General features: G+C 74.3%; 57 protein-coding genes and 1 riboswitch (2 of these 58 cut by a window edge). Of the genes, 23 read left to right on the plus strand and 34 right to left on the minus strand.

Annotation, left to right across the window (positions count from 1 at the left end; genetic code table 11):
- The 3 genes in view from ACWIYF_RS00265 to ACWIYF_RS00275 are tightly spaced (at most 48 nt apart) and all read right to left on the minus strand, a layout consistent with a single transcriptional unit that may run on beyond the window.
- On the minus strand, positions 1-305 hold the 5' portion of the coding sequence (locus ACWIYF_RS00265; RefSeq protein ID WP_448626108.1) for an ArsR/SmtB family transcription factor. It extends 10 nt beyond the left edge of the window; the window shows 305 of its 315 coding nt (coding positions 1-305); its start codon is at positions 303-305; the stop codon falls past the left edge of the window.
- Between the two features lie 48 nt (positions 306-353).
- Entirely contained in the window at positions 354-863 is a 510-nt protein-coding gene (locus tag ACWIYF_RS00270; protein ID WP_448626109.1) for a hemerythrin domain-containing protein, read from the minus strand.
- Positions 864-911: 48 nt separating this feature from the next.
- Positions 912-1,196, minus strand: a complete 285-nt coding sequence (locus ACWIYF_RS00275) for a hypothetical protein (RefSeq protein ID WP_448626110.1) — start codon at positions 1,194-1,196, stop codon at positions 912-914.
- A 138-nt stretch (positions 1,197-1,334) separates the two neighbouring features.
- Between ACWIYF_RS00275 and ACWIYF_RS00280 the strand changes: the two genes are divergently transcribed.
- Both ACWIYF_RS00280 and ACWIYF_RS00285 read left to right on the plus strand, forming a co-directional pair.
- Positions 1,335-3,413 (plus strand): hydantoinase/oxoprolinase family protein, encoded by a 2,079-nt coding sequence (locus ACWIYF_RS00280; RefSeq protein ID WP_448626111.1) that lies wholly within the window; start codon positions 1,335-1,337, stop codon positions 3,411-3,413.
- Entirely contained in the window at positions 3,410-5,311 is a 1,902-nt protein-coding gene (locus ACWIYF_RS00285) for a hydantoinase B/oxoprolinase family protein (protein WP_448626112.1), read from the plus strand. The genes ACWIYF_RS00280 and ACWIYF_RS00285 overlap by 4 nt, the downstream gene beginning before the upstream one ends.
- Positions 5,312-5,329: 18 nt before the next feature.
- On the opposite strand, the gene ACWIYF_RS00290 is transcribed toward ACWIYF_RS00285, so the two are convergent.
- The 5 genes from ACWIYF_RS00290 to ACWIYF_RS00310 all read right to left on the minus strand — a co-directional run bounded on the left by ACWIYF_RS00290 (position 5,330) and on the right by ACWIYF_RS00310 (position 8,692).
- On the minus strand, positions 5,330-6,349 hold the full coding sequence (locus tag ACWIYF_RS00290) for a hypothetical protein (protein WP_448626113.1): 1,020 nt from the start codon (positions 6,347-6,349) through the stop codon (positions 5,330-5,332).
- Between the two features lie 6 nt (positions 6,350-6,355).
- Positions 6,356-7,282 carry a hypothetical protein gene (locus tag ACWIYF_RS00295; protein ID WP_448626114.1) on the minus strand — a complete coding sequence of 309 codons (927 nt, stop codon included), beginning with the start codon at positions 7,280-7,282 and terminating at the stop codon, positions 6,356-6,358.
- Positions 7,283-7,389: 107 nt separating this feature from the next.
- Positions 7,390-7,578 (minus strand): hypothetical protein, encoded by a 189-nt coding sequence (locus tag ACWIYF_RS00300; RefSeq protein WP_448626115.1) that lies wholly within the window; start codon positions 7,576-7,578, stop codon positions 7,390-7,392.
- A gap of 35 nt (positions 7,579-7,613) precedes the next feature.
- A complete protein-coding gene (locus ACWIYF_RS00305) occupies positions 7,614-8,096 on the minus strand; it encodes a DnaJ family domain-containing protein (protein WP_448626116.1) in 483 nt (160 codons plus the stop codon).
- A 20-nt stretch (positions 8,097-8,116) separates the two neighbouring features.
- Positions 8,117-8,692 (minus strand): NADPH-dependent FMN reductase, encoded by a 576-nt coding sequence (locus ACWIYF_RS00310; RefSeq protein WP_448626117.1) that lies wholly within the window; start codon positions 8,690-8,692, stop codon positions 8,117-8,119.
- 249 nt (positions 8,693-8,941) lie between these two features.
- On the opposite strand from ACWIYF_RS00310, the gene ACWIYF_RS00315 reads away from it, so the two are divergent.
- The gene (locus tag ACWIYF_RS00315) at positions 8,942-9,955 is read left to right on the plus strand and encodes an ATP-dependent DNA ligase (RefSeq protein WP_448626118.1); all 1,014 of its coding nucleotides are present in this window, start codon (positions 8,942-8,944) and stop codon (positions 9,953-9,955) included.
- Here ACWIYF_RS00315 and ACWIYF_RS00320 read toward each other — a convergent pair.
- From ACWIYF_RS00320 to ACWIYF_RS00350, 7 genes are all read right to left on the minus strand, one after another.
- Positions 9,952-10,860 carry an ABC transporter permease gene (locus ACWIYF_RS00320; protein ID WP_448626119.1) on the minus strand — a complete coding sequence of 303 codons (909 nt, stop codon included), beginning with the start codon at positions 10,858-10,860 and terminating at the stop codon, positions 9,952-9,954. The two genes, ACWIYF_RS00315 and ACWIYF_RS00320, sit on opposite strands and share 4 nt — an antisense overlap.
- A complete protein-coding gene (locus ACWIYF_RS00325; RefSeq protein ID WP_448626120.1) occupies positions 10,850-11,650 on the minus strand; it encodes an ABC transporter ATP-binding protein in 801 nt (266 codons plus the stop codon). Before ACWIYF_RS00325 ends, ACWIYF_RS00320 begins: the two co-directional genes overlap by 11 nt.
- Before the next feature lie 4 nt (positions 11,651-11,654).
- A complete protein-coding gene (locus ACWIYF_RS00330) occupies positions 11,655-12,728 on the minus strand; it encodes an ABC transporter substrate-binding protein (RefSeq protein ID WP_448626121.1) in 1,074 nt (357 codons plus the stop codon).
- Positions 12,729-12,992: 264 nt separating this feature from the next.
- The gene (locus tag ACWIYF_RS00335) at positions 12,993-13,505 is read right to left on the minus strand and encodes a MarR family winged helix-turn-helix transcriptional regulator (protein WP_448626122.1); all 513 of its coding nucleotides are present in this window, start codon (positions 13,503-13,505) and stop codon (positions 12,993-12,995) included.
- Positions 13,502-14,344: an SDR family oxidoreductase gene (locus tag ACWIYF_RS00340; protein WP_448626123.1), complete on the minus strand. Its 843-nt coding sequence runs from the start codon at positions 14,342-14,344 to the stop codon at positions 13,502-13,504. The genes ACWIYF_RS00335 and ACWIYF_RS00340 overlap by 4 nt, the downstream gene beginning before the upstream one ends.
- Before the next feature lie 51 nt (positions 14,345-14,395).
- Positions 14,396-15,418 (minus strand): anti-sigma factor RsbA family regulatory protein, encoded by a 1,023-nt coding sequence (locus ACWIYF_RS00345; protein WP_448626124.1) that lies wholly within the window; start codon positions 15,416-15,418, stop codon positions 14,396-14,398.
- 111 nt (positions 15,419-15,529) lie between these two features.
- Positions 15,530-16,177, minus strand: a complete 648-nt coding sequence (locus ACWIYF_RS00350) for a DUF5701 family protein (RefSeq protein ID WP_448626125.1) — start codon at positions 16,175-16,177, stop codon at positions 15,530-15,532.
- 179 nt (positions 16,178-16,356) lie between these two features.
- Here ACWIYF_RS00350 and uraD point away from each other — a divergent pair, with 179 nt between their 5' ends.
- On the plus strand, positions 16,357-16,854 hold the full coding sequence (gene uraD, locus ACWIYF_RS00355) for a 2-oxo-4-hydroxy-4-carboxy-5-ureidoimidazoline decarboxylase (RefSeq protein WP_448626126.1): 498 nt from the start codon (positions 16,357-16,359) through the stop codon (positions 16,852-16,854).
- Positions 16,851-17,168, plus strand: a complete 318-nt coding sequence (gene uraH, locus ACWIYF_RS00360) for a hydroxyisourate hydrolase (RefSeq protein WP_448626127.1) — start codon at positions 16,851-16,853, stop codon at positions 17,166-17,168. The genes uraD and uraH overlap by 4 nt, the downstream gene beginning before the upstream one ends.
- Before the next feature lie 11 nt (positions 17,169-17,179).
- Here the strand turns inward: uraH and ACWIYF_RS00365 are convergent, their stop codons facing one another.
- Positions 17,180-17,644 carry a hypothetical protein gene (locus ACWIYF_RS00365; RefSeq protein ID WP_448626128.1) on the minus strand — a complete coding sequence of 155 codons (465 nt, stop codon included), beginning with the start codon at positions 17,642-17,644 and terminating at the stop codon, positions 17,180-17,182.
- A gap of 129 nt (positions 17,645-17,773) precedes the next feature.
- Here ACWIYF_RS00365 and ACWIYF_RS00370 point away from each other — a divergent pair, with 129 nt between their 5' ends.
- Positions 17,774-17,941 carry a hypothetical protein gene (locus tag ACWIYF_RS00370; RefSeq protein WP_448626129.1) on the plus strand — a complete coding sequence of 56 codons (168 nt, stop codon included), beginning with the start codon at positions 17,774-17,776 and terminating at the stop codon, positions 17,939-17,941.
- Positions 17,942-17,997: 56 nt separating this feature from the next.
- On the opposite strand, the gene ACWIYF_RS00375 is transcribed toward ACWIYF_RS00370, so the two are convergent.
- The 4 genes from ACWIYF_RS00375 to msrA all read right to left on the minus strand — a co-directional run bounded on the left by ACWIYF_RS00375 (position 17,998) and on the right by msrA (position 22,742).
- The gene (locus tag ACWIYF_RS00375; RefSeq protein WP_448626130.1) at positions 17,998-19,581 is read right to left on the minus strand and encodes a methyl-accepting chemotaxis protein; all 1,584 of its coding nucleotides are present in this window, start codon (positions 19,579-19,581) and stop codon (positions 17,998-18,000) included.
- A 149-nt stretch (positions 19,582-19,730) separates the two neighbouring features.
- Positions 19,731-20,828 (minus strand): class I SAM-dependent methyltransferase, encoded by a 1,098-nt coding sequence (locus ACWIYF_RS00380; protein WP_448626131.1) that lies wholly within the window; start codon positions 20,826-20,828, stop codon positions 19,731-19,733.
- A gap of 78 nt (positions 20,829-20,906) precedes the next feature.
- Positions 20,907-22,031, minus strand: coding sequence for a class I SAM-dependent methyltransferase (locus ACWIYF_RS00385; RefSeq protein ID WP_448626132.1), 1,125 nt, complete (start codon positions 22,029-22,031; stop codon positions 20,907-20,909).
- Between the two features lie 57 nt (positions 22,032-22,088).
- The gene (msrA, locus tag ACWIYF_RS00390; protein WP_448626133.1) at positions 22,089-22,742 is read right to left on the minus strand and encodes a peptide-methionine (S)-S-oxide reductase MsrA; all 654 of its coding nucleotides are present in this window, start codon (positions 22,740-22,742) and stop codon (positions 22,089-22,091) included.
- A 72-nt stretch (positions 22,743-22,814) separates the two neighbouring features.
- Between msrA and ACWIYF_RS00395 the strand changes: the two genes are divergently transcribed.
- The gene (locus ACWIYF_RS00395) at positions 22,815-23,831 is read left to right on the plus strand and encodes an NADP-dependent oxidoreductase (RefSeq protein ID WP_448626134.1); all 1,017 of its coding nucleotides are present in this window, start codon (positions 22,815-22,817) and stop codon (positions 23,829-23,831) included.
- Between the two features lie 184 nt (positions 23,832-24,015).
- The gene (locus ACWIYF_RS00400) at positions 24,016-25,293 is read left to right on the plus strand and encodes a class I SAM-dependent methyltransferase (RefSeq protein WP_448626135.1); all 1,278 of its coding nucleotides are present in this window, start codon (positions 24,016-24,018) and stop codon (positions 25,291-25,293) included.
- Between the two features lie 47 nt (positions 25,294-25,340).
- On the opposite strand, the gene ACWIYF_RS00405 is transcribed toward ACWIYF_RS00400, so the two are convergent.
- The gene (locus ACWIYF_RS00405; protein ID WP_448626136.1) at positions 25,341-26,360 is read right to left on the minus strand and encodes a 1-aminocyclopropane-1-carboxylate deaminase; all 1,020 of its coding nucleotides are present in this window, start codon (positions 26,358-26,360) and stop codon (positions 25,341-25,343) included.
- Positions 26,347-27,009: a GntR family transcriptional regulator gene (locus ACWIYF_RS00410; RefSeq protein ID WP_448626137.1), complete on the minus strand. Its 663-nt coding sequence runs from the start codon at positions 27,007-27,009 to the stop codon at positions 26,347-26,349. Before ACWIYF_RS00410 ends, ACWIYF_RS00405 begins: the two co-directional genes overlap by 14 nt.
- A gap of 131 nt (positions 27,010-27,140) precedes the next feature.
- Here ACWIYF_RS00410 and ACWIYF_RS00415 point away from each other — a divergent pair, with 131 nt between their 5' ends.
- Positions 27,141-27,575: a rhodanese-like domain-containing protein gene (locus ACWIYF_RS00415; RefSeq protein ID WP_448626138.1), complete on the plus strand. Its 435-nt coding sequence runs from the start codon at positions 27,141-27,143 to the stop codon at positions 27,573-27,575.
- Here the strand turns inward: ACWIYF_RS00415 and ACWIYF_RS00420 are convergent.
- Positions 27,559-28,116, minus strand: a complete 558-nt coding sequence (locus tag ACWIYF_RS00420) for a GNAT family N-acetyltransferase (protein ID WP_448626139.1) — start codon at positions 28,114-28,116, stop codon at positions 27,559-27,561. The two genes, ACWIYF_RS00415 and ACWIYF_RS00420, sit on opposite strands and share 17 nt — an antisense overlap.
- Between ACWIYF_RS00420 and ACWIYF_RS00425 the strand changes: the two genes are divergently transcribed.
- Both ACWIYF_RS00425 and ACWIYF_RS00430 read left to right on the plus strand, forming a co-directional pair.
- On the plus strand, positions 28,115-30,640 hold the full coding sequence (locus ACWIYF_RS00425; protein ID WP_448626140.1) for a molybdopterin oxidoreductase family protein: 2,526 nt from the start codon (positions 28,115-28,117) through the stop codon (positions 30,638-30,640). The two genes, ACWIYF_RS00420 and ACWIYF_RS00425, sit on opposite strands and share 2 nt — an antisense overlap.
- Entirely contained in the window at positions 30,637-31,119 is a 483-nt protein-coding gene (locus ACWIYF_RS00430; RefSeq protein ID WP_448626141.1) for a hypothetical protein, read from the plus strand. The genes ACWIYF_RS00425 and ACWIYF_RS00430 overlap by 4 nt, the downstream gene beginning before the upstream one ends.
- Here the strand turns inward: ACWIYF_RS00430 and ACWIYF_RS00435 are convergent.
- Positions 31,112-31,630, minus strand: coding sequence for a VOC family protein (locus tag ACWIYF_RS00435; RefSeq protein ID WP_448626142.1), 519 nt, complete (start codon positions 31,628-31,630; stop codon positions 31,112-31,114). The genes ACWIYF_RS00430 and ACWIYF_RS00435 overlap by 8 nt on opposite strands.
- 97 nt (positions 31,631-31,727) lie before the next feature.
- On the opposite strand from ACWIYF_RS00435, the gene ACWIYF_RS00440 reads away from it, so the two are divergent.
- Complete coding sequence (locus ACWIYF_RS00440) at positions 31,728-32,432, plus strand: Mut7-C RNAse domain-containing protein (RefSeq protein ID WP_448626143.1); 705 nt, start codon at positions 31,728-31,730, stop codon at positions 32,430-32,432.
- On the opposite strand, the gene argG is transcribed toward ACWIYF_RS00440, so the two are convergent.
- Positions 32,429-33,877, minus strand: a complete 1,449-nt coding sequence (gene argG, locus ACWIYF_RS00445; protein WP_448626144.1) for an argininosuccinate synthase — start codon at positions 33,875-33,877, stop codon at positions 32,429-32,431. The two genes, ACWIYF_RS00440 and argG, sit on opposite strands and share 4 nt — an antisense overlap.
- Positions 33,878-34,022: 145 nt before the next feature.
- On the opposite strand from argG, the gene ACWIYF_RS00450 reads away from it, so the two are divergent.
- Positions 34,023-35,312 (plus strand): Nramp family divalent metal transporter, encoded by a 1,290-nt coding sequence (locus ACWIYF_RS00450; protein WP_448626145.1) that lies wholly within the window; start codon positions 34,023-34,025, stop codon positions 35,310-35,312.
- Positions 35,313-35,317: 5 nt separating this feature from the next.
- Here the strand turns inward: ACWIYF_RS00450 and ACWIYF_RS00455 are convergent, their stop codons facing one another.
- On the minus strand, positions 35,318-36,214 hold the full coding sequence (locus tag ACWIYF_RS00455) for an alpha/beta fold hydrolase (protein ID WP_448626146.1): 897 nt from the start codon (positions 36,212-36,214) through the stop codon (positions 35,318-35,320).
- Positions 36,215-36,284: 70 nt separating this feature from the next.
- Between ACWIYF_RS00455 and ACWIYF_RS00460 the strand changes: the two genes are divergently transcribed.
- The 6 genes from ACWIYF_RS00460 (at position 36,285) to ACWIYF_RS00485 (ending at position 41,075) form a co-directional block, all read left to right on the plus strand.
- Positions 36,285-36,905, plus strand: a complete 621-nt coding sequence (locus ACWIYF_RS00460; protein ID WP_448626147.1) for a TetR/AcrR family transcriptional regulator — start codon at positions 36,285-36,287, stop codon at positions 36,903-36,905.
- Positions 36,906-36,923: 18 nt separating this feature from the next.
- Positions 36,924-37,026, plus strand: a riboswitch (TPP riboswitch).
- Positions 37,024-37,647, plus strand: coding sequence for an ECF transporter S component (locus tag ACWIYF_RS00465; protein WP_448626148.1), 624 nt, complete (start codon positions 37,024-37,026; stop codon positions 37,645-37,647). It overlaps the preceding riboswitch by 3 nt.
- Positions 37,648-37,719: 72 nt before the next feature.
- Positions 37,720-39,198 carry an ABC transporter ATP-binding protein gene (locus ACWIYF_RS00470; protein ID WP_448626149.1) on the plus strand — a complete coding sequence of 493 codons (1,479 nt, stop codon included), beginning with the start codon at positions 37,720-37,722 and terminating at the stop codon, positions 39,196-39,198.
- Positions 39,195-39,956, plus strand: a complete 762-nt coding sequence (locus tag ACWIYF_RS00475) for an energy-coupling factor transporter transmembrane component T family protein (RefSeq protein WP_448626150.1) — start codon at positions 39,195-39,197, stop codon at positions 39,954-39,956. Before ACWIYF_RS00470 ends, ACWIYF_RS00475 begins: the two co-directional genes overlap by 4 nt.
- Positions 39,957-39,973: 17 nt before the next feature.
- Positions 39,974-40,507, plus strand: coding sequence for a DUF1697 domain-containing protein (locus tag ACWIYF_RS00480; protein WP_448626151.1), 534 nt, complete (start codon positions 39,974-39,976; stop codon positions 40,505-40,507).
- 118 nt (positions 40,508-40,625) lie between these two features.
- Positions 40,626-41,075, plus strand: a complete 450-nt coding sequence (locus ACWIYF_RS00485; protein ID WP_448626152.1) for an ATP-binding protein — start codon at positions 40,626-40,628, stop codon at positions 41,073-41,075.
- A 10-nt stretch (positions 41,076-41,085) separates the two neighbouring features.
- On the opposite strand, the gene ACWIYF_RS00490 is transcribed toward ACWIYF_RS00485, so the two are convergent.
- The 3 genes from ACWIYF_RS00490 to ACWIYF_RS00500 form a co-directional block, all read right to left on the minus strand.
- On the minus strand, positions 41,086-43,629 hold the full coding sequence (locus ACWIYF_RS00490) for a SpoIIE family protein phosphatase (protein ID WP_448626153.1): 2,544 nt from the start codon (positions 43,627-43,629) through the stop codon (positions 41,086-41,088).
- Between the two features lie 161 nt (positions 43,630-43,790).
- Positions 43,791-45,599, minus strand: coding sequence for a gamma-glutamyltransferase family protein (locus tag ACWIYF_RS00495; protein ID WP_448626154.1), 1,809 nt, complete (start codon positions 45,597-45,599; stop codon positions 43,791-43,793).
- Positions 45,600-46,492: 893 nt separating this feature from the next.
- On the minus strand, positions 46,493-47,359 hold the full coding sequence (locus ACWIYF_RS00500) for an ATP-grasp domain-containing protein (protein ID WP_448626155.1): 867 nt from the start codon (positions 47,357-47,359) through the stop codon (positions 46,493-46,495).
- Between the two features lie 45 nt (positions 47,360-47,404).
- On the opposite strand from ACWIYF_RS00500, the gene ACWIYF_RS00505 reads away from it, so the two are divergent.
- Positions 47,405-48,043 carry a head GIN domain-containing protein gene (locus tag ACWIYF_RS00505; RefSeq protein ID WP_448626156.1) on the plus strand — a complete coding sequence of 213 codons (639 nt, stop codon included), beginning with the start codon at positions 47,405-47,407 and terminating at the stop codon, positions 48,041-48,043.
- Positions 48,044-48,078: 35 nt separating this feature from the next.
- A complete protein-coding gene (locus ACWIYF_RS00510) occupies positions 48,079-49,023 on the plus strand; it encodes a nucleoside hydrolase (protein WP_448626157.1) in 945 nt (314 codons plus the stop codon).
- A gap of 10 nt (positions 49,024-49,033) precedes the next feature.
- On the opposite strand, the gene ACWIYF_RS00515 is transcribed toward ACWIYF_RS00510, so the two are convergent.
- From ACWIYF_RS00515 to ACWIYF_RS00530, 4 genes are all read right to left on the minus strand, one after another.
- Entirely contained in the window at positions 49,034-50,059 is a 1,026-nt protein-coding gene (locus tag ACWIYF_RS00515) for a fatty acid desaturase family protein (protein ID WP_448626158.1), read from the minus strand.
- A 160-nt stretch (positions 50,060-50,219) separates the two neighbouring features.
- Positions 50,220-50,942 carry an ANTAR domain-containing protein gene (locus ACWIYF_RS00520; protein WP_448626159.1) on the minus strand — a complete coding sequence of 241 codons (723 nt, stop codon included), beginning with the start codon at positions 50,940-50,942 and terminating at the stop codon, positions 50,220-50,222.
- Between the two features lie 47 nt (positions 50,943-50,989).
- Positions 50,990-51,697 carry a GAF domain-containing protein gene (locus ACWIYF_RS00525; protein ID WP_448626160.1) on the minus strand — a complete coding sequence of 236 codons (708 nt, stop codon included), beginning with the start codon at positions 51,695-51,697 and terminating at the stop codon, positions 50,990-50,992.
- Between the two features lie 10 nt (positions 51,698-51,707).
- Positions 51,708-52,403 carry a GAF and ANTAR domain-containing protein gene (locus ACWIYF_RS00530; protein ID WP_448626161.1) on the minus strand — a complete coding sequence of 232 codons (696 nt, stop codon included), beginning with the start codon at positions 52,401-52,403 and terminating at the stop codon, positions 51,708-51,710.
- A 131-nt stretch (positions 52,404-52,534) separates the two neighbouring features.
- Here ACWIYF_RS00530 and ACWIYF_RS00535 point away from each other — a divergent pair, with 131 nt between their 5' ends.
- The gene (locus ACWIYF_RS00535) at positions 52,535-53,062 is read left to right on the plus strand and encodes an ATP-binding protein (protein ID WP_448626162.1); all 528 of its coding nucleotides are present in this window, start codon (positions 52,535-52,537) and stop codon (positions 53,060-53,062) included.
- 2 nt (positions 53,063-53,064) lie between these two features.
- Here the strand turns inward: ACWIYF_RS00535 and ACWIYF_RS00540 are convergent, their stop codons facing one another.
- Positions 53,065-53,706 carry a flagellar brake protein gene (locus ACWIYF_RS00540; RefSeq protein ID WP_448626163.1) on the minus strand — a complete coding sequence of 214 codons (642 nt, stop codon included), beginning with the start codon at positions 53,704-53,706 and terminating at the stop codon, positions 53,065-53,067.
- Between the two features lie 231 nt (positions 53,707-53,937).
- Here ACWIYF_RS00540 and ACWIYF_RS00545 point away from each other — a divergent pair, with 231 nt between their 5' ends.
- A protein-coding gene (locus ACWIYF_RS00545) for a putative bifunctional diguanylate cyclase/phosphodiesterase (RefSeq protein WP_448626164.1) crosses the window boundary here: on the plus strand, positions 53,938-54,698 show its 5' portion. The gene runs 1,108 nt beyond the window's last position; only the first 761 of its 1,869 coding nucleotides appear in the window; its start codon is at positions 53,938-53,940; the stop codon falls past the right edge of the window.

Consider the following 54,698-nt stretch of genomic DNA (forward strand, 5'->3'; position numbering starts at 1 on the left):
TCCGTCTCGTCGAGGTGCCTGCCGAGTGCGTCGAGGCGGTCGTTCCACAGCGCCCGGTAGGGCGCCAGCCACGCGTCCAGCTCGGCCAGCGGCGCCGGGTCGAGCGCGTAGATGCGCCGCTGGGCGTCGGGCACGACCCGCACCAGTCCGGCCTCGCGGAGCACCCGGAGGTGCTTGGACGTCGCCGGCTGGGTCAACCGCAGCGCCCCGACCAGCTCGCCGACGGCGTGCGGCCGCTCCCGCAGCAGGCCGAGCACCGCCCGCCGGTGCGGATCGGTCAACGCGGCCCAGGTCGCCTCGCGCACGGTCCTGAGCATGCCTTTCGAGGCATATGCCCGTCAAGGCATATGCGATCACCGGTTCTCGGCGACGTACCGCTCGGGGTCCTTGTCGCGGATTGGGATCCCCGCGTAGTGCTCGGCCTCGAACGTCAGGAACTGCACCGCGATGTCGTGCCGCGTCTGCAGGTCGGCGTGGTGGCGGAAGTCGAGCAGGTCCTCGCGCTCCTCCTCGGCCATGTGGTCGTCGTTGGCCTTGCGCGCCTCCCACACGGCGGTCCACCACTCGTCGGTGCCGACCTCGTGGTCCCGTGACCTCGTGACGGCGTCGCGGATCTCGTTGTGGTCCTTGATCGCGTCCTCGACCTCGTCGTCGACGTCGCCCTCCGGGTTGCCCTTCCCCAGCCGGAGCAGCCGCGGGTAGAAGAACCGCTCCTCCGCCTCCGCGTGCACCTCCAGGAAGACCTGCAGCCGCCCCCACACAGCATCCAGGGCCGCCACGTCGTCCCGCGGCATCTCGTCGAGGACGGCGAACATCCGCCGCTGCTCGCCGTGCTGATGGAGGATGACCTCGGTGATGTCCATGCCGGGGACCCTTCTCGGGGCCCCGGGACCGCGCAACAACGGCGCTCGTCAGCCCGCCGGCAGCCGGAAGACCGCCGCGTCGTCGTAGGCGGTCGTCCAGACCGAGCCGAACGCGACGACGACGTCACCGGCGCTCTCCACGTCGGCGGACACCCCGGAGACGGGCGCGCCGGTCGCCGCGTCGAGCCGGACGAGGAACCGCTCGGCGCTGCGCACCCAGACCGCGTCGCCGTCGGCGGTGAGCCCGCCGTCGAGCCCGACCCCGATGTCGGCGCTCTCCTGGACCGCCCCGCTGCGGGGATCGAGGCGCAGCGTGCGCAGCGCCGTCCCCACCCAGACCTCCTCGCCGACCGAGATCGCGACGCCCCTTCCCGGCTGCGGGACGAGTGGATCCCACCACCGGCGCGGCGGTGTGTCACCGGTTCCCCGCCGAGCTTCCGGGTCTGGTATCTCACCGCTAAGGTAACTGCCATGACTGCGCCGACCCGCCGGGTTCGCATCGGGATCGACACCGGGGGGACGTTCACCGACGTCGTCGCCGTGGACGAGGAGACCGGCCAGACGACGACGACCAAGACGCCGTCCACCCCCGCCGACCCGGCGGAGGGCTTCCTGACCGGCGTGCGCAAGGTGCTCGGCCTGCTCGATCTGGGCGGGGACGCCGTGACGGCCGTGAGCCATGGGACGACGGTCGCGACGAACCAGCTACTCGAGGGCAAGCTGGACCGGATCGGGTTCATCACCACCGAGGGCTACGAGTCGGTGCTGGAGATCGCCCGGCAGTCGGTGCCCGACGGCTACGGCAACAGCTACTTCTGGGTCAAGCCGCCGCGGATCGTCCCGGCCGACCTGGTCCGCACGGTGCGCGGCCGGCTGGACCACCACGGCGCCGAGGTGCGCCCGTTCGACCGGGACGACGCCGTCGCCGCCGTCCGGTTCTTCAAGGACGCCGGCATCCGGACGCTCGGCGTCTGCTTCCTGCACTCCTACGCGAACGACGCGCACGAGCGGGCCATGCTCGAGGTGCTCGAGGCCGAGTACCCGGAGGCCGTCGTCTCGCTGTCGAGCGAGGTGCTGCGCGAGTACCGCGAGTACGAGCGGTCGGTGACCACGCTGGTCGACGCCGCGGTCAAGCCCAAGGTGGCCGCCTACGTCACGAACATCCGCACCCGGCTCGACGAGATCGCGCCGCACGTGCCCTTCTACGTGATGAAGAGCAACGGCGGCGTGCTCTCGGCGGCCGAGGTCGTGCACCAGCCGATCACCACGATGCTCTCCGGCCCGGCCGCCGGTGCTCTCGGCGCCGCGCTGATCGCCGGCACGGCCGGCTTCGACCGGGTGCTCACCTGCGACGGCGGCGGCACCTCGACCGACGTCACGGTGGTCATCGACGGCGAGCCGACGCTGACCACCGAGGGCTCGGTCGGCGACTACCCGTCGAAGATCCCGATGATCGACGTCGTCACCGTCGGCGCCGGCGGTGGCTCGATCGCCTGGCTGTCCCCCGAGGGCACGCTCAAGGTCGGCCCGCAGTCGGCCGGCGCCGACCCCGGCCCGATGTGCTATCCGTCCGGCGGCGACCAGCCCACGGTCACCGACGCGCACGTCGTCCTCGGCCGGATCCCCCCGCACCTGCTGGGTGGGGAGATCCCGCTGTCGGTGGAGGCCGCCACCACCGGGCTCGAGCAGCTCGGCGCGAAGCTGGACCTCTCCCTGGAGCGGACGGCGACCGGCATCCTCGAGATCTCCGCGTGGAACCAGGCCAACGCTCTGCGGCAGGTCACCGTGGCCCGCGGCCTCGACGTCCGCGACTTCACGCTCACCACGTTCGGCGGCTCCGGCTCGCTGCTCGCCTGCCGGCTGATGGACATCCTCAACCTGCCGCGCACGCTCGTGCCGCCGAACCCGGGCAACGTCAGCGCGTTCGGCCTGCTCACCGTCGACGTCCGCAACGACTACGTGCAGACGGTGGTGAGCCGGCACGCCGACCTCGACCTGGAGCGGGTCAAGGGCGTCTACGCCGACCTGGAGGCCCAGGCGCAGAGCGCCCTGGACGGCGAGGGCTTCGGCCGCGACCAGCAGCGGATGCAGCGCACCGCCGACCTGCGCTACGTCGGGCAGGCCTTCGAGGTGCGGGTGCCGGTCGCGGACGGCGTGCTCGACCGCGCCGCCGCCGAGGCGGTCGCCCAGGCGTTCCACGCGGCGCACCGGCAGCTCTACGGCTATGACTTCGCCGACGACCCGCGCCAGGCCGTCGAGTGGGTGAACCTGCGGGTCAGCGGGATCGGGCCGATCCGCCGTCCGGACATGGTCGAGCTGACCCCGAAGGACGGCGGTACGGACCGGGCCGTCACGGGTTCCCGGCGGGTGTTCTTCGACGACTGGGTGGACACCCCCACCTACAACCGGCCCGACCTCGGCCCCGGCGACGTGGTGCGCGGCCCGGCGATCATCGAGGAGTTCGGCTCCACCGTGCCGGTGCACCCCGGCTTCCGCGCCACCGTCGACGCCCACGGCAACCTGCTGCTGACGAAGGAGACCGACCGATGACGGGCCAAAGTGGCCACTTTGGCCCATCGAACGGCCAGAAGGTCGAGGCCGACCCGGTCCTCGTCGAGATCGTCGCCGGCACGCTGGCCGCGATCGAGAAGGAGGTCGAGACGTCGATCGGGCGGACGTCGCGCTCGCCGATGATCCGCGACGCGCACGACTTCCGCGCCGGCATCCACGACCGCAGGCTGCGCAAGCTCACCGGCCGCTCGTACTCGGCGCTGGTGCACCCCGTCGTCCGGGACTACCCGATCGAGACGATGAACGTCGGCGACGTCTTCTTCCACAACGACGTCTACCTCTCCGAGGGCGGGATCGGCCACCTGCCCGACCTGTGCGTGACCGTGCCGGTCTTCGCGCACGACGCCGACTCGGGCGAGCTGCGGGTGGTCGCGTTCATCCAGGCCTTCGGCCACCACGACGACATCGGCGGCGCGGTGCCCGGCTCGATGCCGTCGGCGGCGACGTCGGTGTACGAGGAGGGCCTGATGGTCCCCCCGATCAAGCTGTGGGACCGCGGCGTGCCCAACGAGAGCGCGCTGAAGATCATGACCCGCAACTCGCGGATGCCCGACTCGCTGGCCGCCGACCTCGACGCGGAGTGCTCGGCCTGCCTGGCCGGCGCGCGGCGGCTCGGCGAGCTGTTCGACCGGTACGGCGTCGCCGCGGTCGAGGCGTGCTTCGAGGCGATCCTGGCCAACTCCACCGAGGTCTACCGGCGCGAGATCCTGTCCCAGATCCCCGACGGGACCTACGTCTGGGAGGACTACGCCGAGCACGACGGCGTCGAGGAGCCCAAGCTGCACCGGCAGCGGATCACGCTGACCATGGACTCCTCGAAGGAGACGCCGCTGGTCATCGACTTCACCGGCACCGGCCCGCAGGCGAAGGGCCCGATCAACCACTGCGGCGACTACGCCGACGGCAACTTCCTCAAGAAGTGGCTGGCGCCGATCCTGCGCAACCTGGCCGAGACGCCGGAGCGCATGGCGCAGCTCGACGTCAACGAGGGCGTCGTCCCGCTGATCGAGATGCGCTTCCCCGAGAAGGGCACGCTGCTCACGCCGATCTTCCCGGCGCCGACCAACGCGCGGACGTTCGTGATCCTCCGGCTGCTCGGCGTCCTGGCCGGGGTGCTGGCCAAGGCGACCGGCGGCCGGATGCCGGCCGACCAGGAGACGATCCGCTACACCGGCGTCTACGGCACCGACTTCGACGGCCAGCCCTATCTGATGCGCGAGGTGCTCGGCGGCGGCTCGGGCGGGCGGTACTACGCCGACGGCGAGGACACCATCCACGTCGTCCCGGACTCGCGGAACCTGCCGACCGAGTTCACCGAGGGCCGCTTCCCGCTGCGGGTGGAGCGGCTCGGCCTGGCGATCGACTCCGGTGGCCCGGGGCGCTACCGCGGCGGCTGCGGGTACGAGAAGCACATCCGGGTGCTGCGCGACGCGCACTTCATGTCGATCGCCGACCGCTCGATCCTGTCCTGCTGGGGCGTCAAGGGCGGCAAGGCCGGGCGGCCGTTCCAGATCACCGTCGACCCGGGCGGTCCGGATGAGCACGACGTCGACGCCCTGGCCGACGCCGAGCCGCTGACGGCCGGCACGGTCGTCCGGATCCGGACGACGGGCGGCGGCGGCTGGGGTGACCCACTGGACCGGCCGGTCGAGGAGGTGCTGCGCGACATCGCGTGGCGCAAGGTCTCGGTGGCCGGCGCCCGCGACGACTACGGCGTGGTGGTGCGGGACGACGGTTCGGCCGACGAGGCCGCGACGGAGGCCCTGCGCGCGGAAATGCGGGCCGCCCGGACCGGCGACGAGCCGTTCTTCGACCGCGGCCCCGGATACGCCCGGCTCTCCGGCGGCGCGGCGTTCAACGAGTTCGACGTCCTCTGAGGTCTGTCGCCGCTCGGCTCAGCATCCGGGGGTGGGCTGCCCGGCCGGGCTGAACTCGAGCCGGATCGAGGAGCTGCGGGGGATGAGCAGCGCGGTGCCCGATGCCTGGTCCCAGGTCGCCGGCAGGAGCACGTACTGGTTGCCTGCCTGGCGCACCAGCCGCAGGCCGGTGTACCGGAAGCGGTAGGCCGCGTCCGGATCGTGGCAGGCCTGCTCGGTCACGCCGGGGACGCCGAGGCTCAGGCTCCGCTCGCTGTAGAGGACGGCCTCCGGAACGCTGGGCAGGGCGCGCTGCAGCGCCATGGCGCGGCCCGTCCCGACGCCGAAGGCGTAGCCGCCGACGGCCCAGAACAGCCCGACGCTGACCAGCAGGAAGCCGGCGCCCCACTCGGCGAGGGCAGCCTCGGGGCGCCGGCGCGGAGCCACCCCTCGGCCGGAGGGCGGGACCCGGAGCAGCCGCACGACGTAGAGCAGGGCCAGCACGCCGACCGCCAGGCAGATGCCGCCGGCCGGCGAGTTCACCCTGAAGATCGAGCCGCCCCGGAGCAGATCCAGCAGCGCGACCCCGACGAGCACCGCGCCGACCTGTCCGGCCAGGGGGACGAGCACCCGGACGGCGGCACGGCGCCCCGCCGGCGAGAGCCTGCGCGCCACCGATCGGTGCAGCCAGATGAGGACGAGCACGAGCAGACCGGTCACGGCGACCGGAACGAACAGGCCGTCCACGCCCGAGAACAGGAAGTCGTTGGTCGTCAGGTCCAGCGCGGTGAAGTTGATCCGGAACCAGCGGTAGTAGCCGGCGCTGTGCATCCGCCCGAAGTGGAACAGCAGCCCGGTCAGGAGGGTGGTCGGCGCCACGATGCCGCCGACGATCTTCAGCAGCCGGGGGAGCGCCTCGACGGCACCCATGTCCCAGGACGGCCCCTGCTCGGTCGCCGGGGGCGGCGCCCGCTCGGCACCGTCGTGCGCGCGGGCGTCGGGCGGATCGGGAGCCGCCGCCTGCAGCAGGCGCCCCAGCCGGGGAACCGCCGTCGCCACGCCGACTCAGCCCCGCGGAGCGCCCGGGACGAAGGCTGCCGCGTCGTTCGTGGGATCGCAGTCGACGTGCGCGCGGACCTTCGCCCCGTGCTCGAAGAAACCGTTCTCGGCCGGCGGGTCGTACTCGATGTCGTCCTTGCTGAGGATCGTGCAGTTGCCCACGCCGCCGTCGACGTTCGCGGGATCGCCGTCGTCCACCACGGGCGGCTCGACGAGGGTGCAGGCGCCGCCGGCGCACTTTCCAGCGGCGTCCTCCACCAGGACGCTGTAGGGCGCCCCGTCCTCCTCGAAGACGGCGATGTCGCCGGGCCCACCGGGGTTGCCCGCGGCCTCTCCGCCGTTCTCGCCGGCCGCGCCGGCCGGGTCACCGCCGGGTCCGCCGGGGAGCGGACCACTACCTCCGCCGCCGTCACCGCCCGGCTGGCCCCCGCCGCCGGGCTGAGCACCCCCGCCCGGCTGGCCGCCACCCCCGGGCTGGCCGCCACCCCCTGGCTGACCGCCGCCACCGGCCTGACCGCCGCCACCGGCCTGACCGCCGCCACCGGCCTGACCGCCGCTCCCGGGCTGACCACCGCTACCGGGCTGACTCCCACTGCCGGACTGGCCGCCGCCACCGCCTGGCTGACCACCACTGCCAGGCTGACCCCCGCCACCGGACGACGCCGTGCCGTGATCGGGGTGCGCCGCGGACGACGAGGACCCGGTGTTCGCCGGACCATGATCCGGGTGCTCGCCGCCGCCACCCGCCTGCGCATCCGAGGCCGGCGCATCGGGGGCTGTCGGGCTCGGGATCGGCTCCTCACCCGAGGACGACAGGGCGCTCGACGACGCCGCCACCGACGTCCCCTCCGTCGCCGCCCCTCCTCCGCAGGAGACGACCGCGACGAGGAACGGAACACCCAGGAGCAGCTGCGCGCGACGAGATCCGGTCATGACGACCTCCTGGGACGGCCAGGTCGGCTGCGCCCACGGTTCTCCGGGCGGCGCCCGGAGGCAAGGTGTTCGGGCCTCGCGCAGTTCCGAGGTGCGGTCGTTCCCGCTCAGGCCTCGACCCGCCACTCCCCGACCGGCGTGTAACCGCTGTCCATCAGGTCCTGCCGGGCGCCCGGGGTCAGCTCGATCTCCTTCATGGCCCCGCCCCAGTAGCGCAGGATGCGGCCGAGCTCGGCGCCGCGGTCCTCCCCGGCCAGCGCACCGGCGTGCAGGTCCACCTCGAGGACGAATCGCATCCGGTCAGTCTGCGGGTCGGGCGGGCGCGCGATCCTCATCCGCGCGGCCGGCGCCACCAGCGCCGACGCCGGGCCGACGGCATCGCCGCGCGCTCGGCGACCGCCGGCTCGGTCGGCCGGTTGACCCGCCAGTGCTCGAGCAGCGCGTCGAGGTCGGCCATCCCGGGGACGGCATCCGCGCGGTCGGCCGGACGGCGCCAGTGCTCCGCCACCCGGGCGTTGAAGTCCTCCACGAGCGCGCGGACCGCCGCCTCCGACGGCAGGTGGACGACGACCTCCGGCAGCCGCTCGCGCTCCTTCCGCAGCGCCAGCCCGGGCGGCAGCATCCCGTCGGTGCCGCCGTTCTCCCGCCGCGCCCACTCCAGAGCCCACTCGTAGCTGCTCTGCTCGCGGTCGCGGTGGGGCAGCGGCTGCCCGGCGCCGGTCAGCCCCTCGAACGCGCCCCTCTCCTGGGCCTGGGCGATCTGCTGATCGACCCAGGTCCGGAAGGACATGCCCGGGGGCTTGCGCTCGGTCATCGCCCCCGTGTGTACCCCGCTCAGGCGGCGCTGCGAAGGGAGCGCAGCGCCGGAGTCACGCGGGCCAGCTCGTCGAGCATCGCCTTGGCGCCGGCCTCGAGCTCGGCGTTCGGCTCGAACTCGCCGTCCTCGGTGAGGAACTGGGCGAAGAAGGGCACGGACACCGCCTCGACGACCGGCAGCATGCGCAGCGAGGCGAGCACCGGCTTGATCGCCGCGGCGGCCCGCAGGCCGGCGGAGACGCCGCCGTAGCTGACCAGGCCGGCCGCCTTGTCGGCCCACTCGACCGCCAGGTGGTCGAGGGCGTTCTTCAGCGAGGCGGGGAAGGAGTGGTTGTACTCGGGGGTCACGAAGACGAAGGCGTCGGCGCGGGCCACCGTGGCGCTCCAGTCCTTGGTCGACTGGTGCAGGTACTGCTGCAGCCGCGGGTGGTTCGGCTCGTCGAAGACCGGGAGCCCCACCTCGGCGAGGTCGACGAGCTCGACGTCGAAGCCGGCGTGCTGCTCGGCCAGCTGCTGGATCCAGCGCGCGACGGCGATGCCCTTGCGGCCGGAGCGGGTGCTGGCGGCGATGATCTGCAGGACCGGACGGGACACGGGTGCTCCTCGGGAAGAACGACGATTCGTTGAACTCTCAACAGCCTGATGGAGCCACTTCATTCCTCCTCACGCACGGTGACCGGGCCGGAGTCACGGCTGGGCAACGATCGCTGGTCGCGAGTTGACCGAACGCCCCGCTCCTGCCGCTCGCCGAGGCATTCGCGCAGCGTAGGGACCTGCCACGATGGGGTGACCCGGGGGCGGAAGGACCAGCGAGGCCCGTAACCGTCCGTGCACGCTGTCCCGGTGCCGTCGTTCGTCCCGGGGTTGCCGGACCTGCCGCCGGACCTCGCCGGGCCGGTCGCGGTGGAGCTGTCCAAGCCGGTGCGTGAGATCCCCCCGGCGAACGCGCTCCCGGGCGGCTGCCGGTACGAGCCCAAGTGGGACGGCTACCGGCTGGTCATCGTGCGCGGCGCCGCGTCGACGCGGCTGTGGTCGAAGCAGGGCCGCGACCTCACCGACCGCTTCCCCGACATCGCCGCGGCGGCGCTCGCCCAGGTGCCGGCCGGCAGCGTGGTGGACGGCGAGGTGGTCGTCTGGAACGGCTCGCGGCTGGACTTCGGCCTGCTGCAGCAGCGCATGGCGACCGCACCCGGCCGGATGGCCGCCCTGGTGGCCGCGGCACCGGCGTCCTACGTCGCCTTCGACCTGCTCGCCTCCGGCGGCACCGACCTGCGCCGGCGCACCTTCCGCACCCGCCGGGAGGAGCTCGAGGCCCTGGCCGCCCGCTGGGCTCCCCCGCTGCAGCTCTCCCCGCTCACCGCCGACGTCGAGGAGGCGCGGCAGTGGTTCACCGACTTCCGGGCCGCGGGCGTCGAGGGGCTGGTGGTCAAGGGCGCGTCCACCCGCTACGCGCCCGGCCGCCGGGAGTGGCTGAAGGTCAAGTCCTGGGAGACGACGGAGATCATCGCCGGCGGCGTCATCGGGCCGATCGAGCGGCCGAGCCAGCTCGTCGCCGGCCTGGTGCGCGACGGCGAGCTGGTCGTGGTGGGACGGACCAGTCCGCTCTCGCCGCGGCAGGCCGCGGAGCTGGCCGCCGTCCTGACCCCCGCCGGGCCCGACCACCCGTGGCCGGACCGGATCGGCACCGGCCGCTTCGGTGGCGGCCGGCTGTCGGTGCCGCTCACCAAGGTCGCGCCGGACGTCGTCGTCGAGGTCAGCGCGGACGCCGCGCTGCAGGCCGGCGTCTTCCGTCACCCGATGCGCTACGTCCGCGTCCGCCCCGACCTGCGCCCCGCAGACCTCCCCGAGCTCCCCTAGCGTGCCGTGGTGAGGCCGCGGCGGTTGAGGACGCCGCGCTCCAGCGGCGCGAACACCAGCAGCTCGATCGCCACGCCCACCACCAGGATCAGCGCGATCGACGTGATCACCAGCGACATCTGCGAGAGCTCGCGGCCGATGTTGAGCAGCTGCCCCAGCCCCTGGCCCAGCGACGGCGAGTAGGTGATCAGCTCGGCGGCCATGAGGGAGCGCCAGGCGAACGCCCAGCCCTGTCGCAGGCCCCCCAGGTAGCCCGGCAGCGCGGCGGGCAGCAGCACGTGCCGCACCCGCCCCACGGCCGAGAGCCCCAGCACCCGGCCCACCCGGTCGAACAGCGGCGGCACCTGCTTCATCCCGGTGAGCAGGCCGTTGGCGATCGACGGCACCGCCCCGAGCAGGACGACGGTGTAGATGGCCGCGTCGGTCAGCTGGAACCAGATGATCGCCGCGGGCACCCACGCCACCGACGGGAGGCTCTGCAGACCGCTGACGATCGGCCCGATGGCCGCGCGCAGCCAGCGGCTGCTCCACATGGCCAGACCGAGCAGCGTGCCGATGACCAGCGACAGCGCGAACCCGAAGGCGCCGCGGGAGACGCTGGTCCAGACCGCCTCGACCGCCCGGCCGTCCTGCACCGTCTCCCAGAACACCTCGGCGACGTCGGCGGGCCCGGGCAGGGCGTACGACGGCTTGAGCTTCGCGAGGTAGGCCAGCTCCCAGATCCCGACCAGCGCGGCCAGGAAGACGATCGGCGGCAGCACCGACCGGACGAACCGGCGGCCCAGCCCCGGGGGCGCGGGCGGTGCGACCGAGGTCTCCAGCTCGTCGAGGCCGGCGACGACCGCACGGTCCTCCGCGAGGTCCGCCGTGCCGCCCGGGAGGTCGCGCTGCAGGTCAGTGGCCATGGCGGCTGATCTCCCGGTGCAGCTCGGTGGTGATCTCGGCGGCCAGTGCGCTGACGGCGGGCGACTCGATCGTGCGCGGATGGCTGATGTCGATCCGCCACTCGCGGACGATCCGGCCCGGACGCGAGCCCATCAGCACGACCCGCTGGCCCAGCCGCACCGCCTCACGCACGTTGTGCGTCACGAAGACGATCGAGAGCCCACGCTCGGCCCACACCCGCGTCAGCTCCTGGTGCAGCACGTCGCGGGTGATCGCGTCGAGGGCGGCGAACGGCTCGTCCATGAGCAGCACCGAGCTGTCCTGGGCCAGCGCCCGCGCGAGCGCCACGCGCTGGCGCATGCCGCCGGACAGCTCGTGCACCCGCTTGCCGCCCTGCCCGCCGAGGTTGACGACCTCGAGCAGCCGGGCCGCCTCCGCCCGCCGCTCGGCCCGGGCGACGCCGCGGGCCTGCAGCGCGAGCTCCACGTTGCGCGCCGCGGTCAGCCACGGCAGCAGCGCCGCCTCCTGGAACATCAGCGCCGGCCGCTCCGCCGAGACCTCGATGCGGCCGGCCGTCGGCTCCAGCAGGCCGGCGACCAGGTTGAGCAGCGTCGACTTCCCGCAGCCCGAGGCGCCGAGCAGGCAGACGAACTCCCCCGGCGCCACGGTGAGGTCCACGCCCTCCAGCACGGCCGGGGTCCCGCGGCCGAAGACCTGCGAGACCCCCTCCACACGTACCGCCGCCGGGCCGGCGGCCGCGGCTGCGGCCCCCGACCCGGCGGCCACCAGATCCGTCGTCCGGACGCTCACGGCGTCATTCCTCCCCCAGCCCGCCGGCCGAGACTGGCTCCAGGCCCTGGTCCTTCAAGATCGCGTTGAGCGGCCGCAGGTCGTAGATGCCGGCGAGGTCGACCTCCTCCTCGGCCGTGCCCGCGGTGACGGCGTTCTTCGCCGACTGCTCCAGCGCGCTGGCGATCGGGTCGTAGGTGACGGTCAGCTCACCCCAGGCCCGCTCGAGCACGGCGTCGTCCAGCGACTTGCCACCGGCGGCGTCGAGGCCGGCGTTGACCGCCTGCTGGGCGCCGTCCGGGTCGTTCTGCGCGAGCTCGACGGCCTCGACGTGCCCGCGCAGCAGCGCGGCGACGGTGTCCGGGTACTGCTCGAGGAACTCGGTGCGCACGATCAGGTGGGTCGTGACGAACTCACCGTCCGGCCACAGGTCCTTCTCGTTGACCAGCACGTGGGCGCCGTGCTCCAGGACCAGCAGCGAGGCGTTCGGCTCGGGCACCCATGCCCCGTCGAGGCCGCCGGAGTCGAACAGGGCGGGGACGTCGCTGTTCGGCGTCGGCGCGATGGTCACGTCGCCACCGCCGTCGACGCTGTTCTCCAGCCCCTGCTCGGTCAGCCAGGTGCGCAGCGCGACGTCCTGGGTGTTGCCCAGCTGCGGGCTGGCCAGAGTGGTGCCCTTCAGGTCCTCGGGCGAGTCGATGCCGTCGCGGACGACGAGCTGCGCGCCGCCGGAGGCCGCGCCGGCGATGATGCGGATCGCGTCGCCGTCGCTCTGCCCGTAGGCGTTGACCGTCGGGCTCGGGCCGATGTAGGCGGCGTCGAGGCCGCCGGCGAACAGCGCCTCGACCTCGTCCGGCCCGGCGTTGAAGACCTGGGTGGCGAGCTTCGTGTCACCCAGCTCGTCGGCGAAGAAGCCCTGCTGGACACCGATCAGCGCCGGCGCGTGCGTGACGTTCGCGAAGTAGCCGAGCCGCAGCTCGGCGGGGGCGCCGGACGCGTTCTCGTCGGCGGCGCTGGAGCCGCCGCAGGCGGCCAGGCCCAGCGCGAGGGGGACGGCGGCCAGCGCCGCGAGCGAGCGGCGGAAGGTGGTGCGGGACATGCGGAGGGCTCCTCTGGGGGCAGCGGCGCGCAGCCGCTGCGGACGGCGATGTCGAGAGCGCGCGTCGGCAACGACCCGCGCGCCCGGAGAAAGGGATGGCGTGCGGTCAGGCGCCCGGACAGAGGGCGCTGCTCAGCCGGCCGTGGTCGAGGTGGCGGCAGGCCACGAGGAGCAGAGTCACGCGCGCACAGTAACTCGCATCATCTCCACCGGGAAGGTGGACTTTCGTCCCGACGTGTGACCCCGCCCACCCGCAGCCCCTGTCTACGGCTCCTGGGGGAGACGGCCGAGAGAGATCAGGAACCGGCGGAGCAGATCGGCCAGCACGTCGCGGTCGCCGTCGGAGAGGCCGTCCAGCAGCCGGCGCTCGGTCTCCAGGTGGTCCGGCAGCGCCGCGTCCAGGGCGGCCCGCCCGGCGTCGGTGAGGGTGACGACGACGGCCCGCCCGTCGGCCTCGCTGCGCTCGCGGGTGATCAGCCCCTTCTGCTCCAGCCGGTCCAGCCGCTGCGTGATCGCGCCCGAGGTGACCAGCGCCGTCCGCATCAGCGCCGTCGGTGTCAGCTGGTACGGGGCGCCGGCCCGGCGCAGCGCGGCCAGGACGTCGAAGGCGGGCGCGTCGAGGCCGTGCCGGGCGAAGGTCGCCCGCTGGGCGAGGTGCACCTCGCGCTGCAGCTGGCTGATCCGGCCGATGATCCCCATCGGCGAGCAGTCGAGGTCGGGGCGTTCCCGCGACCACTGCTCGAGGATGAGGTCGACGGCGTCCCTGGCCTCGCTCACCGCGGCTCGGTCCCCACCGGCACGTCGGCGAGGTGCTCGGCGAAGGTGCGGGGCGGGCGGCCGAGCAGCGCGGTGAGCACCCGCGGGCTGCCCGCGAAGCCGTGCGCGCGGTAGTGGTCGAACATCGTCCGCAGGCAGCGCCCCCGGTAGGACGTCGGCACGTCGCCCTGGGGGACGACGTCCTCGGCGCGCACCTCGCGCCCCAGCCGGTTCCCCATCAGCTCGGCCAGCCGCGGCGCGGTCAGCGGCTGCGGACCGGCCGCCTCGAACGTCCCGCCGTCCAGACCGTCCTCGGTCAGCAGCACCGCAGCGGCCGCGGCGACGTCGCGCAGGTCGACCAGCGACTGCCCCTGCCGCAGCCCCCACTGGCTGCGCAGCACCCCGCTGCCGGCGGCCTCCGCCAGCGCGGCGTCGAAGTTGTCGGCGTACGCGCACGGCTGCAGGACGCGCCAGGGCACCCCGCTGACGTCGAGGGCCTCCTCGGCGCGGTCCTTGGCCGCGTGGTGCGGCATCGACCGCACCTGGGGCCGCAGGACCGAGTGGTAGACCAGCCGGGGCAGACCCGCGCGCCGCGCCTCGGCGAACAGGGCCGGGGCGCCCTCGGCCTCGTCCGGGTCGAAGTTGGGCCAGATGAGGTACATCGCGGCGGCGCCGGCGAGCAGGTCACGCCAGGGCCGCGGCTGGGTCAGCTCGCCGCGCACAACCTCGGCACCGAGCGCCTCCAGCTCCGGCCGGCGGACCAGCCGGGAGACGACGGCGCGCACGGCATGGCCGCGCTCGCGCAGCGCACGGACGATCGCGGTCCCCGTCGGGCCCCCGGCCGCCGTCACCACGATCACAGCAGATACCTCAGCAGTGAGGCATCTGGGCCGTCAAGCGAGCGGCTCGCGTCAGTGCAGTGCGGCGCTGAGCCGGACGGTGAAGCTGTTCGGGCCGGCCAGCAGGTCCACGTGGTCGAACAGCTTGCGGGCCAGCCACAGGCCCATGCCGCCGCGGCCGAGGTCGAAGCCGTGCGCCGGGATGAACCCGGCCAGCGGGTCGTCGAACCCCGAGCCCCCGTCGGTGACGGCGCAGACCAGATGCCGGCCGTCCGTCCACATCCGTGCCGACACCGGGCGGCGGCCGTGCCGGAAGGCATTGGCCGCCACCTCGCTGATCCCCAGGCGCAGGTCCTCGAGCTGCTCCTCTTCGGTCACGAGCTCCGCGAGCGCGGCGACCAGCCGGTGCCGCAGGTCGGGCAGGGTCGGCGCATCGTCGATGGCGAGGACCGGCCGGAGGTTCTCGACGGACTCGCGGGGCACCGGCAGCCCGCGCACGTACGCGGCGGGGTCCCGGTACGACGGGTTCGACCGCCAGGACGTCCCCGCGACCAGGTTGGGGTGCGTCGCATCGGCGCTGGCCATCAGCTGCGGGCCGACCCGCCGGCTGTCGTACAGGCACATCACCGTCACGGGCAGCTCGGCCATGACGTGATTGGCCACGGACTCGACGCGCATCTCCTCGCGCTCGTGCCGCGGATCCCTGGGCACGGCCACCTCGGCGAGGACCCGCAACCGGCCGCCGTCGCCGTCGCGGGTGGCCCGGTGGGCGTACTGGCGGAAGTGGGTGAAGACGTCCGGCGGCCGGGTGGCGAGCAGGACCAGCCCGGAGTCGGCCTCCACGCCCTCCGCGCGGGGGCCCAGCTCACGGCGCAGCAGGTCCACCGTCTCGGGACAGCCGCTGATCACGGTGAGCTCACCGGCGGACAGACCCGCCTCGAGATAGGGCAGGGCCACGGAGAGGAGCTCGTGGTCGGATGCGACCAGCGCCGCGCCGTGCAGGAACGTGCCCGGGCCGTTCAGCGCCGCGTCGTCGAGTGCCGCACCGGCTGTGGGTACGGGCGCAGGACCACAGTCCTCTGTCGCTCCGTTCACATGCCCCTCGACCTTTCCGGGCGGCGCATCCGGACCGCCGGTGTTCCACAATCTTCTCCATTGTCGGCCCAACTGCCGCCGACCTTGACATCGGGTCGAGTGGTCCGCATCTCAGCGGCTCGGCGGCGGCGCCTCCAGCCGGCCGGCGCACGACGCCGAGCCGAGCCACGAGTGCGGCGCTCCCTGGTAGCACCAGCCCAGCCGGGGCCGCCGGGCGCTGACCCACAGCGCCGGCACCCGCTTGTCGCCGGCCCGGGAGCCGAGCAGCGAGAAGCAGTTGCGGGAGCGCAGGATCCCGGGCTCGGAGACGAGGACGGACAGCCCCTCGGCGACGGTCAGCGGGCTGCGGCCGTCGGCGGCGATCTTCTCGGCCGCCTGCGTCGGGGGCCGGCCCAGTGTGTCGGGGCCGGTGTCGATGTCGAGCAGCAGGTACGGCGTCGTCGGGACGTCGAGCTCCAGCAGGGGGCGGAACCGGGCGAGGTCGTCGTCCTCCATCGTGGTGAAACCGGTGCCGCCCACCATCTGCACGGTCTCCAGCACGTCGCGGACGGGGACGTCGGGGACGACGACCACGAACGGGATGCCGTCGCTCTCCGGCAGCGTCGGGAGCAGGTCCCGCAGCGGCTCCAGCCAGGCCCGGAAGCACTCGTCGGCGAGGTCCCGCCAGGCGGGCAGCCCCGCGGTGACCAGGGCGTCGACCTGCCGGTCGAACTCCAGGTCGGCCTCGGTGCGGACGGCGGCCGGCTGCAGAGCGGTCATCGGTTCCCTCTCGTCCGGGGGCGGCACCACGCCGATGCGGTGCGGCCGAACGGCGACGATCAGCGGCGCCCGGCTCCCCCGGGCCACCGGCCGGCCAGCTTAACCATCTCAACTGTGGGCAGCCGTGTCACGGCCCTGACCTCGTTCTCCGCGAGCGCCCCGGCTGGCATCCTCTCAGCGTGGCCGCTCTCGACGACTTCAACGCCGAGACGGCCGACCGGGCGGGCCAGGCGCTGCGTGCGTGCAACGCCGCGCCGCGGTTCGCCGCGGAGCTCGTGGCCGGCCGGCCGTACCGCGACGTCGACACGCTGGTGGCACGCGCGGAGGACGTCGTCCGCGGGCTCCCCTGGGCCGAGGTGGAGCTCGCCCTGGCCGCGCACCCGCGCATCGGCGACCGCATCGACGGCTCGTCGGCCGAGGCGCAGGCGTCGCGGCGGGAGCAGGGCTCGATGACCGGTGCGGGGGACGACGTCCGGGCCGCGCTGGCCGACGGCAACCGTGCCTACGAGGAGCGCTTCGGCCACGTGTTCCTGATCCGCGCCGCCGGGCGATCACCTGCGGAGATGCTGGCCGAGCTGCGCCGCCGGATGGGCAACGACGAGGCGAGCGAGCGCGCGGAGGTCACTGAGCAGCTGGCCCAGATCACCGCGCTGCGGGTGAGGGAGATCGTGTCGTGAGCATCTCGACGCACGTGCTGGACACCGTGACCGGGCGGCCGGCGGCGGGCATGGTCGTCCGGCTCTACGAGGGCGAGGAGCTGCTCGCCGAGGGGCTCACCGACGCCGACGGCCGCCTCCGGCTGGCCGAGGGCGCGACGGGGGCCGGCCAGCACCGGCTGGTGTTCGCCACCGGCCCGTGGTTCGCGACGCAGAACCGCGAGACCTTCTACCCGGTCGTGAGCATCACCTTCGCCGTCCACGAGCCCGAGGACCACCACCACGTCCCGCTGCTGCTCTCCCCGTTCGGCTACGCCACCTACCGCGGCTCGTGAGCCGCAGGGGATCAGCCCGCCTCGACGCCGATCCCGCCCATCAGCGCGATCGCGTGCACCCGGAGGTCGGCCTGGTGCTCGTCGTGGGTCCGGGTCAGACCGCCGTCCGTGCCGACCCCGCCGAGGCCGCGGAAGTGGCACCACACCCGCCAGTCCGCGGGCACCCGCACGGCGAGGCCGCCCATGAGCGCGCGCACCGTGAGGTCGATGCCGGTGGTCTCCGGGATGGCGGTCAGGTCGATCTCGCCGCCGGCCATGCCGAGGTCCACGTCGATGCGGGCCAGCGCCGGGTTGGTGGGGCGCAGCTCCAGGCCGCTGACGGTGCGCACGCGGCGGATCGCCGTCGCGTCCTCGTCGCCCGCGTCGAGCCGGCGGGCGGCCAGCCGGCCGAGCAGCCCGAGCACCAGCTGGAATCCGACCCACGCGGCCAGCCAGGGCAGCAGCCGCCGCGCACTGCGCACGATCCCCGAAGGCATGCCATCACCCTGCCCGTCCCCGGGCCGCCTGCCCAGGGGCCGGACGCCCCTGCCACGTTTTCCCGGTGACCGAGCCGCGGGAGACGCCGACCTACGAGTAGAAGGACCTCCCTGGGCTACGCGCTGGACGTGAAGAACCCCTTCGTGATGAACGTGGAGTTCTCCCCCGGCGTGGACGAGCGCCTCGAGCTGCCGGTGGTGTCGCTGGTGCGGTGCGACTACGTGTGGCGGCGCACCGACCGCTGGATCGACTTCCCCTGGTCGGCGCTGCCGCCGGTGGTCTCGCGGCCGCGGTAGACGCGGGCGTCGGCGGCGGGAGACCCTCCGCCGCCGACGCCGCTCTCCCGGTCCCCTCAGTACCGGAAGCGGGAGACCGAGGTGTGCAGCGCGGACGCCATCCGCGCCACCTCCTCGATCGCGGTCTGCGCGTCGCCCATCGCCTGCGTCGTCTCGCCGGTGGCCGAGGCGACCGCGGCGATGTTCTCGGCGATCTGGTCGGACGAGTGCGCCGCCTCGGCGACGTTGCGGTTCATCTCCGTCGTCGTCGCGGTCTGCTCCTCGACCGCGGCGGCGATGGTGGTCTGCGAGTCGTTGATCACGCCGATGATCGAGGAGATCTCCCCGATCGCCCGCACGGCGCCGTCGGTGTCGGTCTGGATGGCCTCGACCCGCTTCGAGATGTCCTCGGTGGCCTTGGCCGTCTCCTGGGCGAGCTCCTTGACCTCGTTGGCGACGACGGCGAAGCCCTTGCCCGCCTCGCCGGCCCGGGCCGCCTCGATGGTGGCGTTCAGAGCCAGCAGGTTGGTCTGCTCGGCGATGCTGGTGATGACCTTGACGACGTCGGCGATCTCGAGCGAGGACTCCCCGAGCTTGGCGACGGTCGTGGTGGTGGCGTCGGCCACGCTGACCGCCTGGGCGGCGACCCGGGCGACCTCGGAGGCGTTCTGCGCGATCTCGCGGATCGAGGCGCCCATCTGCTCGGAGCCCGCGGCCACGGTCTGCACGTTGGTCGACACCTGGCCGGCCGCGTCGGCGACGATCCCGCTCTGCCGGGAGGACTCGTCGGCCAGCCGGGCCATGTCCTGAGCGCTGGCGGAGAGCTCCTCGGTCGCGGAGGCGAGCGTGGTGGAGCTGTCCCCGATCGCGGCGACCACCGTGCGCATGTTCGCCATCGAGGTCTCCAGCGCCGCGGCCATCCGCCCGACCTCGTCCCGGCTGGTGACGCCGGTGGTGCCGCGCAGGTCGCCGTCCGCCATCGCCGCGACCACCGCACCGACGCGGCGCAGCGGCCGGACCACCGAGCGGGTGATGAGCCAGCCGAGGACGGCGAGCAGCGCGACGCCGATGCCGGCGACCAGCACCGCCTGCGTGATGGCGGTCGTGCGCTCGGCGGTCGCCTGGTCCACCGCGTCACCTGCGTGCGCCTCGATGGCGGCCCCCACCGAGGGCAGGCTCTCCTCCAGCGCGGCGAACAGCTGCCCGAACTGCGCGTAGCCGGCCCCCGCGGCCACGGGGTCCTGGCCGGCCAGCGTGATCTCCTGCTGCGCGGCGGCGAGGTAGGCCTCGACGTCCGGCCGGACGTCCGCGACGGCGGCCTCGACGTCCTCGCTCAGGTGCGCGGCGGCGACCTCGTCGAGGATGGCCACGAAGTTCGCCGCGTGCTCCTGCAGATCGGCGGCGGCACCCCGGTACTGCTCGCCGGCCCCGCCGCTGAGCAGCGCCTGGAGCACGTCGGCACGGACTGCGTCGTGCATCATGTCCGCCTCCAGCGCGAGGCCGGTCGCCTCGTTGGCCTGCAGGAGGGTGTCGGCGCGCTCGCCGGTGGCCAGCAGCGCCTGCACGGTGATGACGGCGAAGACGGCGAGCGCGAGCGCGCCCGCGGCGACCAGCGCCGCGAGCTTCACACCGAGGGGACGGTCGGACCAGTAACGCGCCACAGTGCTCTCCACGGAGCCCGGCTGAACCGGTGGTACCTCCACCGTGTCGTTCTGTTCGGCACATCGGTGGAGTGACTACAGCGGAAAACTCGAGACTCTTCGGAGTCGCCGAATTCGCTGACGCGGGCATCGCTCGATCGGTCGGAGGCTCAATCGGTCCGGAGCCGATAGAAGCGGAAGAAGTCGTGCTCGATCGGCAGGACGTCGACGCCCCGGAAGCCGGCGTCCCGGGCGTAGCGCTCCAGGGTGGCCGGCCGCATGACCGTGCCGGTGCCGACGGACGGCCGCGTGGACAGCCCGTCGGGCAGGCAGCAGGTGAGGCTGAAGCCGTACATCAGCCGGTCGATCGGGTCTCCCGGAGCCGTGAACTCCTCGGCGACCCGCTCGTCCACCACGAGCACGGTCCCACCGGGCCGGGCCATCCTGCGCATGGTGGAGAGCACCGCCACCGGGTCGGGCATGTCGTGCACGCACTCCACGGCGAGGACGAGGTCGTAGCCGGACGCCCGGTCCTCGCCCAGTGCCCCGACGTCGGCGACCTCGAACGCCACCCGATCGGCCACGCCCGCCCCCGCGGCGTTCCGGCGGGCCTGCTCGACGGAGGGGACGTCGACGTCGAAACCGTCCACCCGCGCGGCGGGATACGCGCGGGCGATGCCGACGGAGCTCCACCCCATGCCGCAGCCGACGTCGGCCACCCGTCCGCCGGCCCGCAGGGCGGCGTCGACACCGGGCACGGCGGGCAGGTCTTCCGTGGCGAACGCCCCCAGGAAGTAGGGGCGGTTGGCCTCGGCCTCACTGCCCCGAGCATCGGGTCCCATCTCGTCCCAGCTCAGCCCGGCGCCGGTGCGGTAGGCCTCGACCAGGCGCTCCACGTTGCGGGTGAAGGCCAGCGCCATGCGGGCGAACGGCGGCATGTAGTCGGGGTCCAGCTCGTCGACGAGGACGCCGACGTGCTCGGGAGGCAGGTGGTACCGGCGCGCGTCGGCGTCCGCGCGGGGATCGTCCACGGTGAGGTAGCCGGTCACGGCCTGGTGTTCGAGCCACTCCCGGGCATAGCGCGGATCGGTGCCCGTCCGCTCGGCCAGCTCAGGCGCGCTCGCTGCCTGCTCGGCGAGCGCGCGGTACCAGCCCAGCCGGGTGCCCAGGTGGACGGCGGCGAGCTCGAAGCTCCCGCTCACCGCCTCCAGGATGCGCTCCGCCAGCGGGGTGCCGGTGCCGGCCGGCGGGATCTCGGTCGTCGTCATGCCCGCCCACCGTGGCGCGGACGCCCGCGTCCTGCCAGGGACCCTGGCCCCTGACCCGCCAGAGACGCTCGTCCCGCGTCAGCGCCGGGTCGAGACCGCGACGCTGAACCGCCGGTCCCGGTCGACGACCCGCGTCGGGCCGACCAGCCGGCGCAGCGCGGCCGGGTGCGGCAGCGGCGAGTTGAACACCGTCCACAGCTCCCCGCCCGGGCGCAGCACCCGGCCGGCCGCGGCGAACAGCCGGTCGGCGGCGGAGGCCACCACCGCCGTCCCCACGTGGAACGGCGGGTTGCAGACCACCAGGTCCACGCTCGCGTCGGGCACCGTCGCCGCGGCGTCGTCCCGGAACACGCGCACGGGCACGCCGTTGGCGGCCGCCGTCGCCGACGCCGAGGCGACCGCGGCGGCGGACTGGTCGGTGGCCAGCACGGTCAGCCCGGGGCGGGCCCGGCCCAGGGCGGCGGCGAGCACGCCGGTGCCGCAGCCGAGGTCGAGCGCGGTGCCGGCGTCCGGCTCCATACGAGGCAGCGACCGCAGCAGCGCACGGGTGCCGAGGTCGACCTTCGTGCCGGCGAAGGCGGCGCCGTGCGCGCACACGGTGAGCCCGACGTCCGGGTGCTCCTGCCGGCGCGGGAAGGACGACGGGCCGGGCCGGGGGCCGCGGGCCACGAGCACCCGCGACTTCTGCCGGGCCAGCGTGGCGCTCACCTCGGTGAACGAGCCGCGCAGGACGTCGTTCATCGCGTGGGTCATGTGCTTGACCCGCCCGCCCACCAGCACGGTGACGTCCGGGGCGGCGGCTTCGGCGACCACCTCGGCGATCTCGCGGAGGGCATCGAGACCCTTGGGCGCCTTGACCAGGACGACGCGGGCGCCGCGGGCCAGGTCGGCGTCCAGGCCGGTGGACCGGTGGCCGCCGGTCAGCCCGGTGCGCTCGGCGTTGCGCGCGAGCGCCTGCTCGGCGACCAGGAGGTCCTGCGTGACGCGGACGCCGGTGGCGCCGTGGAGGCCGATCGCGCCGAGGGTCAGCGCGCCGTAGGAGTCGTCGACGACCGCGAGCTCACCGGGGGCGAGCCCGGCCAGCAGCGGCGCGGCCTCGTCGAGCAGCAGCCGGTCGGTGGCGTCGACCGCGACCAGGTCGGGCGCCTCGACGTCCGGCTCCCGCCGCAGCAGCGCGAACAGCTCCTCCGGCGTGCCAGGCAATGGAAGCTCTACCCCTCGATCGAGCGCGCATCGACGGGCAAAGCTTCCATCGCCCCTTCAGACGCCGGGCAGGCCCACCGGGCAGGAGACGCCGGTGGAGTGCACGGGGCAGTACCCGTTCGGCACCTTGTACAGGTACTGCTGGTGGTAGTCCTCGGCGTAGTAGAACTCGCGGAGCGGGGCGATCTCGGTGGTGATCTCCCCGTAGCCGGCCTCCTTGAGCCGCTGCTGGAAAGCGTCGCGGCTGGCGCGGGCGGCGGCCTCCTGCTCGGGGCCGTCGTAGTAGATCGCCGAGCGGTACTGGGTGCCGATGTCGTTGCCCTGGCGCATGCCCTGCGTCGGGTCGTGGTCCTCCCAGAAGACCTTGAGCAGCTGCTCGTAGGAGATCACCGCCGGGTCGAAGACCACCAGCACGACCTCGGCGTGCCCGGTGCGCGCCGAGCAGACCTCCTCGTAGGTCGGGTTCGGCGTGTAGCCGCCCGCGTAGCCGGCGGCGGTGGAGTAGACGCCCGGGGTCTGCCAGAAGACCTTCTCGACCCCCCAGAAGCAGCCGGCGCCGAAGACGGCGGTCTGCATGCCTTCGGGGAACGGCGGCTGGATGCGGTTGCCGTTGACCGCGTGCACCTCGGGGATGTTCGGGAGGGGCTCGGAGCGGCCGGGGAGCGCGTCCTCGGCGGTGACCGGCTGCGTCTTGAACCGGGAGAAGACCATGGCCCGAGCGTAGGCCCGCTCGGCAACCCCCCGGGACGGCGCGCGCTCGCGGCGGGATGCAGGATCGGCGCCGTGATCGCGACACGTGAGTGGCAGCTGGCCGCCCGGCCGCACGGCGAGCCGACCCCCGACGACTTCCGCCTGGTCGAGCTCGAGCGGCCCGACCCGGGCGACGGCCAGGTCGTCGTCCGGATGCTCGCGATGTCGGTCGACCCGTACATGCGCGGCCGGATGCGCCCCGGCCCGTCCTACGCGCCCGCGTGGGAGGTGGGCGAGACGATGCAGGGCGGCGCGGTGGGCCGGGTGGTCGAGTCCCGGTCGCCCGACGTGCCCGAGGGTGCGCTCGTCCTCACCAACGCCGCGTGGCGGGACGTCGCCGTCCTCGATGCGGCCCACGTCGGCGTCCTGCCGGACCTCGACGTGCCGCCCAGCTACCACCTCGGCGTGCTGGGCATGCCCGGCCTCACCGCCTACGCCGGGCTGTTCCGGATCGCGGCGTTCCGCGAGGGGGACGACGTGTTCGTCTCCGGCGCCGCCGGCGCGGTGGGCAGCCTGGTGGGCCAGTTCGCCCGGCTGCGCGGCGCCGGGCGGGTGGTCGGCAGTGCGGGCAGCCCCGAGAAGGTGCGCTGGCTGACCGGCGAGCTGGGCTTCGACACGGCGTTCGACTACCACGACGGCCCGGTCGCCGACCTGCTCGCGAGCGCCGCGCCCGAGGGCATCGACGTCTTCTTCGACAACGTCGGCGGCGAGCACCTCGAGGCCGCAATCGGCGCGTTCCGGCTGCACGGCCGGGCGGCGATCTGCGGCTCGATCTCGCAATACAACGCGGTGGAGCCACCGCCCGGCCCGCGCAACCTGTTCCAGCTCGTGGCCAAGCGGATCACCCTGCGCGGGTTCCTCGTCGGCGACCACGCCGACCTGCGGCCCGAGTTCGCCGAGACGGTGGGGGGCTGGCTGCGCTCCGGCGAGCTCGTCGTCCGGGAGACCGTGCGGGAGGGGCTGGAGGACGCCGTCCCGGCGTTCCTCGACCTCCTGCGCGGCGGCAACACGGGGAAAATGATCGTCCGGCTGGATTCCGATCCGCGGTAGTCCCGTCTTCCCGGGCCGCTGAGCGGGGCAGATCCCCCCGGTGTGGGAGGTGCACCCGAACGGGGGTCCAGGCCAAGGTCACAGGGCCGAGGTTGTTGCCGTGCGCACCCGCACCGCGCACGATCGCGCAGCAACCCTCGATCGACACCGTCGTCGGTCCGCTCTGGAGAGGATGACCGGGCCCATGACCACCGTGCACGCCGACCGCACCGACCGGCCCGGGTATCCGGTTCCGCGCCCCGACGAGGCGCACTGGCCGGGGCTGGCGACGCCGCCGCGCGCGCCCCTGCGCGCCCGCGTCGCCGAGGCGGTGTTCCGGCACGCGGTCGCGCCGCTGCCCATCCGCGTCGTCCTGCCCGACGGCGCCGTGCTCGGGTCGGGCGGCAAGAGCGCCCCGGTCATGAAGCTGGTCCGGCCCTCCGCGGTCTTCGCGCGGCTCGGCGCCGACGCCAAGATCGGCTTCGGCGAGGGCTACATGACCGGCGACTGGACCACCGGGGCGGGCACCGACCTGGCCGACCTGCTCACCGCCTTCGCGACCCGGCTCACCCGGCTGGTGCACCCGGCGCTGCAGCGGCTGCGGCACGTCGTCGAACGGACCCAGCCCGCGCACGAGGACAACTCCAGGGAGAACAGCCGGGCCAACATCTCCCGGCACTACGACCTGTCCAACGAGCTGTTCGAGCAGTTCCTCGACGAGACGATGACCTACAGCTCCGCGTGGTTCGAGCCGGGCGACGACCTCGCGGCCGCGCAGCTGCGCAAGATCGACGGGATCCTCGACCTGGCGCGGGTGCGGTCGGGGATGCGGGTCCTCGAGATCGGCTCCGGGTGGGGAGCGCTGGCCATCCGCGCGGCGGCCGAGCGCAGCGCGCACGTGACGACGCTGACCCTCTCCTCCGAGCAGCAGAAGCTGGCCCGGGAGCGCGCGGCGGCCGCGGGTGTGGCGGATCTCGTCGACGTCCGGCTGCAGGACTACCGCGACGTCCGCGGCGAGTTCGACGCCGTCGTCTCCGTCGAGATGATCGAGGCCGTCGGCGAACGCTACTGGCCCACCTACTTCGGGTCGCTGGACACCCTGCTGGCCCCCGGCGGCCGGGTGGGGCTGCAGTCGATCACCATGCCCCACGACCAGATGCTGGCCACGCGGTACAGCTACACCTGGATCCACAAGTACGTGTTCCCGGGAGGGATCATCCCGTCGCTGCGGGCGATCGAGGAGAACCTCGCCGCGCACACCCGGCTCTCGCTCGTCGAGCGGCGGGAGCTCGGCCCGCACTACGCGCGCACGCTGGCGCTGTGGCGGGAGAGGTTCCTCGCCAACTGGAGCCGGCTCGAGGGCGCCTTCGACGACACGTTCCGCCGGATGTGGGAGTTCTACCTGGCCTACTGCGAGGCCGGCTTCCGCGTCGGCTACCTCGGCGTCAGCCAGCTCGGCCTGGCCCGCACCCCCACCTGGTGAGCGGAGGAGATCGGTGCGCGTGACGCGCACGGATCCCCTCCGCTAGCTCAGGAGAAGAGCGCGCTGTAGCCGTTGAGGGCGGGCTGGCCGCCGAGGTGCGCGTAGAGCACGGTGGACGACGAGGCGATCTCGCCGCGCCCCACCAGGTCGATGACCGCGGCCATGGACTTCCCCTCGTACACCGGGTCGGTGACCATGCCCTCGGTGCGGGCGGCGAGCTCCATCGCGCGGATCGTCGTCTCGTCGGGGATGCCGTAGGTGCCCGCGTGGTAGCGCTCGTCGAGCTCGACGTCGTCCAGGGTCAGCTCCCGCTGCACGCCGATCGCCTTCGCCGTCCGCTGGGCGATCCGCAGCACCTGCTCGCGGGTCTGCGCCGGCTTGGCCGACGCGTCCACGCCCAGCACCCGGCGCGGGCGGCCACCGGCCTCCTCCAGCTGCGCGAACCCGGCGATCATCCCGGCCTGGGTGGAGCCGGTGACCGAGCAGACGACGACGGTGTCGAAGAAGACGCCCAGCTCGGCCTCCTGCGCGGCCACCTCGTGCGCCCAGTTCGCGAAGCCGTGCCCGCCCAGCGGGTGGTCGCTGGCGCCGGCCGGGATCGCGTAGGGCTTGCCGCCGCGCGCCTCGATCTCGGCCAGGGCGTTCTCCCAGCTCTCCTTGAAGCCGATGCCGAAGCCGGCCTTGACCAGCCGCACGTCGGCGCCGGCGAGCCGGCTGATCAGGATGTTGCCGACCTTGTCGTACACGGCGTCGGGCCAGTCGACCCAGCTCTCCTGCACGAGCACGCACGTCAGGCCCACGCGCGCGGCGACGGCGGCGACCTGCCGGGTGTGGTTGCTCTGCACGCCGCCGATCGAGACCAGCGTGTCGCAGCCCTGGGCGAGGGCGTCGGCGACGAGGTACTCCAGCTTGCGGGTCTTGTTGCCGCCGAAGGCGATGCCGGAGTTCACGTCCTCCCGCTTGGCCCACACGGCGGCGCCGCCGAGGTGCCCGGTGAGCCGGTCCAGCCGGTGCACCGGCGAGGGCCCGAAGAGGAGCGGGTAGCGCGGGAAATCAGCCAGGCCCATCAGAACTGCCCTCCAGTTCGGACAGCAGCGCCGTCCAGATCTCGGTGGTGGTGGCGACGGCGGCATCGACGTCGCGGGTGGCGCAGGCGGTGATCAGGCGGTCGTGCAGGTCGACCGAGGGGTGCGCGTCGCCGGCCCCGAACCGGTTGCGTTCCAGCCGCCGGATCGCGGGCGTGAAGCGCTCGACGGTCGCGGTGAGCGCGGCGTTCCCGCACCGGGCCAGGAGGACGCCGTGCAGGTCGTCGTCGGCGGCGATCGCGGCGTCGACGTCCCCGGCCGCCACCGCTGCCGCGAACCGGTCGTTGGCCGCCCGCATCGCGGCCACGTCGTCGCCGGTCACCCGGCCGGCCGCCTCGCGCGCGGCCAGCTCGTGCATCGCACGCACGACGACGGCGGCGTCGCGGACCTGCCGCACGACCAGCGGGGTGACCCGGGTGTGGCTCTGCGGCTTGGCCTCGACCAGCCCCTCGTCGGCGAGCCGGGCCAGCGCCGCGCGCACCGGCGCCACGGACAGCCCCAGCCGCGCGGCGAGCTCGGCGTCCTTGATCACGGAGCCCGGCGCGAGGTCGCCCGCGACGATCGCCGCCCGGATGCGCGCGTGCGCCTGGTCCCGGAGCAGCACGCGGCCGACGGGCTCGAGGGCGGTCACCACTGACATCTCAGATGTCAGGCTGAGCCTTGTCAACCTCCGGGTGCTTTATCCCGATAAAGCACCAATCGTGCGGTCGTTGGCAGGTCCGGCCCTCGTACGGACGGCGGACCCGACCGCACAGTGGCGGCATGTTCGACACCTGGGCCTCCCCCGCCGACGCCGCCGCCCACTTCGCGCACCGGCTGGCCGTCGAGACCGACGTCAGCGACGTCGCGGCGGCGCTGGGCAGTGGGGAGTTCGTGCTGCTCGACAGCCGCAGCGCCGAGGCGTGGGCGCAGGGGCACGTGCCCGGCGCGGTGCACCTGCCCGGCCGCGAGATCCCGACGCGGGCGGCCGCCGAGCTCGACCCCGCCGTCCCGGTGGTCACCTACTGCTGGGGACCGGGCTGCAACGGGGCCACCCGCGCCGCGCTCGCGCTGGCGCAGCTGGGGTACCGGGTGCGGGAGATGATCGGCGGGTTCGAGTACTGGGCCCGCGAGGGGCTGCCGGTGGAGACGGCGGAGGGCGTCCGCCGGCCGGACGTCGACCCGCTGACCGCGCCGGCGCTCAGCTGCGGGTGCTGAGCTCCGGCGCCGGGTCGTCGGAGAGGCGGGACCACAGCAGCTCGTCGTGCTTGACACCGTCGCCGTAGCGGTAGGCGCGGCGCAGCCGGCCCTCGCAGGTGAACCCGGCCTTCGCGGCCACCCGGCCCGACGCCGCGTTCTCCACCGCGTGGCACAGCTCGATGCGGTCGACCGGCAGCGCGCCGAAGGCCCAGCGGCACACCGCGTCGACCGCCAGCGCCGCGACACCCCGCCCCCGCGCCGAGGGCGCCGTCCAGTAGCCGATCTCCGCGTCCTGCTGGCCGCGGTCGATCGAGTGCAGCGACACCGAGCCGAGCAGCGTCCCGGTGCCCGGGTCGACGACGGCCCAGGACGCGTGGTCGCCGCCGCTCCAGTCCATCCGGCCGCGGATCATCCGGACGACGTCGTCCCGGGAGGCCGACCCCGAGCCGTTCCAGAGCCGGATGTCGGGATCCTGCAGCGCCGCCCAGACGGCGTCGGCGTCGTCCTCCCGCCAGGGGCGCAGCAGCACCGGCCCGGCCGGCAGCTCGAAGGGCTCCATGCCGCGCATCCTCGCCTGGCAGCGCGCCGTCGGTGGCGCGACACTGCTGCCCCACGGCAACAGTTGCTCGGAGGAGGGCGCGATGGGCCGCCTGGACCGGATCGCCGAACCCTGGGGCAGCCGCACCCCGTACGGCCCGGGCGAACGGTGGCCGGTGCGGGTGGACAGCTACCTCGCCGACGGACTCACCGCGGAGGACGTCGACCGGTGGGTGCCGTCGGCGACGATCCTGCACTCCAACGGCGACGGCCTGGACATCGCGGTCAAGGACGGCCGGATCGTGGGCGTGCGCGGCCGCGCCGACGACCGGGTCAACCACGGCCGGCTCGGGCCCAAGGACCTCTTCGGCTGGCAGGCCAACGGCTCCCCGGACCGGCTGACCCGGCCGCTGGTCCGCCGGGACGGCGAGCTGGTGGAGACCGACTGGGACACCGCGATGGAGACGATCGTCGCCCGCACGAAGGCGCTGCTCGACGAGCACGGCCCCAGCACGATCGGCTTCTACACCAGCGGCCAGCTCTTCCTCGAGGAGTACTACACGCTGGCGCTCATCGCGCACGGCGGCATCGGGACCAACCACCTCGACGGCAACACCCGGCTGTGCACCGCGACGGCGGCCGAGGCGCTCAAGGAGTCCTTCGCCAACGACGGCCAGCCCGGCTCCTACACCGACGTCGACACCGCCGACGTCATCTGCCTGTACGGGCACAACGTCGCCGAGACGCAGACCGTGCTCTGGACCCGCATGCTCGACCGCCTGGCCGGGCCGAACCCGCCGGCGATCGTCTGCGTCGACCCGCGGCTGACCCCCGTCGCCCGGGCGGCCACCGTCCACCTCGCGCCGTTGCCGGGCACCAACGTGGCCCTGATGAACGGCCTGCTGCACGAGATCATCGGCAACGGCTGGATCGACCGGGCGTACGTCGACGCCCACGTCGTCGGCTTCGACGAGCTCGAGCAGCGGGTGGCCGAGTACCCGCCGGAGAAGGTCGCGGCGATCTGCGACGTCCCGGTCGGGCAGCTGCGCGAGGCCGCCCGGCTGATCGGCACCGCCGAGCGGCTGTTCTCGACCGTGCTGCAGGGCTTCTACCAGTCGCACCAGGCCACGGCCGCCGCCGTCCAGGTCAACAGCGTGCACCTGGTCCGGGGCATGCTCGGCCGGCCGGGCTGCGGGCTCCTGCAGATGAACGGGCAGCCCACGGCCGAGAACACCCGCGAGTGCGGGGCGGACGGCGACATGGCCGGGTTCCGCAACTGGTCCAACGACGCCCAGGTCGACGAGCTCGCCCGCCTGTGGAACGTCGACCGGATGCAGATCCCGCACTACGCGCCGCCGACCCACGCGATGCAGATGTTCCGGTACGCCGAGGCGGGCTCGATCCGGATGCTGTGGGTCAGCGCCACCAACCCGGCGGTCTCCCTGCCCGAGCTGCACCGGATCCGGTCGATCCTCTCCCAGGAGCGGCTGTTCCTCGTCGTGCAGGACATCTTCCCGACCGAGACCGCGCAGCTCGCCGACGTCGTCCTGCCGGCCGCGACGTGGGGCGAGAAGACCGGCACCTTCACCAACGTCGACCGGACCGTCCACCTGTCGGACAAGGCGGTGGACCCGCCCGGCGAGGCACGGGCCGACCTCGACATCCTGCTCGACTTCGCCCGCCGCATGGACCTGCGCGACCAGGACGGCGGCCCGCTCGTGCCGTGGTCGGACGCCGAGGGGGCCTTCGAGGGCTGGAAGGAGTGCAGCCGCGGCCGGCCCTGCGACTACAGCGGACTGTCCTACGCCCGGCTCCGCGAACGCAACGGCATCCAGTGGCCGTGCACCGACGAGCGGCCCGACGGCACCGAGCGGCTCTACGAGGACGGCCGGTTCCTCGCCGCTCCCGACTACTGCGAGAGCTACGGCCGCGACCTGCTCACCGGCGCGCCACTGGAGGAGACCGAGTACAAGGCGCTCAACCCCGACGGCAAGGCGGTCCTCAAGGCCGCCGCGTGGCTGGAGCCGCACGAGGTGCCCGGCGGCGACCACCCGTTCTGGCTGATCACCGGCCGGACCCTGTACCAGTTCCACACCCGCACCAAGACCGGGAGGGCGCCGCAGCTGCAGGCCGCCGCCCCCGAGGTCTGGGTCGAGCTGTCGGTCGCCGACGCCGCGCGGCTCGGCGCCGGCGAGGGGGACGTGCTGGAGGTGACCACGCCGCGCGGGCGGGTGCGGGCCCGGCTGCGGGTCAGCGGCATCCGCGACGGCGTCGTCTTCCTGCCGTTCCACTACGGCTACTGGGACGAGCCGGGCGAGCCGTCCGGGGAGCGGGCGGCGAACGAGCTGACGATCACCGACTGGGACCCGGTCTCCAAGCAGCCGCTGTTCAAGACGGCGGCGGCGGCGGTGCGCCTGGTGGCCCCGGCCGACCGGCGGCCGTCGGCGGCGCCGACGACGACCGCCTCGGCGCCGGCCGCGGGCTCGCCGCCACCGACGCGCGGCGGGCCCGCCGCGGAGGCAGAGGAGGAGGTGGGCGCCCGGTGAAGATCGACCTCGCGCTCGAGGAGCTGCACCACTCCGAGAACGACCTCGCCGGGCAGCTGCTGGCGCTGTCGGACCGGCACAAGGCCGACCACGAGATCTTCCACGTGGCCCGGGACCTCGCCGTCTGGTCGCAGGAGCACGTCCGGCGGATCTCGGCCATCGGCCGGCGGTTCGGCCTGCACCTGGACCCCGAGCCGGCCGGCGACCCCACCCTGCTGCAGAAGGTCCGGCAGGAGGTCGGCGACCGGCTCGGCCGCCGGTCGGCGCCCGCGCTGCTGCTGCTCCGCGACCTGCGCAGCGTCTACGTCGACGCCTCGGGCGTCTCGGTGGACTGGGAGATGATCGCCCAGGCCGCCCAGGGCGCCCGGGACCGCGAACTGTTCGAGCTCGCGTCGACCTGCCACCCCGACACCCTGCGCCAGGCCCGGTGGGCCAACGCCCAGCTCAAGGAGGCGGCGCCGCAGATCCTGGCTAGCTGACGACGGGGATCGAGACGCCGACGCCGCCGCGGGTCTGCGCCCCGTAGCGCTCGATCTCCCGGTCCAGCTCCAGCGGCCGGATCGCCATGGCCTGCGCCCGGACGTCGTCGGTGATCAGGTCGGCCGGCAGCAGCCAGGAGACCTCGAACTCGAGGCCGTCGGGGTCCTGGGCGTAGAGCGCCTTGGTGGTCGAGTGGTCCGAGGCGCCGACCAGCGCGCCGGCCTGGAGCAGCGCGTCGCGCACCCGGGCCAGCTCGGCGAGGGTGTCCACCTCCCACGCCAGGTGGTACAGGCCGACGGTGCGGCGGCCGGCCTCGCTCGGGGCGGCGCTCTCGCCGATGGCGAACAGGCCGAGGTCGTGGTCGTTGGTCGACCCCTCGGCCTGCAGGAACACCGCGCGGCCGGGGATCTCCGCCTTCACCCGGAAGCCGAGCACGTCCCGGTAGAAGGCGAGGCTCCGAGCGACGTCCCGGACGTACAGGACGGCGTGGTTCAGGCGCTGGACAGGCATGGCGGCCTCCCGGTCGTCGATCGTTCGGGAACCAGTCTGCGCCTCATTGCTTGAGTCTTCAAGCATTCGTCCGCACCGCCGGGGTAGGGGTGCGGCCGTGGGCACCGACGTCGTCGTCCGGGTCGACCCGTCGCTGGCGTTCCTGCTGCCACCGCGGGACCGGGCGGCGCGGTGCCGGCGGCTCGGCTTCGACCCCGACGCGACCGTCGGCCACGTGGTGCAGGCGGCGGGCGTCCCGCTGACCGAGGTGGGCGGGCTCACCGTGGACGGCGACCGGGTCGACGTCTCGGCCCGGGCGGCGCCCGGCGCGACGGTGGACGTCGAGCCGGTGGCGCGACCGCAGCCGGTGCCGGCCGGCGGCTTCCTGCTCGACGTCGGCCTGGGCGCGCTGGCCCGCCGGCTGCGGCTGCTCGGCCTGGACGTCGCCTACTCCTCGTCGGCCGACGACCCGGAGCTGGTCGAGCGCGCCCGTACGGAGGACCGGGTGCTGCTCACCCAGGACCGCGGGCTGCTGATGCGCCGCGCCCTGCCGGCCGGCGCGCTGGTCCGCGGCAGCGGGGCGGACGAGCAGGCGGCCGACGTCCTCGACCGGTTCGCCCCGCAGCTTGCCCCGCTCACCCGGTGCACCGCGTGCGGCGGTGTCCTGTCGGCGGTGGCCAAGGCCGACGTCGCCGACCGGCTGCCACCCGGAACCCGGCGCAGCTACGACGAGTTCTCCCGCTGCACCGCGTGCGGACGGGTCTACTGGCGCGGCGCCCACGCCCGGCGGATCGACGCGCTGATCGACCGCGCCCGGCGCTAATCGGTGCCGGATTCCATGGCGGCGCGGTCGAGCAGCTCCTCGTCGGCGGAGACCTGGCCGCGCGAGGCGATCGCCTCGGCGCCGCCCTCCCGGGTCACGTCGATCAGCCCGGTCGCGGCCGCCTGCGCGGCGCCGATCGCGACCCGCGTCGTCCCGCCGACCATGCCGATCCGGGCGTACTGCTCGAGCCGGGCCCGGGAGTCGGCGATGTCCAGGTTGCGCATGGTGAGCTGGCCGATCCGGTCCACCGGGCCGAACGCGGAGTCCTCGGTGCGCTCCATCGACAGCTTGTCCGGGTGGTAGCTGAACGCGGGCCCGGAGGTGTCGATGACCGAGTAGTCCTCGCCCCGGCGCAGCCGCACGGTGACCTCTCCGGTCACGGCCATGCCGACCCAGCGCTGCAGCGACTCGCGCAGCATCAGCGCCTGCGGGTCCAGCCAGCGGCCTTCGTACATCAGCCGCCCCAGCCGCCGGCCCTCGGCGTGGTAGGTGGCGAGGGTGTCCTCGTTGTGGATCGCGTTGACCAGCCGCTCGTAGGCCACGTGCAGCAGCGCCATCCCCGGCGCCTCGTAGATGCCCCGGCTCTTGGCCTCGATGATCCGGTTCTCGATCTGGTCGGACATGCCCAGACCGTGCCGGCCGCCGATCGCGTTGGCCTCCAGCACCAGGTCGACGGCGGAGGCGAACTCCTTGCCGTTGATCGTCACCGGCCGGCCCTGCTCGAAGCCGATCGTCACGTCCTCGGGCGCGATCTCCACCTCGGGGTCCCAGAACCGCACGCCCATGATCGGCTCGACGATCTCGACGCTGGCGTCGAGGTGCTCCAGCTGCTTGGCCTCGTGCGTCGCGCCCCAGATGTTGGCGTCGGTGGAGTAGGCCTTCTCGGCGCTGTCCCGGTAGGGCAGCCCGTGGGCGACCAGCCACTCCGACATCTCCTTGCGACCGCCGAGCTCGGAGACGAAGTCGGCGTCCAGCCACGGCTTGTAGATCCGCAGCGAGGGGTTGGCCAGCAGGCCGTACCGGTAGAACCGCTCGATGTCGTTGCCCTTGAACGTCGAGCCGTCGCCCCAGATCTGGACGTCGTCCTCGAGCATCGCGCGGACCAGCAGCGTGCCGGTGACCGCCCGGCCCAGCGGGGTGGTGTTGAAGTACGCGCGACCGGCCGTGCGGATGTGGAAGGCGCCGCAGGTCAGCGCCGCCAGCCCCTCCTCGACCAGCGCCGCGCGGCAGTCGACCAGCCGGGCGATCTCGGCGCCGTAGCTCTCGGCCCGTCCCGGGACCTTCGCGATCTCGGGCTCGTCGTACTGGCCGAGGTCGGCGGTGTAGGTGCACGGCACCGCGCCCTTGTCGCGCATCCACGCGACGGCCACCGAGGTGTCGAGGCCGCCGGAGAAGGCGATCCCGACGCGCTCGCCGATGGGCAGGGAGGTGAGCACCTTGGACATGAGCACAACTATGCACGCTGATGCATGACTATGCAAAGCCGGGCGGAGGTCGGCCCCGGGGGGCCACTGACTGGCCCGGGCGTGACATCCGGGCCGGGCACCGGTAGGAACGACCACTCACCGGCTCCACGCTCGCGAGGCCCCCGTGTACCTGTCCAAGACCGAGGCCGCCGTCCTGCCGACCACCCTGCTGGGTAGCGCCGGACGGACGACGGAGCCGGCCGGCCGGCGGCGGCTCTGGCCGCTGCTGGGCCCGGCGTTCGTGGCCGCCGTCGCCTACGTCGACCCGGGCAACTTCGCGACCAACTTCTCCGGCGGCGCCGCCTTCGGCTACACGCTGCTGTGGGTGATCGTCGCCGCCAACCTCATGGCGATGCTCATCCAGTCGCTGACCGCCAAGCTCGGTATGGCGACGGGCCGGGATCTCGCCACGCTCTGCCGGGAGCGGCTGCCGCGCCCGGTGACCTGGGTGCTGTGGGTGCAGGCCGAGGCGGTCGCGATCGCCACCGACCTGGCCGAGATCGTCGGCGGCGCGGTGGCGCTCTACCTGCTGTTCGGCGTGCCGCTGCCGGTGGGCGGCTGCATCACCGCGGTGGCGGCCTTTCTCCTGCTCGCCGCCCAGTCGCGCGGGCACCGGCCGTTCGAGCGGGTCATCGCCGGGCTGCTCCTGGTCATCGGGCTGGGCTTCGGCTACACGCTGATCGGCTCCGGCGTCGACCTCGGCGGGCTGGCCGGCGGGATGGTGCCCTCCTTCGACGGGCCGGAGAGCCTGGTGCTCGCCACCGGGATCCTCGGCGCGACGGTGATGCCGCACGTCATCTACGTACACTCGGCGCTCACGCCGGGCCGCTACGGCGACGTCGTCACCGCCGGCCGCAGCGCCGAGGGACGGCGCCGGCTGCTGCGCGCCCAGAGGCTCGACGTCCTGCTGGCGATGGGCCTGGCCGGCCTGGTCAACGCCTCGATGCTGGTCATCGCGGCGCAGCTGTTCAGCGGCGGCTCGGACGCCGGCTCGCTCGAGGCGGTGCACGTCGGGCTCGGCGACCGGCTCGGCGCCGGCGCGGCGGCCGCGTTCGGGATCGCGCTGCTGGCCTCGGGCTTCGCGTCCTCTTCGGTCGGCACGCACGCCGGTCAGGTGGTGATGGCCGGCTTCCTGCGCCGCACCATCCCGCTCATGGTCCGCCGGGGCATCACGCTGGCGCCCGCCCTCGCCATCCTCCTGCTCGGCGGGGACCCGACCACCGCGCTGGTCTGGTCGCAGGTGGTGCTCTGCTTCGGCATCCCGTTCGCGCTCGTGCCGCTGCTGTGGCTGACCAGCCGCCGCGACCTCATGGGCGGCTGGGTGAACCGGCGGACCACCACCGCCGCCGGCGCGGTCGTCGCGGCGCTGATCATCGGCCTGAACGCCTACCTGCTCACCGGCCTCGTGCTCTGACGGCGCTAGGAGGCCCGGCTGCGGGCGTCGTCGGCGGTCGTGCGGATCTCGTCGGCGAACGCGGGCCACAGCGCGCGGGGCAGCTCGTGGCCCATGCCGGGATAGACGACGAGCCGTGCGCCCGGGATCGCCGCGGCGGTCGCCCGCCCGCCCTCGGGCCGGATCATCACGTCGCTGTCGCCGTGGATCACCAGGGCAGGCACGCGGACGGCGCCCAGCTCGGCCCGCAGGTCACGGGCCGTGCGCTGGGCGGCGTTCTGGCGCTTCGCCCCCGGGCCGGTGAGCCCGGCGTCGTCGCGCGGCATCGCCACACGGAGCATCGCCAGGTGCCCCTCCCGGTCGGGCGGGTAGCCGGGTGAGCCGGTGACCTCCTGCATGGCGACCATGAAGTCGGCCATCGCCTCGGGGGTCGCGGGCCGTCCGTGCTCCCTCGCCAGCCGGCGCGCGCGGCGGACCAGCGCGAGCAGGGTGCGGGCGCGCATGCGCCCGATCCGCGGCGACGGCGTGGACATGATCGAGGTCAGCGACAGCACCCGGTCGGGGTGCTCGACGGCGAGCAGCTGGGCGATCATCCCGCCCATCGACGCCCCGACGACGTGCGCGGCCGGCCAGCCGACGTCGTCCAGCACCGCGAGCGCGTCGCCGGCCATGTCCGCCAGCGAGTAGGGCGCCGGCCCACGGCGCCGCGGCGGGACGTCGAGGTGCGTGGACAGCCCGACGTCGCGGTTGTCGAAGCGGACGACGGTGAACCCGCGGCCGACCAGCTCGGCACAGAGGCCGTCGGGCCAGCCGACCATCTGCGCGCCCAGGCCCATGACCAGCAGCAGCGGCTCCCCGCCGGGCTCGCCGAGCACCTCGTAGGCCAGCTCGAGATCGCCGTTGCGCGCCGTCCGAACGGTCATGCCGGCCTCCCCGGTCATCGTATGGATACATACGTCTCACGAAAGAGCCCCGGTGCGCGAGGATGGCGGCATGCCGCGGCGCGTGGACCACGACGAGCGGCGGCGCGCGCTCACCGACGCGCTGCTGCGGATCGCGAGCACCCGCGGGCTGCAGGCGGTGACGATGCGGGAGGTGGCCGCGGAGGCCGGCGTCTCGCTGCGGGTCGTCCAGTACTACTTCACCGACAAGCGCACCCTCATGGCGTCCGGGCCGGGCGAGCTCGCCGCGCGGCTGGACCGGCGGGTGCGGGAGCGCGCCGCCGCGATCGGCACGGGGCTGCCGCCTCGGACGGTCCTCGAGGTGGTCCTCACCGCGATCCTGCCCATGGACGAGCAGAGCCGGGCCGACTCCCTGGCATGGACGGCGTACTACGCCGCCGGCCTCACCGGCGCGGAGTGGGTGCCCGGGATCGCGGAGGAGGCGCTGGCCCCGCCGAACGCGCTGGAGAACTGGCTCACCGGCGTCCTCACCCGCGCCCGGGAGGCCGGGGAGATCCCGGCCGACCGGGATCCGCGCACCGAGGTGGTGGGCCTGCTGGCGATGGCCAACGGGCTGACCTCGAGCGTGCTGGGCACCCAGCGCACCGCCGAGCAGGCCGCCGCGGTGCTGCGCTACCACCTCGATCGGCTCTTCCGGACCGATGAGGGTTAGGCTGCACGGCACAACAGAAGAAACCGACAGGGGAGCGCCTAGGCGCTGAGAGTGCGGTCCGCCGCAGACCCTCGAACCTGATCCGGGTAATGCCGGCGCAGGGAGTCTGGAGGAATCCATGGCCGACCAGGCCGTCCGTCCGTCGTCCGTCCCCGCCGACGAGCAGTCCGCGCCCCGGCGCTGGCGCACCGTCGACATCGTCGTCACCGCCGTCCTCGGCGTGGCGTTCGGCGTCGTCTTCTGGGCGTGGAACCTCGCCTTCGGCGTGCTCAGCGCGCCGCTGGCCTTCTTCGCTCCCTTGGCGGCGATCCTCAACGGCGTCTACCTCATGCCCGGGGTCGTCGCCGGGCTGCTGGTCCGCAAGCCGGGCGCGGCGATCTTCGCCTCGACCCTGGCCGCGGCGCTGAGCCTGCTGCTCGGCTCGCCGTACGGCGGGATCATCGTCGTGTACGGCCTGGTCCAGGGCCTCGGCGGCGAGATCGGCTTCCTGCTCACCCGCTACCGGACGTTCGGCTGGGGGACGGCTGTGCTCGCCGGGGTCACCGCCGGGCTCTCGACGTCGATCCTGGACAACTCGCTCTACTACAGCGAGCTCTCCTTCTTCGGCTTCCAGCTGCCCTACACGGTCTTCACCGTGCTCTCGAGCGTCCTGCTGGCAGGGATCGTCGGACTGCTGCTGGTCCGCGCGCTGGCCCGGACCGGCGCGCTGAACGCCTTCGCCGCGGGCCGCCGCCGCGTCTGAGCCGCTCCGGTGGCCGATCTCCTGCCCACCGGCGCTCGCGCTCCCGGTCCGCAGCGGACTCGGAGCGCGAGCGTGCCGGCCTCCGGACCCGCCCGGGTCGTGGCTCGCGGCCTCGGCGTCCGGCACGCCTCCCGCCGCGCCTGGGCGCTGACCGGCGCCGACCTCGTCGTCGAGCCCGGCGAGCGGGTGCTGCTCACCGGCGCCTCGGGCGCCGGCAAGTCCACGCTGCTCGCCGCGCTCGCCGGCCTCCTCGACGCCGAGGGCACCGAGATCACCGGCGAGCTCACCGTCGACGGCGCGCCGCCGGGCGCCGCCCGCGGCCGCACCGGCCTGCTCGCCCAGGATCCCGACAGCCAGCTCGTCATGACGCGCGCCGGGGACGACGTCGCGTTCGGGCTGGAGAACGCGGGCCTGCCCGCGGAGGTCATCTGGCCGCGGGTCGACGAGGCGCTGGCCGCCGTCGGCTTCCGGTACGGGCGCGAGCGGCCCACCGCGGCGCTCTCCGGCGGCGAGAAGCAGCGGCTGGTGCTGGCCGGCGTCCTCGCGCGGCGGCCGGGGCTGCTGCTGCTCGACGAGCCGACCGCCCAGCTCGACGGCTCCGGCGCAGCCCTCGTGCGCGACGCCGTGGCGCGGTCGACGGCCGACCGCTCGGCGACCGTCCTCGTCGTCGACCACGACGCCGCCCCGTGGCTGCCGCTGGTGGACCGGGTCGTCGAGGTGGTGCACGGCGGGCTGGTCGAGCACGGGCCGGACTGGCGGCCGGTCCCCCGCACCGCCGGTCTGGAGCTGCCGAGAGCGGCGGACGGACCGGTCCTGCTCGCCGCCGAGGCGGCCGGGTTCACCTACCGCGGCGCGAGCGCCCCGGCCCTGGCCTGCGCCGACGCGACGCTCCGGGCCGGGCGCGCGCTGGCGATCACCGGCCCGAACGGTACCGGCAAGTCCACCCTCGCGCTGCTGCTCGCCGGCCTGCGCGGCCCGACGGCCGGCCGCGTGCTGGCGGCCGACGAGCTGGCCGCCGGTGTGCGGCGGGGCCGCCGGGAGCCGCACCGCTGGCGGGCGGGCGAGCTGGTCAGCCGGATCGGCACGGTGTTCCAGCAGCCGGAGCAGCAGTTCCTCACCGGGCGGCTGCGCGACGAGCTGGCGCTGGGGCCGCTGCGCTCCGGCGAGCACGCCACGGCCGCCCGGGCGACCGCCGACGCCCTGCTCGAGCGGCTGGAGCTGACCGCCTTCGCCGACGCCAACCCGTACACGCTCTCCGGCGGCCAGCAGCGGCGGCTGTCGGTGGCCACCGCGCTGGCCACCTCGCCACGGGTGGTCGTGCTGGACGAGCCGACCTTCGGCCAGGACGCCGCCACCTGGCGCGAGCTGGTGACGCTGCTGGCCGAGCAGCGGGCGGGCGGCTGCGCGGTCGCCGTCGTCACGCACGACGCCGACCTGGTCGCCGTCCTCGCCGACGACCGGCTCGCCATGAGCGGACAGGGGCGTGAGCATCGCAGCAAGGAACGAGCGAGGAGCGGAGCGTCCCGCGGTAGCGAACGGGGAGCACTGTGACGTCGCTGGCGCTGGGGCCGGCGCCGGACGTGCCGCTGTCCCGGATCAACCCGGTCGCGCAGCTGACGGCGATGGCCGTGGCCACCCTGGTGCTGCTGACCAGCCTGGACGTCGTGACCCCGGCCGTGGTCGTCGCGGCGGAGCTCTGCCTGCTCCCCGCCGCCGGGTTGACCCGCCCCGGCGTGCTGCTGCGGCGGACCTGGCCGCTGCTGGTCGGCGCCTCCTCGGTGGGCGTGGTCAACGTGCTGCTGGCGGAGGAGGCGACCCTCGTCACCGGCGTCGGACTGGCGCTGCGGGTGGTCGGGCTGGCGCTGCCCGGCGTGCTGCTCGTCTCCTCGACCGACCCCGTGCGCATGGCCGACGCGCTGACGATCCACTGGCGGGTCTCCACCCGGTTCGCCTACGGCGCCCTGGCCGCGCTGCGCCTGGCCCCGCTGCTGGTGACCGAGTTCGAGGCGATCCGGCTGGCCCGGCGGACGCGGGGGGTGGAGGCCGGGCGCAATCCGGTGGCCGCCGTCCGGCTGCTGGCCGGTGCGGCCTTCACCCTGCTCGTCGGTGCGGTGCGCCGCGGCTCCCGGCTGGCCACCGCGATGGACGCCCGCGGCTTCGACTCCGGCGTCCCCCGGTCCCATGCCCGGGGGTCGCGGCTGCACCGCCGGGACGCCGTCGCCGTGGCCGCCACCGTGGCCGTCTGCGCCGTCGCGGTGACCCTGAGCGTCACCCTGGGCGCCTGGGACCCCGTGTTCGTCGGCGGCTGAGCGTTAGCGTGCGCGGCATGAGCACCCGCTACGTCGCCCTGCTGCGCGGCATCAACCTGGGCAAGGCCCGCCAGGTCGACATGCCCCGGCTACGCGCCGTCCTCACCGCGGCCGGGCACGGCGACGTGCGCACCTACCTGCGCAGCGGCAACGTGCTGCTCGACAGCCCGCTCCCGGAGGCCGACCTCGCGACGCAGCTGACGCGGGAGATCGAGAAGGAATTCGGCTTCGAGGTGCCGGTCGTGATCCGCACCGGCGATGAGCTCGCGGCGGTGCTGGAGGCCGACCCGCTCGGCGCGGTCGCGACGGACCCGGCCCGGTACTCGGTGACCTTCTTCCCCGAGGCACCGGCCGAGGCCCGGATCGCGGAGCTCCCGCCCGCCGAGGACGGCGAGTACGTGGTCCGCGGCCGCGAGCTCTACCTGTGGCTGCCGGGCGGCATGGCCGACAGTGCCATGGCGAAGTGGAAGTGGGACCGGCTGCTCGGCGTCGCCGGCACCAACCGGAACTGGAACACGGTGTCGAAGCTGGCCGAGCTGGCCGCCGGTTGAGCCCACCGCCTTCACCCGTCCGGGGTGATGCGTGTCCCATGACGTTTGGACGGCCGCCCCGCGGCCCATACGAGATGTTCGGTCGCCGTTCCGCGCGGCCTCGGTGGCAAGGGGACGCATGGTGGCGGGCACGTCGGCGGAGCCGCTCTGGCCGTCGGCGACCCCGCCCGCGGCGCACGACGGGCTGTTCTTCGAGCTGACCGACGTCGCCGAGCTGCCCGTCGTCCGGTCGCAGGTGCGCCGGCACGCCACCGCCACCGCGCGTCGGCGGGACGCCGAGAGCGAGGACCTGCGCGACCAGCTGGTGCTGGCGCTGGACGAGATGGCCAGCAACGCGCTGCGCCACGGCGGCGGCAGCCGGGTGACCGCGGCCGTGCGGCTGACCGAGCAGGCCTACCTCATCGAGGTCACCGATCAGGCGCCGTCCTCACCGCCGGTGCCGGCGGTCGGCCGTGACCCCAGCGAGGGCGGCCTGGGGCTGTACCTGATCGCCGAGCTGGCCACGGCGCACGGCTGGTACGTCAGCCACGACGCCAAGGTCGTCTGGGCGCTGCTGCCCCGCGGCTGAACGGCCCCTTCTACTCCGGCGGCACGCTGGGCGGGAGGCGGCGCGGCCCGGCCTCCGCCGGGCGCGGGCGGTCCTGGGGGTGCAGCCGGATGGCGACGAGGGCGATGTCGTCCTGCAGGCCGTCGGGGCGCAGCCGCTCGATCAGCCGGTCGCAGAGCTCGGCCAGGGGCCGGTCGGCCAGCTCGGCCAGCGCGGCGCGCAGCCGGGCGATGCCCTCGTCGAGCAACAGGTCGCGCCCCTCGACCAGGCCGTCGGTGTAGAGCAGCACCGTCGCGCCGCGCCGGAAGGTCACCACGGACTCGGTGCGGCGGGCGGTCGGGTCGACGCCGAGCATCAGCTCCGCGCGCTCGCCGGCCAGCTGCTCGATCCGGCCGTCGGGGTGCAGCAGCAGCGGCGGCGGATGACCCGCGTTCGACCACCGCAGCCGGGTGAGCCCGGCGGCCCGCTCCTCCGCCGTCTGCTCGACCCGGGCGATGGCCGCGGTCGCCAGCGCACGCATCTGCAGCCCCTCGACGGCGCGGTCGAGGTCGGTGAGGACCTCGGCCGGGCGGATGCCGTCGCGGTAGGCGATGCCGCGCAGCAGCCCGCGCAGCTGGCCCATGGTGGCCGCCGCCTCGGTGTCGTGGCCCACGACGTCGCCGATGACGAGCACGGTGGCGCCGCTGGGCTGCAGGAACGCGTCGTACCAGTCGCCCCCGACCTCGGCGGCCTGCACGGCCGGGTGGTAGCGGACGACGATCTCGGCGTGGTCGGGCTCCGGGGGCGCGGTCAGCATGCTGCGCTGCAGGCCCTCCGCGAGCCGCCGCTGCTGCTCGTACAGGCGGGCGTTGTCCAGGGCCAGGCCCGCCCGCTCGGCCACCTCGCGGGCGGCGGCGACGTCCTCGTCGTCGGCCGGCCCGCGCCCCGCCGAGCGGTAGATGCTCAGTGCCCCGAGCGTGCGGCCGCGCGCGGTCAGCGGCAGGGTGATCGCGCTCCGCGGCGCCAGCTCGTCGAAGACCGGCCGCACCACCGGGTCGAGGCCGGCCCGGACGGCCGCCGGCACGTCCGGGACCACCATGTGCTGGCCCGAGGCCAGCGCCTTGAACACCGGCGCGTCCGCGTCGATCGCGGCCAGGCGCAGCTCGGCGTACCGGGCGGTGAGGTCCCGGGCGTCCGCGTCGCGGTGCCAGCTGCCGACGTCCCGGATCCGCCCGTCCTCGTCCAGCAGGCTCACGATGGCCCAGTCGCCGAGCACGGGGACGACGATCTCGGCGAGCTGCTGCAGCGCCGCGCGCTCGTCCCCCCGGTCGCCGACGGTGCCGGCGAGCATGGTGCTGACCTCGGCGACCAGGCTCAGCCGCGCGGCGCTGCGCCGGGCGCGCTCCTCGGCGCTGCGCCGCTCGGTGATGTCGAGGAAGTACACCGACAGCCCGTCGGGGCCCGGCCACGCCCGGACCTCGTACCAGGCGTCCAGCGGCGGCGGGTAGTACGCCTGGAAGACCCGTTCCTCGCCGGAGGTCATCGCGCCGCGGTAGTGCGTCTCGAACGCGCTGCCCAGAGCGAGGGGGAACAGCTGCCAGATGTCGCCGCCGAGCAGGTCGTCCCGGGAGGACTGCAGCACCCGTTCGGCCTCGGCGTTGACGTAGGTGAAGCGGTAGTCGCGGTCCAGTGCGAAGAACGCCGCGGTCATCGTCTCGAGGACCCGGGCGACGCGGGCGTCGGCGTCCCGCTGCTCGGTGGTGTCGTAGGCGGCGCCCAGCAACCGGACGGCGGTCCCGGTGTCGTCCCCGACCGCGCGGCCGCGGGCCCGGATCCAGCGGGTCTCCCCCGTCGGCAGCACGATGCGGTACTCCGCGTCGTAGCCGCCGACCGTCTCGATCGCGTGCCGGAGCGCGTCGGAGACCCGGGACAGGTCGTCGGGATGCAGCCGCGCGTTGAACGCCTCGATGCTCTCGGTGAACGAGGTCCGCTCGTAGCCGAACAGCTGGACCAGCCGGTCGTCCCAGATCAGCCGGCCGGTGGTGAGGTCCCAGTCGAAGCTGCCGATCTCCGCCGCGTCGATCGCCAGCTCGAAGCGGACCCGGTGCGCCTCGAACTCGCGGGCCAGGGCGGAGAGCTCGAGCTCGGTGGCGACGGAGTCGGCCATCTGGCGCAGCAGCGCGACGTCGGCGTCGGTCCAGGCCCGCGGCCGCGGCCCGAAGACGCACAGCGTCCCGACGACCTGCCCGTCGTGCGCGGCGAGCGGGATGCCGAGGTAGGACCGGACGGCGCCCGACGTCACCGGCGCGAGGGCGGCCACCCGCTCGTCCGCGCGCGCGTCGGTGACCACCAGCGGCCCCGAGCTGCCGGTGGCCGCCGTGCACAGCACGTCCTCGAGCGGGGACCGGGCACCGAGCGACCCCGGCGGGAGGCCGGCGCCGCCCACGATCAGTTGGGTCTCCCCGAGCAGCGCCACGTGGGCCGAGGGCGCACCGAGCAGCCGGGCGGTGAGCTCGGTGAGCCGTTGCAGCGACCGCGACCCGACGGCGGTCTCCTCCAGCCGGCGGACGGCGGCCAGGCGGCCGTCAGTGCTCACGCCGGTTCCTTCCGAAGCGTGGGGCCGGGGACCCTCTCCTGGATCACCCGAGCGATGCGGGGACTACGACGATCGCGCCCGTCCGACCCGACTATCGACGTTCCTTTGTCTCACGAACATCCGGTCGCACACAACAAATGTGTCGGAACGAACGCGGCCGGTCACCGTCCGGCGGCGTAGCCCTGCATCCCGCGGGGGTTCGCGGCGGCCCGCAGCACGCCGGTCTCCGCGTCCCGGCTGACCGCGGAGAGCCGGCCCAGCGTCCAGGCGTCGGAGACCACGACCGCGTGGCCGCGGCGGCGCAGCTCGGCGACCACGTCGTCCCCGATGCGGGACTCGACCACCATCTCCCCGGGCGAGGTGTCCCGCGGGTAGAACGACGACGGGAAGCTCGTCGTGTGCCAGGCCGGGGCGTCGATGGAGGCCTGCAGGTCCAGCCCGCGCAGCGTGTGGGCGAGCCAGAAGCACAGCTGCCACTGCTCCTGCTGGTCCCCGCCCGGGGTGCCGAAGGCCAGCGCCGGGACGCCGCCGCGCAGGGCGAGCGACGGCGTGAGGGTGGTGCGCGGGCGCTTGCCGGGGGCCAGGGAGTTCGGCAGGCCCGGCTCGAGCCAGAACATCTGCGCCCGGGTGCCGAGGGCGAAGCCCAGCTCCGGGATCACCGGCGAGCTCTGCAACCAGCCGCCGGAGGGGGTGGCGGAGACGAGGTTGCCCCACCGGTCGACGACGTCGACGTGGCAGGTGTCGCCGCGGGTCGTGCCCAGCGGGTCGACGGTCGGTTCGCCCACACCCGCGGCGGAGTGGACGCGGGGGCCCTCGTGGCCGGCGGTGACGAAGGCCGGCAGCCGGGGCGGGCGCCCGCCCGGGGAGCCGGGCCGCAGCTCGCGGCTCGCGGTCCCCCCGATGAGCGCCCGCCTCTCGGCGGCGTAGGTGGACGAGAGGAGGTCGTCCACCGGCACATCGTCCACGTCCCCGTACCAGGCCTCGCGGTCGGCCATCGCCAGCTTCGTCGCCTCGACGCTCGCATGCACCACCTCGGCGGTGTCCGCGTCTTCGGAGACGGAGGCGTTGCTTCCCGCGGGGCCCGCCGGCAGTGCGCCGTCCAGCATCGCCAGCGCCTGGAGCAGTGCCGGACCCTGGGACCACGGCCCGGCCTTCGCGAGCGTCCACCCCCGCCAGTCCAGGGTGACCGGCGGCTCGTACCTCGGGGTCCACGTGGCCAGGTCGTGCGCGGTCAGAAACCCGGGGTGGGGACGACCGGAGTCGTCCATCACCGGGTACCGGCAGAACCTGTCGATCGCCTCGGCGACGAATCCCGTATACCAGGCAGCCAGTGCCGCGTCGATCTGCGCCTCCCGTGTGGGACCGCGCGCTGCGTCGAGCAGGCGGCGGTAGGTCGAGGCCAGAACCGGATTGCGGAAAAGACTGCCGGCGGCGGGAACCGCTCCGTCGGAGGTGAGCCAGGTGGCGGCCGAGGTCGGCCAGTGGGTGCGGAAGTGCTCGGAGACCGAGGCGCAGGTCGCGACCACCCGCGGGTGCAGGGGGTGGCCGGTCTCGGCGTACTCGATGGCGTAGCGGAGGACGGCGTCCAGCGGCAGGGTGCCGTGGTCGCGCAGCAGGGTCAGCCAGGCGCCGACGGCGCCCGGGACCGTCGCGGCGAGGAGGCCGGTTCCGGGGACCAGGTCGAGGTCCAGCTCCCGGAAGGCGTCGATCGTCGCGGCGGCGGGGGCGACCCCCTGACCGGACAGGATGACGGGCTCCCCCGTATCCCCTCTGGCGAAGAGGACGGGGACCTCGCCGCCGGGCCCGTTGAGGTGGGGCTCGACGACCTGGAGGGCCAGCGCGGCGGCGACGGCCGCATCGAACGCGTTGCCGCCGGCCTCGAGGATGGCCATGCCCGCGGCGGTGGCCAGCCAGTGGGTCGAGGCGACCATGCCGAACGTTCCGGCCAGTTCCGGGCGGGTGGTGAACACTCGGCCACCGTAGGCGCCGCGGTGCGTCCGGCGCGCGGGATCGTGGGAGTGCTCGGCAGCTCGCGGAGGACGACGGGGCCGTCGGGGCGCGGCGGAGCGGGCGGCTCGGGCGCCAGCGAGATCACCCGGACGGAACTGCCCCAGGCGAGGTGCGCGCCGTCGGGACCGGCGCCCCAGAGCGCGAGCCGGCGGACCAGGCCGCGCAGGCGGCCGGGACGGCGGGCCGGCGCCGCATCGGGTGCCGGGACGGCGGCCGGCCGGGCAGCGCGCCAGGCGAGGTACTCCCCCTCGGGGCCGGCGCCCCAGAGCGCCGCGCGGCGGGCCAGCCCGCGCAGGCCGCCCGGCAGCGCGACAGCGGGAGCGGGGACGGACGCGGGGGCCGGGGCGGGGACGGGCACGGCCGGCGCCGGCGCGGAGGACCGCAGCGGCGGCACGGGCCGCAGGGCGACGCCCCGCGCGGAGCGGTAGGCCACCGAGCGCCGGGGGCGCTGCGGCTGCCGGGGCAGCATCGCGTCGGCGCGGTCGAGCACGTCGAGCAGGCCGGCCAGGGACCGGTCCGCGTCGGAGGAGGACGGCACGAGCGGTGCTGCGGCCGGAGAGCGCGTCTCGCCGTTCATGCCGTCCTCCTTTCGACGTCCTGACCGCGGCTGGGGAAGGTGCCGCGGACAAGGAGAAAGGTAGGGAGCGGGGCGCGTTTTCTCGGCGGTTTTCCGACGCCGCTTGACCGCGCGTGACCGAACCGTTGCCACCGCCCGGAAATGGGTGCGATGACCCGTTCTTCCAGCGGTTTCCTTGTCGACAATCCGCCCGTTTCCCCGCGGGAGAGGGCCATTTCCGGCTGTGGTCACCTCGCCGGCTCCGGGACACGCGCGGCGTGTCCGGGAATGACGGAGCTACCGGCGCGCGGCGATGGCGGCGGCGAGCCGCTGCGCGGAGCCGGGCGCGACCGGGAGATTGAGGCTCGGCTCGGTCAGCTCGACCTCGAGCACGAGCGGGGCGCCGTCGTCCCCCGGCACCAGGTCGACGCGCGCGTAGAGCGGCACGATCCCGGTCCGCGCGCGGACGGCGGCCAGGACGGCGTCGCCGACGGCGAGCTGCGCGGCGTCGGCCGTGCGCGCGGTGATCGTCTCCGCGGCGAACAGGCCGGGTCCCAGCGGCGCCCCGGCGAGCAGCGCGCCCTTGCCGAACGCGTGGCTGTACTCGCCGTCCAGGTAGACCAGCCCGGTCTCCCCCTCGTCGTCCAGCCGGGCGAGGTAGGGCTGCACCATAACCGGCCGCCCGCCGGCGAGGATCCGCTCGGCGAACGGGCGCGGGTCCTCGCCGGCCCGGAAGCGGGCGGTGTCGCGGGCGCCGGCCGACACGACCGGCTTGACGACGACGTCGCCGGCCCAGCGGTCCAGCGCGGCGGCCAGCTGCCCGTCCTCCGCGGCCCACGCCGTCGGGACGACCGCCACCCCGGCCTCCGCCAGCTCCGCCAGGTAGCGCTTGTCGGTGTTCCACTCGAGCACCGCGGCCGGGTTGTGCAGCCCGGTGGCCGCCTCGACCGCCCGGGCCCAGGCCAGGAAGTCGTCGCGGCGCGGCGCGTAGTTCCACGTCGAGCGCACCACCACGAGCTCGGCCGCGGCCCAGTCGACGGACGGGTCGGCCCAGTCGGCGGCCGCGGCGGTCAGGCCGGCGTCGGCGAGCGCGGCCACGAGCAGCGGCTCGTCGTCGTCCAGACCCCGGGCGTCGGCGCAGCTGGCGAGGAGCACGTGCGGCATGCACGAGATCCTCTCCGGCGCCCTCCGGCGGAGGAGCATGCACCCATGCGCGGGGCGTGGGTAGCGGCAGCCGTGGTCCTCCTCACCGGGTGCGGGCTGACGTCGTTCACCGGCGATCCCGGTCCGGCGCGCAGCGAGGACCGCCCGGTCGAGGCGGTGTCCGGGGTGGAGCTGGCGACCAGCGGGGAGCTGGTCCTGACGACCGGGGACACGCCGTCGCTTCGGATCACGGCGGGGGAGAACGTGCTCGACCAGCTGACCAGCGAGGTGCGCGACGGCCGGCTGGTCCTCGACGCCGAGCGGTCGGTCGGGGACCTCGGCGACGTCCGCTACGAGCTGGTGATGCCCGCGGCCGCGACCCTGGAGGTGTCCGGCTCGGGGACCCTGCGGGCCGAGGGGCTCGACGTCGACGAGCTGCGGGTGCGGCTCTCCGGCTCGGGCACCGTGACCCTCGACGGCCGCGCCGGCCGGCAGGTGGTGGAGGTCGACGGCTCGGGCCAGTACGACGCCCGGCAGCTCGACAGCAAGGTCGCGGACGTGACGATCTCCGGCTCCGGCTCGGCGGACGTCGAGGTCAGCGACTTCCTGGTCGCGGTCGTGACCGGCAGCGGCACGGTCACCTACGGCGGCGGCCCAGAGGTGGAGCGCCACGTGGACGGCAGCGGCAGCGTCGAGGAGCGCTGAGCCGCCGACGAGGGCCCGTCTGGTGGGATGAGCGGGTGGCCCGCACCCCGCTGGTGATCGACACCGACCCCGGCATCGACGACGCCCTCGCGCTGCTGCTCGCGGTCGCGAGCCCGGAGGTGGACCTGCGGCTGGTGACGACGGTGCACGGCAACGTCGAGCTGGCGCAGACGACCGAGAACGCCCGGCGGGTGCTGCACCTGGCCGGGCGGGCCGACGTCCCGGTCGCGGCCGGCGCCCACTCCTCGCTGGTGCACCCCCAGGCCGAGCGCGCCGGGCACGTGCACGGGGCCGCGGGCCTCGGCGGGGTCGAGCTGCCGCCGTCCCCCGCGCCGCTGGACCCGCGCCCGGCCGTGGTGGCGCTGGCCGACCTGCTGCTGTCCTCACCCGAGCCGGTCACCGTGGCCACCATCGGCCCGATGACCAACCTGGCGCTGCTGCTCGGCGTCTTCCCCGAGGCGGCGGAGCGGATCGGCCGGCTCGTGGTGATGGGCGGGTCCGCGGCGCTCGGCGGCAACGTCACCGCGGCGGCGGAGTTCAACGTCTGGGTCGATCCGGAGGCGGCCCAGGCGGTGCTCACCGCCGGGCTGCCGACCACGATGGTCGGCCTCGACGTCACCGTGCCCACCGTCCTGACCGAGGCGGGCATCGCCCGCTTCGCCGCCGCCGGCCCGGTCGGCGCGACCGCCGCGGCGATCCTGCGGCAGTACCTCGACCACGCCCGGACCTCCTACGGGACCGCGGGCGTGGTGGTGCACGACGCGCTCGCCCTCACCGAGGCGATCGTCCCGGGCACCGTCGGCACCGTGCGGCGGTCGGTGGTCGTCGACACTACGCTCGGTGCCGGCCGCGGGCAGACCCTGGTGGACCGGCGGACCGTGTCCGCGGCACCGGGCGCCGTCGAGGTCGCCGAGCGCGTCGACAGCGAGGCCGCCGTCGAGTTCCTGGTGGAGCGGCTGATCGGGCTCAACCGGCGGTGAGCCGGCGCGCTCAGGCGCGCCCGGGCTCCCCGACGTCGTGCAGGTGCTGCAGCACCTGGCCGTAGGAGTCGAGCAGGCCCGTCTCGGCGTACCGGACGCCGCGTTCGGCGCAGAACCGCTCCACGAGCGGCTTGGCCCGGCGCAGGTTCGGCCGGGGCATGCTCGGGAAGAGGTGGTGCTCGATCTGGTAGTTCAGGCCGCCGAGCAGCCAGTCGGTGAACCGGCTCCCGCGCACGTTGCGCGCGGTCAGCACCTGCCGGCGGAGGTAGTCCTTCTCCTCCTCCTCGGTCAGCGGGGGCATCCCCTTGTGGTTCGGCGCGAACGAGCAGCCCATGTAGAAGCCGAACACGGCCTGGTGGACGGCGAGGAACGCGAGCGCCTGCCAGAAGGAGAGGACGACGAAGGGTGCGCCGACGAAGGCCACGAGGTGGACGGCGAGCAGCGCACCCTCCCGCAGGCGTGCCTTGACCGTGCCGTCGCGCAGCGCCGCGAAGCTGCCCACGTGCAGGTTCAGGCCCTCGAGCAACAGGATGGGGAAGAAGACGGCGGCCTGGTGCCGGGTGAGCCAGGCGAGCAGGCCGGTGCGGCCCTCGGCCTGGCCGTGCAGGAACACCAGCGGACCGGCGGGCGCGACGTCCGGGTCGAGCTCCCCGTGGTTCGGGTGCGCGTGGTGCCGATTGTGCTTGTCGAGCCACCAGCCGAAGCTGAGGCCGGTCAGCAGGTTGCCGAGCACGATCCCGAGCAGGTAACTGCTGCCCCGGGTGCGGGTCACCTGCTTGTGCCCGGCGTCGTGGCCGAGCATGGCGACCTGGGTGGACAGGACGCCGAGGACGGCGGCGGTGAGCAGCTGCCACCAGCTGGCTCCGATGAACACGAAGGCCACCCAGCCGGCGGCGAACAGCCCCAGCGTCAGGGCGAACTTCACCACGTAGTAGCCGGTCCGCCGTTCGAGCAGGCCGGCCGCCTTGATCCGGGCGGACAGGTCGGCGTAGTCACTGCGCGCGCCGCGGCGCACCGGTGCTTCGAGGGTGGTCAAGCGGAGGTCTCCTCAGCGCGGAAAGACACGCGCCGGGGCCGGGGCGCTCGGGCCGTGTGGCCCGGCGGTCATCCGGTTCCGCGCGGGAACCGGACGCCTGCTGCGCTTTCCACGATAGGCGCATTCCCCCGGGACCGCCGGACGAGCAGGGAAGGGCCGGTCAGGACCGGAGGAGCACCCGTTCGTCCACCCTGCCCTCCACCACGGCGGCGGCCACGCCGGTCAGGGTCAGCCCGTGCCGCCGGGCGTGCGACCGCATCCGGGTGAAGGCCTCGGCCACGCTGATGCCGGAGCGCGCCGCCAGCACCCCCTTGGCCTGCTCGATGAGCACCCTGCTGTTCAGCGCGCCCTGGAGCTGCTCGGAGAGCACCGTCTGGTCATGCAGGTTCCGCTCGTGCAGCAGCCCGATCGTCGCGACGTCGGCCATCGCCTGCCCGACCGCGACGTCCGACTGGCTCAGGGCACGGGGTTCGGCGGTGAACAGGTTCAGCGCACCGATCACCTGGCCGCGCAGCCGCATCGGCAGGGCGTGCGTCCCGCCGAACCCTGCGTCGAGAGCCATGCGGCAGAACCGCGGCCACCGGCCGGCGGCGGCGGCCAGGCTGATGTTGGCCTGCGGGGCTCCGGTGACGAAGCAGTCCAGGCAGGGGCCTTCCTGGACGTCGAGCTGGAACTGCTCCACCTCCCGGGCCGGCTCCGTGGTGGCCGCGACCAGCTGCAGGTCGCCTCGTTGATCGGCGAGCATCAGACCCGCGGCGTCGGCGTCGAGCAGCTCGACGCACCGGTCGGCCAGCACCTGCAGGAAGTCGACCGCGTCGAACTCCTCCACCAGGGTGTCGGCGAGTTCCACGAACACCTGCGCCAGCCGCTCGGATCCGGCCATGCGACCCTCCCGTCCGCCTCTTCACGACGGTCCGCCCGACCACGTCGTTACCCGTGTATACGTCCCTCGTCGTCCCCGGAGAAGCGCACCGCTCCGGAGAGCACATCCGTGGCCACCGCGGTGATGGGTCGCTCGGCCGCGTAGGCGCGGGCCCGGAGCAGGGCCAAGGCCTGCCTCAGGGGAACCCCCGCCTGCACCGAGATCATGCCGGTGGCCTGGTGCACCTCGGCGCGGTCCTCGAGGACGGCGATCGTGCCGATCCCGGCGTCCGTCCGCAGGTGGAGCAGGACGGTCGTCGCGACATCGGCGAACGAGAGCGCTTCAGCGAACTCGGCGTCGGACAGGCCCTCGGGGCGCTCCCGGCAGAGATCGAGACTGCCGAGGCGGATCCTGCCGATGACCAGCGGCAGCGCGAAGACGGCGGCGATCCCGGCGTCCAGGGCGCCGGCGCAGAACACCGGCCACCGCGCCGGGCCGGTCCTGGCCAGATCGGGCTGCAGGACCGGGCGCCCGCCGCGCACCGCGTCCACGGAGGGCCCCTCTCCCAGCGTGAACTCCAGCTCCTCCATCAGCGCGGCCCCCCGGCCGCAGACGGCGACGGTCAGCGGCGGGCCCGGGTCCCTCGCCAGCACCAGGGCTACGCCGGTGCCCGGAAGGGCCCGGGCACAGGCGTCGGCCAACCGTCCAGGCAGGCCGTCCGCGCCGGCACCGCCGGCGAGGAGGCTCGACAGGATCGCACTGGCCCGGGCGGACATGCGCTGCCCTTCAGCGGGGCTGGTTCTCCCGGGTCGAGGCGACGATCCCCGTCGCGATGTCCCGCAGCTTGCGGTTGTAGCGCTGCGAGGCCTCGCGAAGGATCTCGAACGCCTGCTCGGCGCCCACGTGCCGCTGGGCCATGAGCACCCCCTTGGCCTGCTCGATCACCGCCCGCGACTCCATGGCGAGCCGCATGTGGCGCGCCTGCTCGCCCAGCTCGGCGTGCGCGGTCGCGTTGACGACGGCGACCGCGACGAACTCGGCCACGTCCAGGGCGGCCCCCAGCGACTCCGGCGAGTCGAACGCGCCCGGCTCGGTGGAGTAGTTGTTCAAGGCCCCGATGCTGATGCCCTGGTAGGGCAGCGGGACCGACAGCGAGCTGCGCACGCCCTGCTCGGCGACCCGCTCGCAGTAGTGCGGCCAGCGTCGCTCGGTGCGCATGTCGTCGATGCGCAGGACCACACCGCCGCGGCCGGCGTCGAGGCAGGGGCCGGACCCCTCCTGGTACTGCAGCTCGTCGGCGGACAGCGCCATCTCGCCCGAGTACGCCGCGGTGTAGCCCTTGTCGTCGCGGACCAGCGTGATGGACGTCGCCTCGGAGCCGGGGATGCCGCGCACCGCGATCGACGTGATCTCGGTGAGGACGTCGTGCAGCGTGCGGTTGGCCAGCACCACCCGGCTGAGGTCACGCAGCAGTTGCTCCACGGTGCCGAGTCTGCCAAGAGCCCCCCGGATCCGGGCCCCTTCTGCGCGGCGCGGTGCGATCGGCGAGGATGGGTGTCGGCCGGCCGCGTCGTGCCCGGCCCGCCTGCGGAGCGGACGCAAGGGGGGAGGCGATGGCTCTGGAGCCGAGCCGGGACCCCGATCCCCCCGTGACCTGGCCGTGCGTCCCGGTCCCCTCGGTGCCCGGCGACGTCTGGCACTGGCAGCTGTCGTCCCTGTCGGTCGTCTCGCGGGTGCGGTCGGACCTGCGCGCGCGGATCGCGCACCCCTCGGTGAGCGCCTCGTCCACGGACGACGCGCGTGACGGGCTGCTGCTGGTCTTCGAGGAGCTGGCGTCCAACGCGATGCGGCACGGCGGCGGTGACGTCCGCGCGCTGGTGATCGCCGGCCCCGACGGCTGGCTGCTCGACCTCAGCGACGAGGCCCCGGACCGGCCGCCGATCCCCGCCGTCGACCGCGATCCCGCGCTCGGCGGCATGGGGCTGCACCTGGTCGCCCAGCTGTCGGTGGACTACGGCTGGGAGCGCCGGCCGGGCCGCAAGCACGTCTGGGCGCGGCTGCCGTCCGGCCGGGAGGAGCTCGAGAGCGCCCGCGACCAGCTGCCCGAGCCCCGCTCCCCCGAGATCCGCTGGCGGGACTGAGCTCAGTCGCTCTGCCGGGCCCGCTCCTCGCGCAGCGCCTGGAACACGCGGCGGCGCATCCGGTCGCCGTCCTTCTCCGGCAGGTCGAGGAAGCGGACCGACAGCAGCCAGCGGGCGCCGCGCGCCTGCATGCGCACGACCTCACCCTTGTTGCGGACGGCGGGGCCGTCGCCCAGGTCGACCACCAGGTCCAGGCTCGCGCCCTCCTCCGGCGGGACGCCGAAGCCCTCGCAGGCGATCCGCATCCCGGCCTCGCTGAGGTCGATGGACTCCCCGGTCAGCTCGGTGCTGCCGTAGCCCACCTCGACGGGCAGCGCCACGCGGGCGCGCACGGCCTGGCGGCGCTGGCTGACCTCCGACGGGCCGGTGATCTGCAGCCGCCAGCGGGGCGCCGCACCCGCCTCCGCCTGCAGCACCTCGGCGGGCAGCGCGCGGGTCTCCTCGCCGGCCTTCCAGAAGACCTCGACCTTGTCGCCGGTCGTGGCCACGACCTGCTCGACGTACTCGCTGACCGACGGCCGGACCGTGAGGACGCCGTCGCCGACGAACTCCACGCGCGTGCTGACCGAGATCCCGCGCCCGGTGAGCGTGACCTCGGCCTCGGTCTGCTCCTCCGGATGGTCGACGCCGGGTTCGCTGGTCATGGGTCCTCTCCGATCTGCGGTTCCGGGATCCGGGTGACGCACCGGGCCCCGCGGTGACGAACCGTAGTCGCCGCGACGGTCGCCCGCCTCCGTCCCCCGCCCGGCGCGCCGCCCGGCCGCGTCACTCGCGTCCCGCCGGTCCCTGCGGGCAACCACCGCACGGCCCTCCCTCGGGAGGGGGAGGTCCGCTCCACCGTTCAAGTACGGAACTGACTCGACCGATAGGACGGCGTGCTCAACGTCCTGCCGACGCGCCTGGCCGCGCTCCTCCCCGAGGGACGGCTGCTGCCCGAACCGGTCTGGCAGCGCCGTCACTCCATGATCGTCCGGATCGCCGGGATCCAGGCGGCCGGGCTCGGTGTGATGTCGCTGCTGACCGGCGCATCGCCGCTGGTCGCGCTCTGCAGCACGCTGGCGCTGCTGCTGCCGCTGCCCCTCGCGCTGCCGGACGAGTTCGGCCGCAAGCTGCGCGCGGCCGCCACGACGGTGAGCCTGGTCGGGGGCGCCGTCCTGCTCGTGCACCTCATGGCCGGCATCACCGAGTCGCACTTCTCCTTCTTCGTCGTCGTCGGCGTCGTCTCGCTGTACCAGGACTGGACGCCGTTCGGCGTGGCGCTGCTGCTGACCATCGCGCACCACGGCGTCATGGGGACCTGGCATCCGCACGAGGTGTTCGGCACCGCGCAGGCCCAGGCGCAGCCGTGGGTCTGGGCCGGCATCCACGGCGCGTTCGTGCTGGCGGCGAGCCTGGCCAACCTCGCCGCGTGGCGGCTCAACGAGCAGCAGGGGCTGCGCGACCCGCTCACCGGCCTGGCCAACCGCACGCAGCTGCTCGAGACCGCCTCCGCGCTGCTGCAGCGGCGCCGTGAGCCGGTCAGCGTCCTGCTGCTCGACGTCGACGACTTCAAGGACGTCAACGACACCCGCGGCCACTCCGCCGGCGACCAGCTGCTGCTGGCCGTGGCCGGGCGCCTGGCCGGCTGCGTGCGGCC

This window comes from Geodermatophilus sp. URMC 64, assembly GCF_053502555.1.

Excerpts from the sequence above, each read along its gene's own strand:
- ACWIYF_RS00485 (WP_448626152.1), top strand. The coding sequence starts at position 40,626 with ATGGTGGCGGGCACGTCGGCGGAGCCGCTCTGGCCGTCGGCGACCCCG.
- ACWIYF_RS00540 (WP_448626163.1), bottom strand. The coding sequence starts at position 53,706 with ATGACCAGCGAACCCGGCGTCGACCATCCGGAGGAGCAGACCGAGGCC.
- ACWIYF_RS00520 (WP_448626159.1), bottom strand. The coding sequence starts at position 50,942 with ATGGCCGGATCCGAGCGGCTGGCGCAGGTGTTCGTGGAACTCGCCGAC.
- ACWIYF_RS00500 (WP_448626155.1), bottom strand. The coding sequence starts at position 47,359 with ATGCCGCACGTGCTCCTCGCCAGCTGCGCCGACGCCCGGGGTCTGGAC.
- ACWIYF_RS00300 (WP_448626115.1), bottom strand. The coding sequence starts at position 7,578 with ATGCGATTCGTCCTCGAGGTGGACCTGCACGCCGGTGCGCTGGCCGGG.
- ACWIYF_RS00280 (WP_448626111.1), top strand. The coding sequence starts at position 1,335 with ATGACTGCGCCGACCCGCCGGGTTCGCATCGGGATCGACACCGGGGGG.
- ACWIYF_RS00305 (WP_448626116.1), bottom strand. The coding sequence starts at position 8,096 with ATGACCGAGCGCAAGCCCCCGGGCATGTCCTTCCGGACCTGGGTCGAT.
- msrA (WP_448626133.1), bottom strand. The coding sequence starts at position 22,742 with ATGGTCTTCTCCCGGTTCAAGACGCAGCCGGTCACCGCCGAGGACGCG.
- ACWIYF_RS00365 (WP_448626128.1), bottom strand. The coding sequence starts at position 17,644 with ATGCCTTCGGGGATCGTGCGCAGTGCGCGGCGGCTGCTGCCCTGGCTG.
- ACWIYF_RS00400 (WP_448626135.1), top strand. The coding sequence starts at position 24,016 with ATGACCACCGTGCACGCCGACCGCACCGACCGGCCCGGGTATCCGGTT.
- ACWIYF_RS00330 (WP_448626121.1), bottom strand. The coding sequence starts at position 12,728 with ATGTCCCGCACCACCTTCCGCCGCTCGCTCGCGGCGCTGGCCGCCGTC.
- ACWIYF_RS00320 (WP_448626119.1), bottom strand. The coding sequence starts at position 10,860 with ATGGCCACTGACCTGCAGCGCGACCTCCCGGGCGGCACGGCGGACCTC.
- ACWIYF_RS00405 (WP_448626136.1), bottom strand. The coding sequence starts at position 26,360 with ATGGGCCTGGCTGATTTCCCGCGCTACCCGCTCCTCTTCGGGCCCTCG.
- ACWIYF_RS00295 (WP_448626114.1), bottom strand. The coding sequence starts at position 7,282 with ATGACCGGATCTCGTCGCGCGCAGCTGCTCCTGGGTGTTCCGTTCCTC.
- ACWIYF_RS00460 (WP_448626147.1), top strand. The coding sequence starts at position 36,285 with ATGCCGCGGCGCGTGGACCACGACGAGCGGCGGCGCGCGCTCACCGAC.
- ACWIYF_RS00285 (WP_448626112.1), top strand. The coding sequence starts at position 3,410 with ATGACGGGCCAAAGTGGCCACTTTGGCCCATCGAACGGCCAGAAGGTC.
- ACWIYF_RS00480 (WP_448626151.1), top strand. The coding sequence starts at position 39,974 with ATGAGCACCCGCTACGTCGCCCTGCTGCGCGGCATCAACCTGGGCAAG.
- ACWIYF_RS00465 (WP_448626148.1), top strand. The coding sequence starts at position 37,024 with ATGGCCGACCAGGCCGTCCGTCCGTCGTCCGTCCCCGCCGACGAGCAG.
- ACWIYF_RS00505 (WP_448626156.1), top strand. The coding sequence starts at position 47,405 with ATGCGCGGGGCGTGGGTAGCGGCAGCCGTGGTCCTCCTCACCGGGTGC.
- ACWIYF_RS00525 (WP_448626160.1), bottom strand. The coding sequence starts at position 51,697 with ATGTCCGCCCGGGCCAGTGCGATCCTGTCGAGCCTCCTCGCCGGCGGT.
- ACWIYF_RS00535 (WP_448626162.1), top strand. The coding sequence starts at position 52,535 with ATGGCTCTGGAGCCGAGCCGGGACCCCGATCCCCCCGTGACCTGGCCG.
- ACWIYF_RS00435 (WP_448626142.1), bottom strand. The coding sequence starts at position 31,630 with ATGCCTGTCCAGCGCCTGAACCACGCCGTCCTGTACGTCCGGGACGTC.
- ACWIYF_RS00415 (WP_448626138.1), top strand. The coding sequence starts at position 27,141 with ATGTTCGACACCTGGGCCTCCCCCGCCGACGCCGCCGCCCACTTCGCG.
- ACWIYF_RS00425 (WP_448626140.1), top strand. The coding sequence starts at position 28,115 with ATGCCGCGCATCCTCGCCTGGCAGCGCGCCGTCGGTGGCGCGACACTG.
- ACWIYF_RS00420 (WP_448626139.1), bottom strand. The coding sequence starts at position 28,116 with ATGGAGCCCTTCGAGCTGCCGGCCGGGCCGGTGCTGCTGCGCCCCTGG.
- ACWIYF_RS00350 (WP_448626125.1), bottom strand. The coding sequence starts at position 16,177 with ATGACCGCTCTGCAGCCGGCCGCCGTCCGCACCGAGGCCGACCTGGAG.
- argG (WP_448626144.1), bottom strand. The coding sequence starts at position 33,877 with ATGTCCAAGGTGCTCACCTCCCTGCCCATCGGCGAGCGCGTCGGGATC.
- ACWIYF_RS00380 (WP_448626131.1), bottom strand. The coding sequence starts at position 20,828 with ATGACGACGACCGAGATCCCGCCGGCCGGCACCGGCACCCCGCTGGCG.
- ACWIYF_RS00455 (WP_448626146.1), bottom strand. The coding sequence starts at position 36,214 with ATGACCGTTCGGACGGCGCGCAACGGCGATCTCGAGCTGGCCTACGAG.
- ACWIYF_RS00270 (WP_448626109.1), bottom strand. The coding sequence starts at position 863 with ATGGACATCACCGAGGTCATCCTCCATCAGCACGGCGAGCAGCGGCGG.